This is a genomic window from Sphingomonas immobilis, assembly GCF_030580995.1.
GTDB classification, from domain to species: Bacteria; Pseudomonadota; Alphaproteobacteria; order Sphingomonadales; family Sphingomonadaceae; genus Sphingomonas; species Sphingomonas immobilis.
This window is the reverse complement of sequence record NZ_JAUQSZ010000001.1, coordinates 342,289-395,893: the sequence shown is the minus strand read 5'-3', so window position 1 is coordinate 395,893 and position 53,605 is coordinate 342,289. Positions and strand designations below refer to the sequence as shown.

Below are 53,605 nucleotides of genomic sequence, written 5' to 3'. Positions count from 1 at the left end.
CTCCTTTTTCAGACCAGCACCACGGCAGCGGGTAACGATTTCGAAGCGGTCATCGTCGCCAACGCAACGAGCGATGCAATGGCGCGCAAGGTGCAGCGCAGCCGTGTACCTCTCGTGCTGCGACAGAGCGTCGAGGGCAACCCCAAACGCCTCGTCGGTCGCGGGCAGGCGACGGTGGCGACCGAAGCGCTGACGGGCGACCCCGGCCTGTATCGCAAGGTGCTCGCGTCGCGCGGCGGCGCGGTCAACGCGGCGTCGCTCAATGCATGGGCGGCGTTCTGGGCGGTCATGGTCGCGGAGCGCATCGACGAAGATCTTGCGGCCGCTTTTCCGTTTCTCGGCACCACGCTCGCGGCGCGCTTTGTGCCTGCGCTCGACCGCTACGGCTACGGTGAACTCGTCGCCCCTTCGTCGTTTACCAGCGCTGCGGCCGAGGGCGACGGTCTGACGGGAACGGTGACGCTGGACACGGGCATTCCGGCGGAGATCATGTCGCCTTATGGCTGCATGTTGGCGGCCGACGTGCTCAACGATGTTACCGGGTCGGGCCAAGTGGTCGGCGATACTTGGGGCTTGACCCCGGAGTTCGCGACGTTCGCGATTTACGACCGGGGCATCGTAGGCGGCTCGCGCACGCAGGGCCAGTCGCGCACGCCGTACGGGACGAGCAGCGGCATCGCCTACACCAATCATACCGTGGGGCTGTTCTGCGGGTCGAGCCTGTCGGACGGCAGCGGCTATCTCACCTACGACGGTGACATGATCGGCGTTCAACCGGCAGCCCCGGCCGTCGATGCAATGCCATCGGGCAACATCCTGATCCGGCCGGGGCCGTGCGCGCTCGGGCTCGTGCTGATCGGCAACAAGCCGTTCGACCCGTGGAAGCACACGATCATCGCGACCGAGGCGCGCAAGTTCCGCAAGGCGGTGCGCGTCGGCGTTCCGCTGACCGAGGGGGATTTCTGATGGCGCTCGATTTCGCCTATCCGATCGTCGACGCCTCGCTGTTCTGGCATCAGGGGCGGCCTGCAGGCGCATCGACGCTGCCGATGGCGCTGGTCGCGGCAAGTGGTGCGACGCCCGCCTATTTCCCGGTTGGCGCGAACAGCCGGCTCAAATGCTCCAGCGCGGCGACCGAAGTCGAGATAGGCTATGTCTCGACGACGAACGCAAACAACCGTGTCGGCGTCCTGCATTCCGGTCGTGTATGGCCGGCGGGAACAGCGAACGCAGGCGTCGGCCGGCTGCGCTTCACGCTGCCGCAAGGTGTCAAGAGCTTCGAACTGGTGACACCGTATCAGCACGCCGCAGGTCGGTATTCCGCAGGGCAAGGGACGCCCTTCGGCGTCTGGATTACCGAGGTCCGCGCGAACGCGGCGATCACGTTTGCCGCGCCGCCCAACCCGACGAGTTACACGCGCCGGATCGTCGTGCTGGCCGACAGTATCGGGGGCGCCTACGGGCGGTATCAGGCGCTACAGGGCTGGATCGGCATCGGTCAGAACGGCTTGCACATCAAATCGTTGACCAGCGCGCAGGGCTACAAGGGCGCGTACAATGCCGGCACCGCCTACGCGCTTGGCGATTGGGTGCTGTTCAACGGGCGGATCGAACGCAGCCTGGCAGCGCAGACCGGGGCATCTCCAGCGAGTAGCCCGTCGACATGGACGGTCGACGGCATCGACGGCCTTGTCACCGCGTATCGTAGCTGGGGCAGCAAGACGATCGAGGATGATTGGGACACCGCGCCGAAGCGGGCCGAGCATGCCGCCTTCATCGCCGCATTCGCGCCGACCGTCGTCATGCCCGCCCTCGGGTCTAACGACTACGCGCTGCCGTCAGTCCCGACCCGCGCGTCGGTCCTCACCAATGCGACCGGCATGGTGGATGCGATCCGCTCCGCTAATTCAGCGGCCGCACAGGTCATGCCGTTGCCGATCCTGCGTGGCGCGAACGGCGTTGAGATCGCCAACTCGCAGAGCTGGACTCTTGCGGATCTGCGCAGCGACCTCTCTGGCCTGACGTCGGGCCGGGCGTGGCTCGACGTGTTCGGCGGCGCTAGCGCAATTCCTGTCGGCAAGCTTGCCGACTTCACGCACCCGACCACTATCGGGCAGCGCGATCTGGGCGACTTGTACTGGCGGCGGGCGGTGAATTCGTGAGGTCGCGATGCTGATCGTCCGCTTCCGCCAGACCTTCCGCGAGCGCGCGAGCGAGTGGGTGGTATCGTTCATCCTGTGCTTCTGGGGTTTCACGGTCCTGCAGTCGGTCGGGCTGTTTGATCGCCCGTTCTATGCGCCGCTGTCACACGCCGCGCCGCAGAGCGTCTGGGGGTGGGGAGCCTTCATGATCGGCCTGCTGCGGCTGGTCGTGCTGTTCATCAACGGGGCGTGGTGGCGCACGCCGATGTTCCGCCAGATCGGTGCTGGCTTCGGGATGATGGTCTGGATCATGCTGATGATGGGAGCGCTTTCGATCGAATGGCGTTCGCCAGCGATCGCGGCATACCTCGGCCTGTTTGCTCTCGACGCTCTCAATCTAAGCTTCGCCTCCCGCGACGCTGCAAATTCCACGCGCGGGAGCCGGGCACATGGCAGCGAGTGACGAAGCGCCGGTCTGGCTTCAGCAAATCATCGGTGTCGCTGCGTTCGTAGGAACGGCGGGCACCGCCATCTGGGCGGGGCGGAAGTCCAAGAAAGAGGAGCCGGCAGCAGGATCGGCGACCGTCGTCGCGGCGAGTTTCGTCGGCAATCGCCAAATGGATGACATCACCACTGCTCTGACCGGCCTGCATGCGACGCTGATCGAAGTCTGCGGCCATCTCGCAGCGATCAACGAGCGCGCGCACGAAGAAGAGATCATCCGCGAAGTGGTCGGCAAGCTCTCGACCCTCGCGGCGGAGCGGGGCGCGGCCTCGCCCGAACTGATGGCGCTGCTGAAGCAACTGAACGCCTGAACAGGAAGAAGCGATGAACGACATCAACGCGCTGCTCACGCCGCGCGCAGCGCTGGAGCTTGCCGATAAGGAAGCGCTGGTGCTCGAATGGTATCTCGACAGCGAGAACGTCGGCACCTGGGCCCTCGGCGTCACCGATGCGTCTGGGCACAAGGTGCTGCGCTATAAGGACAATCCCTCGACGATCGAGCGCGCGCTGGAGGTCAGCGTTTGGCTCATGCGCACCAAATACGGGCCGGAGGTGATCGACGCCTTTGGTGCGTATCGGTTGAGCGAAGCGGAATTCGCAGCGGCCCTCTCCTTCCATTACAACACCGGCCGCATCGGCTCGACCGACTGGGTCGATCTCGTGAAGGAAGGCGCGATGGTCCAGGCGCGGCGCTTCCTCGAAACGCACTATCTCAACGGTGGCGATCTGAAGTCGCGTCGAAAGGATGAGGCGGCGCTGTTCTTCGGTCGCGTCTGGAAGAGCGACGGGCATGTCACGATCTGCCCGGTCAACAAACCCAGCTACAAGCCGTCGTTCGCGCGCGCGCGCCGCGTCGATTTGCGCGACGACATGGCCAAGGCCTTCGCAGCGCGATGAGCCTCGGTTTCTTCGAATATCTCGACCGCAAGGGCGAGCGCTGCGCCGAGCGATATCTGAAAGCTCTCGCCGCGCGCGAGCGCCGCGCCGGTCTGCGCGGGCCGGGCTGGCCGGATAGCCGCGGCTGGATCGTGATCGCGAGCTTCCTGCTTACCGTGATCGTCCTGCTGCTGATCTGGCTGGTGCCGGAGCTTCGCCGTGACGAGTTCTTCAAGAACATTGCCGTCCTGATCGTCGGCACCGGCTGGATCAACGGCGCCCTCTCCTGGGCATTCAGCGCCACGAAACAGGGCGGCGAGCTCGCGGACGCCAACAAGGAGCTGGTGCGCAAGCAGGTCGAGGCCAGTCCGCCCATCGAAGAGGGGAAGAAGGATGTTTGAGGGCTTCGTGCTGAAAGAATTCCTCGGGAAATGGTGGCCCGCGCTTGCCGGGGGCGCCCTGCTCGTCGCGGTGCTGATGGTCGCCTTCTGCCAAGGCAAGCAGGCGGGAAAATCTGGCGAGGTCGCCAAGCAACAGCAGCGCGAGATCAAGGTCCGGGACGACGTCGGCCGCGCCGATGGCAATGCCTCGGCGGCGCGTGTCGACGATGCCGTGCGCACCGAACAACAGAAACAGGAGCTTCACGATGCGATTGAGAACGCCACTGATCCTGACGACGCTCGCCGTCGTGCTGGGTGCGTCATCCTGCGGCAACAGGGTCGAGACCCATCTCGCATTCCCGGCTGCCGCTGATCTGACGGTCGACCCGGAACCCGCCTATCCCGAGGCGGCGCTGCAGCCCGGACAGGCGGGAGCCGATGCCGAGCGCGCCTGGTGGACCGAGGTGCTGATCTGGGGTCGCATGCATCACGACCGCGTCGCGCGAATCTGCGCATGGGCGCGAGAACTGAAGAACCCGACCGCGCCCGGCCAGTGCGGAGCCAAATAGACACCTTCGAGACCGGAGAACGAAATGAAGAAGATTCTGCTCTGGGATCCGCGCTTCCCTGCACGTGACCCGTTGCGCCTGAATGTTGACGATGCTGTCGCGGGCGCGATGGTTCGTTCGGGCGCGGCCGCCCCGGCTGACCAGGCGGATGCCTCGCTCTACGCCGGGCCGGCGGTCAGCTCTGCATACCCGGTCGAGACCGCACTCGCTCATGGAGCAAGCGGCCAGCGCATCACGCACGTTACCGTGCCGCTTGCCGTCGCGCAGCTCGCTGAAGCGGCTGGGCTCGCTGCGCGCATTCCGATCACGCCGGTCGCGGCGCTAAACGCCATCGTCACACGGGACAACGGCGATTTCCTCATCAGCCCGATCGACGGGCAGCAGCTTATGGGAGCAAACTGATGCGCGTACTTTCACGGGATGACATTGCGGCCCTCGCCACGACCAAGCGCGTCACGCTTCCATTCGGCGCGAAGCAGAGCAATAGCGGCTATTTCACCGGAAACACCCTCGCCAGTATCATGCAGCGCACGCTCATTGCGCTCCCGGTGGCGACGACGCGCTGGCGGCTGCGCGTGTCGAACGTGGCAACGCTCGACAACACCAAGACGCCGGTCCCCGGACCTGTGACGTGGTCGGATATCTATGTCGGCGATCCGGTCTATCCGGCTGCCGGGCTATGGGCCGGCGTCATGGCGGCGGCGGGAGTGTCGGCTATCCCCGGCTTCGTCGGAGACGCGGCAGGCAACGAGACCATCACGCCTTGGGTCACCGATCCGGCGCTGCAGTTTGTCGCCGGCCAGCCTAAGGCGTTGTCATGGAAACAGAGCTTTGCCGTCGGGACGCAGCTGGTCGGTCGATCCTCCGCCAGCGGTGATGGCGGTGGCGGCGCGATCTGGTTCACCCCTGCGGCCGGTGCCGAATTCGCCGCAAATCCGGGCGCGGCGGGCGTGAACAACATCTATGGCGAGATGCGTATCGAATACGAGCTTGCCGTTCCGGTCGGGCTCGACACGAAGATCGGTCTGTGGATTACCGACAGCCTCGGTGAAGGCTACTCGAATCCCAAGGAGGGCATGGGCAACTTCGTTCACGAGACGACGCCCGGACAGGTGGCGATGCGCGAGGGCATCGCGATGGTGAACGCCAGTATCGGCACTTCGACGTTGGAGCAGTGGGCGACATTGCCGCTGACGGACCCGCGCTGGTCGTTTCTGGACCTGGCAACGACCGTTCCCGATTTTGCGGTCATCGGACCAGGCATCAATGACATCCAGCTGAATGGCCGCACCTTCGCGCAAATGCAGCCTTGGGTCGGCCAGCTTTGCGATCGCCTCCGGGGGCTCGGCATCAAAAAAATTTACGCGACCACGCTGATGCCGTGCAACCTCGCGGCGACGCCTGAAGGGTATCGCACCAGCTTCAATGCTTTCTTGCGAACGTGTCCGTTCGGCATCTCCGGGACGTTCGAATTCGCGAAGCTGATGGAGGTAGTCGGTGCGACCGCGACGGGCGACCCGGACTATTTCGTCACATATCCGCATCCGAAGAAGGCTGCGTACCAGCGCCTGGCGAGCGTCGCTAACTTGCGTTGAGTAAATCAGCGCGTCGCAGCATTATGGCGCGGCGCGCTGATTTCCATCACATGACAGGCAAAAGGGCTCGCCTTCGAGGACGGGATCTTCGCCGCACATCTGGCAGAGACCTGCTGCCGCCATGACCGCGTCACTTGTGCGCTGCCGCTGCCAAAATCCAGAGAGCCATACCCAGAGACTTTTTGCTGGGCGCTCTTGCGCGTTTCCGTGGAGGCGCCCGCCGCGAAGCGTAGAATCATGCATCGATATGGCCTTCTGACTTTTCGGCCTCAGTGTATCGATAAACTCACCTGCGCGCGCTTAAAAGATCTTGGTCGCCGAAAAAATTAGGATCGCCCAAAGCACCAGCGACGCCGGAGCCGCTAGTAAGATGCCGTGAGCACCAAGCGGATGGCGACGAGTGCGAGGTACATATGAATTGAGAGCGGTCGCGATTGGCGACACTGCGATAGGTGGCTTTGCCATTTGCTCTCTCCTACGACCGATTAACCGTTTCTCCCGGTGACAGTTCCATGCTTTCTACTTGGTTTGCAACGGCTTTTCTTGCGAGTGTGGCGTACCTTGAGAGCGCCGCAGCGTTGGCATCGAGAGACGGTAGTGCCTGCGCGCGCGGTTTCCTTGGTAATCCAGCGATGTACCGCGAACTGGCAGAGAAAAAGCATCCGTCGACCCCTGTCGCACCGCAGCGCCTCGAAGGTAGAATAGTTCCTGCCGGGATCAGCGGGTCGGGTCGAACCCAGGCTTCTCTGCAAGCGCAGCGTCGATCATAGCATTCCAATCACGGGCCGCTGTCACGCTTTCCCGGCCGCTCCCAAGCCATGCGGATCTCATCCCTTCAGTCGGTTCGCGCATCGCCTCGATAATGGCGCGCGATTCCGCAACATATACTTGCCAGCCGAGCCACGTCTGCCCGCTAGCGTGGCCTTCGCCGATGCAAACTTCATCCGGGTCTCGCCATTCGAGCTTGCAGATCTCGCGTGCGACCCGTTCGATCATCGTTTTAGGCATGATGACGCTCCCAAAATACTGGAAACACGGAAACCTATTGCATTGGCACCGACCGTGCGGATCTCACCGACTAATGGCGACCTCGTCGAAACCAGCGCCGCCAGCCGCGCCGCTTTCGATAGCCCTGATCTAAACCCTGACCCTGCGATGCGATTTGATGCCAGAGCATCGCACCACACAACCCAGCAAAAAGAATCAGGAAGCCTAGGAGCGCATACATCATACTGACGAAAATCCTGCTGCTCCCGGCGGCTAGAGCATAAGGCCGCGTGCTAGCCGCACAAGATGTGACGCGATAGCCTGGAATCGGTTGCGCCGCGTTCCATTTTCGTTCTCATCTGCTCGGCCATGCCGAACCCGCGCTCTCCAGCCCGAAACAGCAGCGATCTCCCGCTAGACGAAGCGGTAAGATACGCCACACACGTCAGGATCAGGTGCAGCCCGGCTTCGTGCTTCGAACCGTGCGGGCGGTCGGTGATCTGGCTGACATCCGATCTGTATGCCAAGCTGCCGCGTTGTCGGACCATCGGCGAATTCAAGGAGCGGCTGTACTGCAGCCGGTGCAAGCATCGCGGCTGGGTGACGATCGAGGCTGCTGGCCGAGATTAGCGCCGCGGCGTCAGCACGGACCACACTGCCAGCCAAGTGATGACGAACGGCAGCGGCAGCAGCATCGACGCGATCAGCGCGAGCGGGAGATGCGGCCTCAACGCACGTCGCCTAGATCGCCAGCGTCGATCTGGAAGTAGACGGCGAGCATGTCCCGGTCTTTCCGCTCGAGCAGCTCGGGCTCCCCCTCCCGCACGAACGTCGCCAGATATCCCGGCCGCCGGCGGATCATGCGGGAGAGTTCGGCGAGGCTGTTGCCCTTCGCGTTGGCGAGAGTCTGCAGCTTCTCTCGTGCCTGCTTCGGGGCAGCCGGGTGTGCCGGAGGCTTCCCGCCGTTGGTGAGGCCGATGCCCACCCTCCCCGCTGCCTTGCGGATCGTCTCGGCCGGCCGCCGCATAGCGGTCGTGATGACCGACATCGGCTTTCTCGCGCGCACCAGGCGCCGGAGCTGCTGATACTCGGCTTCAGTCCAGCCGTGCGGATCGATGTCGGCTTCGATCATTCGTTGATCACGCGGAGCTGCAGGAAATCCCCGCTCCGGATCGCGGCGGCGAGGAAACGAACAGCGACCTCACCTTGCGCAACAATCACGTTCGGGGCCCGCGCCATCTGGGCACCCGTGCGATCGCTGTGCATCCGCTTTACCTCGATGGCTACGTCATAATCCGGCAAGTGGAAGTCGAGCCGGTGAGACGTGCCTCCGCCTTGATCGGTCTCGTATCTTATCCCTGCATCAATCAGAGCGGCCTCTATCAGGCGCTCCATAGGGTCAGTGGTGCGTAATTCTGGCGCGGAGCCGGGCGGCTTGAGCGCCCGAACGGCAGCGGCGGTACGCGGCGCGATTTCGGCAACGCCGCGCTCCATCTGACCGATAAAATCCCGGCTCAGTCCGATCGCAGACGCAAGGGCCGCCTGGCTATAGCCAAGCGCCTTGCGTCGATCCCTCAACATCTGGCCGGTGAATTCCATTGCGACCTCCCGTAGGAGCCCCGGGTCGGGAGAGGGGTTTGGACCCCCTCTCCCTTAGTTCATCCGAGCTTTATCTCGATCTTCAGTGAGAGGTGGAACTTCACTTTGATCGACTTCAGCTTGAGGATGAACCAGTCGAAGATTGTCATCTTCGTCTCCCGGTTCTCCGGACCGGACCATCCGGCCCGGTGAGTTTTTTATACGCACTCAGTGCGTATTACGCAAGCGATTTCTTAGAATATTTCGACGTCTCGCATTCCAACAAACCAGCCAAGGCATTGATATGCAGTAGGGCAACAAACCAAGAAACTGTCGGACGATCTGCTGAAAACAAAGGCAGAAATCGGGACTTAAAATCCCTCGCCCATTGGGTGTGCGGGTTCGAGTCCCGCCGTCCGCACCAGCCTTGACGATACGGCAGGTCCGCGGCTTAGCGTCGCGGGCATGACCGCCGCCGCCAATCTCGCCATCCGCCTGCGCCGCGCCGCGTTCAACCGCGCGCTGGTGGAGGGCGATTTGCAGGCGATCGGCCCGATCCTCGCGCCCGACGCGGTGCTGGTGACGGGCAGCGACAGCGCGGTGCTGGCGGGCCGCAAGGCGCAATTGCTGGCGTGGAAGCGCGAGTTCGCCGCCGCCCCGCGCACGCTCTACGTCCGCACGCCCGAGCGGATCGTCGCGTCGCCTGTCGAACCGGTCGCGCTCGAACATGGCCGCTGGGCCGCGACCGGCGCGATGATCGCGAGCGGCGACTATAGCGCGAAGTGGCGCGAGACCGCCGGCGGATGGGTGATCGAGGCGGAGATCTACCTGACGCTGGCCTGAAGCGCGGTGGCGCCGGAGGCCGAGCGGTGGCAAGGTGCCCGCGATGCTCGCCCGCGCGCTCCCTCTCTGCCTGCTGCTAGTCCTTGCGGGGTGCAATTCCCGGTCCGATGCGGGTCCGGTGATCGTCAGCGCCATCGGCGGCTCCGCACATGCGGCGGACCCGTCGGCCGGGCGGCTCGACACGCCCGACCGGCTGATGCTCGACGCGACCGCGCAGGGCCTCGTGCGCTTCGACGCATCGGGCCAGATCGAGCCCGGCGTGGCCGAGCGCTGGACGGTGATCGACGGCGGCATGAGCTACATCTTCCGCCTGCGCGATGCCGAGTGGAGCGACGGCAAGCCGGTGACGGCGGGCGAGGTCGTGACGATCCTGCGCCGCCAGCTCGGCCGCGGATCGCGCAACGATCTGAAGCCCTTCCTCTCCGCGATCGAGGAGATCGTCGAGATGACGCCCGAGGTGATCGAGGTCCGCCTTTCGCGCCCGCGCCCCGATCTGCTCAAGCTGTTCGCGCAGCCCGAACTGGCGATCTTCCGCGTGCGGCCGCCGGGCGGCAGCGGGCCGTTCCGCAACGTCTCGACGCACGACCGCTTCGCGACGCTGCGCCCGGTGTTCGATCCGACCAAATCCGATGACGAGGATGCCGCCGAGCCGCCGCCAGAGGCGACCGTGCTGCTGATCGGCGAGCGGGCGTCGAAGGCGGTGCTGCGCTTCAAGGATCGCAAGTCGCACCTCGTGACGGGCGGCACCTTCGCCGACTGGCCGCTGGTCGCGCTGGCGGACCTGGCGCCGGCGAACGTGCGGCTCGATCCGGCGGCGGGGCTGTTCGGCTTTGCCGTTGCCGACCGTACCGGCTTCCTCGCCGATGCCGCGAACCGCACGGCCGTGGCGCAAGCGATCGACCGCGATGCGATCGTCGCGGCCTTCGCGCCGGGCTGGGCCGCGACGACGACGATCCTGCCCGAGCAGCTCGATTCGACCGCCGCGCCGGCGACGCCGGGCTGGGCGGGCGATGCAACCGCGATCGACGGCGCGGCGCAGGTGACCGCCTGGAAATCCGCTAATCCGGGGCCGCTCACCCTGCGCATCGCCCTACCCGCCGGGCCGGGCGCCACGATCCTCTACGGCCATGTCGGTGCCGCGCTGCTGCGGATCGGCATCACGCCCGTCCGCGTGCCGATCGGCGCCGATGCCGACTTGCGGCTGGTCGACGCGGTCGCGCCCTATGACAGCGCGCGCTGGTATCTCGGCACCGCGTGCCAGCCGTGCGGCACGGCGGCGCAGACCGCGATCGAGGCGGCACGCGACGCCCCTACCCTGTCCGAACGGTCGCGCCATCTGGCCGAGGCGGATGCGGCGATGGCGGCCGATGTCGCCTTCATTCCGGTCGCGCGGCCGCTGCGCTGGTCGCTGGTGTCGCTGCGGCTGAAGGCGTGGACGGGGAACTCGCGCGCGTGGCACCCGTTGAATAGGCTACGCGCCGACACCAATTGAGGTGACATGACCCAGCAAGCCACCCGCATGAAGCCAACGCCGCTTCACGATTTCGCCGCCGGTTACGCCGGTCGTGATGCCGCCGCCGTGCGCAAGCGGATCGAGGCGCTCGAGCATGTGCTGGAGGGTTTGTTCAAGATCCCCGGCATCAATTACAAGATCGGTCTCGACGTGATCCTCGATCTCGTGCCGGTCGGTGGCGACGTGATCGGCGCGGCGATGGGCGCGTACATGGTGTGGGAAGCGCGCAACCTCGGCATGTCCAAGACGCAGATGGCGCGGATGTTCGGCAATGTCGGCATCGACTTTCTGCTCGGCGCGATCCCGTGGATCGGCGCGATCCCGGATGCGATGTTCCGCTCCAACACGCGCAATTTGAAGATCATCAAGCGCCACCTCGACAAGCATTATCCCGCGACGGCGGTGGTCGAGAACGGGCGCTGAGAAGAAGACATTTTTCTCGCACGAAGGCACAAAGACGCAAAGGGTTGGCTGATCGAGACGGCGGCGTCTTGGAGCCAGAATCCGCGCGCTTCGCGCGCGATATCCCTTCTTCGTGGCTTTGTGCGAAATCCCCTTCTTTCTAGCGCCGCCCGCGCCAGATCTTGAGCGTCGCGTTGGCTGCGGCCCCGCCGGAATTGGGCTTGCAGCGTTCATAGGCGAAGCTCTTGTCGAGGCAGAGCCAGAGTTCGTCGAGCCAGCCGCGCTTGTTGACCGTCACGCGGATCGCCTCGGCGGGTAGCCCCGGATTGGCGCGCGCAAAAGCGGCCGCGAATTGCCCGGCGTTGAGCGGCCGGCGCGAGAGCGCGTCCATGTCGGGATAGCGCAGCTTCGCGTAGAGGCCGGTCGATTTCGCGAAATAGGCGGCGGGCGTGGTCTGCATACAGGTGCCGTGCTTCGACCACTCGTGCTGGATCAACTGCGCCGAGGGCGTCGAACAAAGGTGCTGCTTGATGAGTGCCGCCGGCAGGATCGGCGTCGCCGCGCAATATTGCGGCCATTCCGCGCCCATCCCGTCAGGCCACAGGCCGTGCAGCGTGAACCCGAAGCGGTTGCCGCCCCCGCATTCCATGCTCGCCGCCTTGTCGCGCTTGTGCGCCACGCAATATTCGGGCGCCCAGGTGAGCGCGAGCGTGTAGCTGCCGATCGGCAGGTTGCGCGCGGGCTCGCTCGCCGAGGGGAGATCGGGGTGCGGGCGCGGCACGCTGTTCGGAATCACGCATTGCAGCGCCTGCGCGTGCGCCGTCCCGGCGGCGGTGAGCGCCAGAAATGCTGCGGTCGCAGAGCGCAGCATTCTCACAGGACGTGGCCGCCCTGATCGGGCTTCTTCTCGCCGAACCACACTTCGGTATCGGGCTTGAAGAGTTGATAGACGGCGATGAGGTTCAGCACCCACGCCACGACCGTGACCACGCCCGCGATCCCGCTCGGGAAGGTCTTGCCGATGATCTGAAACAGCAGGCCGAGCACGCCGAGCACGAAGAACACAGTGATGATCCACTTGGCGACGACGCTGTGCTTGCGTGCGGCGAGGAACCACAGCAGCAGCGAAATACCGACGCCGATCGCCAGCGAGATGATCATGACCGTCGCGCCGAAACCGGCGCCGAACTTGTCGGCATTGGGCTGCGCCGCCATCTGCGCCATCAACGTGTTCCAGGAGAGCGCAGTGTTGAGCACGCCCAGCACCAGCGCACCGAGATAGCAGCGTTCGAACCAGACGATCGAAACCGGACGTTCCATGATACCCTCCCGAGAATATTCCGCAGCTTAGTCAGTCGGCCGCCTTGAAGTCGAGCCCGATATCCGCCGCCGGGGCAGACTGGGTGAGCCGCCCGACGCTGACATAGGTGACGCCCGTCTCCGCAATGGCGCGGATGGTGTCGAGCCGCACGCCGCCCGACGCCTCGGTCGGCACGCGCCCGCCGACGAGCGTGACGGCACCGCGCAGCGTCGGCGGGGTCATGTTGTCGAGCAGCAGGTGCGTCGCCCCCGCCGCCAGCGCGGGTTCGATCTGATCGACCGAATCGACCTCGACGATGATCGACGCGATGCCCGCAGCCTTCGCGCGCCGCACCGCCTCGCCGATGTCGCCCGCGACGGCGATGTGATTGTCCTTGATCATCGCCGCATCCCACAGGCCCATGCGGTGATTGGTCGCGCCGCCCATGCGCGTGGCGTACTTCTCCAGCACGCGCAGGCCGGGAATGGTTTTCCGCGTGTCGAGCAGCGTCGCGCCGGTGCCGCGGATCTTGTCGACATAGCCGCGCGTCATCGTCGCGATGCCGGAGAGGTGCTGCACGGTGTTGAGCGCCGAGCGTTCGGCGGTGAGCATCGCGCGCGCCGCGCCCTCGATCCGCATCACGTCGGTGCCGGCGGCGACGCGCTGGCCGTCCTCGACCAACCGCTCGATCTTCACCTTCGGGTCGAGCGCGCGGAAGAATGCCTCGGCGATGGGGAGCCCGGCCACGACGATCGCGTCGCGGCTATCCATCACGCCGGTGAAGCGCGCATCCGCCGGGATGACGGCGGCGGCGGTGATGTCCCCCGCCTCCCCCATATCCTCCGCCAGCGTCGCGGCGACGAAGGCGTGGAGATCGAATCGGTCGAGCTGGAAGGTCATGGGAGGCTCATTCTGCGACGTGTCCGTCGCGCCCTTGCCCGATCCGCGGCGTGCGCGACAGCCCGAAGTTCAGGCTTTCTTGCCAATCGCCAGATCGTAGCTCGCGGCGCTGGGCTTGCCGGCCTTCGCGGTCAGCCCGCTGGTGTCGCAGGACGCAACGACCTTCATCGCGATGTCGCCGCCGGATGCGCTGCGTTCGGCCGCGAGCTCCTGGTATTTGTCGTAGCTTTTCTTCGTCACGAACTCGGAGACCGCGGGCGTCGAGGCCTCGCGTTTGATGAGCGTGACGTGGCCGACATAGGTCTTGGCCGCGCCGCCGAAACTGGAGAGCGGCACCGTGAAGCTGGCGGTGGGCGCGTCGGGATCGCCCGAGAGACTGCACTTCGCGACGGCGATTCCCGCGACCGCGCCCGCAGCGAGGCGGCCGGCCGGGATCGTCCCGCGCGGCGATGGGGCGAGGCCGCAGCCTTGCGCGGCGCTGCGGCCGTTGGTCGCGCCGGTGCCCTTGGTGTTGATGGCGTGTGCGGCAATCGTCGGGACGCCACCGGTATCGGCCACCGCGAAGTCGTACCCGTCATCGTCGCTGTCGCGATCGGCGAAGGCCACCGTCGCCGTCCCCGAGAGCGAAAATCCCTCGCCTTCGCGCAGCTCCGAGCAGGATGCGAGCCCGGTGGCGAAGTTGGAGGACAGCCACGCCTTCTGTTTCACGGCGGCGCGATCGAGTTGCGCGTTGGACAGCGCGGGCGCGATCAGGATGGCGGCAGTGGCCGCGAACGCGATTGCTCTCATCAGTTCCTCCCCGAGTCGGCGTTTTGCCGTTTCCCTAGCGAAACGACATAGCACGAGCGCGGGACGCGCGCTATTTCAGACCGGGTCGGCCCGATCAGGCGCTCTTGCGCGACAGCAGACGCAGCGTCAGCGCAAGGCGGCTGGCGTCGTCGCGGGCGACGTGTTCCTCGGGCAGCAATTGTTTCGCGCGATCGAGCGCGGCGACCACATCCGCGCGCGAGACTTTCTGTGCCGCGAGCAATTCGCCGAGATAGCGGATCGCGAACGGCACCGGCGCACGGCACGCCTGCGCCAGCGTTTCGAGCCAGTAGGCGTCGAGATCGCAATCGGCATAGACGTCGACGCCCGCCGCCTCCGCCGCCAGTTCGCGCAGCACCTGTTCGGCGGGCTGGCCATATTCGGCGAGCATGTCGCGGCTGATGCCGTGCAGCGCCTCGGCCTCGTCGGACCAGTCCCAATCCTGCCATTCGGGCGCCATGCGGATCAGCCAGCTTCGTGTCGATCCGTCGAGCTTCGCCAGCGCGACCTCGATCGGGAAGGATTCGCCATATTCGGGCAGGCAGGAGGCTTCGAAATCGATGATGGCGATGCGTGGCGCCGATCCGCGCGGGGTCTGTCGAGCGGGCACCGAACTGGCCAAGCCGTCACCTCCTGCAGGCAGTCTGCGCGGAAATAACAAATCTGTCACGCATTTGGTTGCGGCGCAGCATCCCTTGCCAGCGGCGGCGGCTCCGATAGGGTCGGCGGCAAAACCGGCCGAGAGGGGAAAACCATGCGCCGCCTAGCCATATTGCTGCTTGCCACCGCCCTGGTGCCCGGCCCCGTATCCGCGAAGTTCGTTCTGGCGAAAGTGGCTAAACCATCCACTGCGCACGAGAAATTCGCCGCGCTCTCGCAGCGGTACCTCGACGGTATCAGCACCTACGCGCCGACCTTCGCCACCGCGCTCGGCGATCATCGCGGCGACGATCGCCTGCCCGACGTCTCCGCCAAGGGCCGTGCCGCGCAGGTCGCCGAGGTAAAGGCGATGCTGGCTGCGCTCGGCCGGATCGACCGCGCGAAGCTGTCGCGTGAGGATCAGGTCGATGCCGCGCTGCTCGACAACGAGTTGCGGTACGAGATCTGGCAGAACGACGTGCTGCGCAACTGGTCGTGGGATATCCAGATCTACAACGATGCGGCGGGCGGCGCGCTCTACAGCCTCGCCGCGCGCGATTTCGCGCCGTGGCCGCAGCGATTGGCGGCGGCGACCACGCGGATGGAGGCGATGCCCGCATTCCTGGCGCAGGCGCGCGCGGCGATCGTGCCCGCGAAGGTGCCGGAGATCTACGCCACCACCGTCGCCAAGCAGAACGGCGGGGTCGTCGAGATCGCCGAGGGGATGCTCGCGCCGCATGCCTCCGAGCTCGACGGGCCCGCGAAGGCGCGCTTCGATGCGGCGCTGGCGGGGTTGAAGGCGGCGGTGGCCGAGCATCAGACGTGGCTCGACAAGACGCTCGTGCCGCAGGCGAAGGGCGAGCTGCGGCTCGGCGCGAAACTCTATGACGAGAAGGTGAAGTTCGCGCTCGTCGGCAGCCTGACCCGCGCCGAGATCAAGGCGCGCGCGACTGCCGAGGTGACGAAGGTGCGCGCGCAGATGTACCAGCTTGCGCGCAAACTGCTCGATCAGCGGCCGGGTGCCTCTCCCCTGCCCATCCTGCCGCCGAGCCCGGAGATGCAGCAGGCGACGATCGAGACCGCGCTGGGCCTCAGCTACACGCAGCGCCCGCCACGCTCCGGCCTGATGGACAAGGCCAAGGAGACGCTCGCCAGCGCGACCGAGTTCGTGCGCGCCAAGGGGCTGGTGACGATGCCCGATGCGCCGGTGCGGATCATCACCATGCCCAAGTTCCAGCAGGGCGTCGCCGTCGCTTACGACGATCCGCCGGGGCCGCTGGAGAAGGGGCTACAGAATTTCTACGCGATCTCCCCCATTCCCGACGACTGGACCGACGCGCAGGCGACCTCGTTCCTGTCGGAATACAACAATTACATGATTCACGACCTCAGCATCCACGAAGCGATGCCGGGCCATTACCTCCAGCTGTTCCACGCCAATGCCAACAAATCGGTGCTGCGCGCGGTGCTGATGTCGGGGCCGTTCGTCGAAGGCTGGGCGGTCTATGCCGAGGGCATGATGGCCGATGCCGATTATCTGAACGGCGATCCGCTGTTCAAGCTGACGGTGCTGAAGATGCGGCTGCGCTCGATCACCAATTCGCTGCTCGATATCGGCATCCATACCGAGGGCATGACGCGCGAGCAGGCGATGAAGCTGATGATGCACACCGCCTTCCAGCAGGAGCGCGAGGCAGCGGGCAAATGGACGCGCGCGAGCCTGGGGTCGACGCAGTTGCTGAGCTATTTCACCGGCTATTCCGAGCATATGGCGCTGCGTGAGGAAGCGAAGAAGCGGCAGGGCGCGACGTTCGACCTCAAGACCTATAACGACGCGGTGCTGGCGCACGGATCGCCGCCCGCGCGCTTCGTGCGGCAGTTGATGTTCGGGTTGCCGATCCGCTGACATGAGCGAGGTGCGGGGTCTGGAGGATTTCTGGGCGCGCCGCACCGGCCGCGCGCCGCCTGGCCCGCTGACGATGGCGGAGCGCATCCTGCTCGACGCGCGCGGGCTCGGGCTCGAACAGGTACTGACGTATCTGCGCGACTGGCCGGATTTCGCGACGTTCGCGGCGTGGATCGCTGCGACCGCCGGGCCGCCCGATGCGGAGCGGATCGCGCGCTATCACGCCTGGCTGGCGGGCGATCCGGTGCCGGAGGCGACGCGCGTACGGCTGGCGGCGATCGACGCGATGCCGCCGGTGCTGGACGCGGACGAGATCGCGCATTGGGAGGCGCACGGCTATGTCATCCTGCGCGGCGCGATCGGGCGCGGGGAAGCCGCAGCGGCGGCCGAGTTGCTGTGGCGCGTGGCGGGGGCCGATCCGGGCGATCCCGCGACATGGCACGGTCAGCGCAACAACGGCATCATGGTGCAGCATTTCTGCGACCCCGCACTCGACATCGCACGCTATTCCCCGCGCGTTCACAAGGCGTTCGCGCAGCTCTGGGGCCGCAGCGACCTGTGGAGCATCGTCGATCGGATGAGCTTCAGCGCGCCGCCCGCGCCAGGGCGGCCGTGGCAGGGGCCGTTGCTGCATTGGGACGTGAGCCTCGCCCTGCCCATCCCCTTCGCGACGCAGGGCATCCTCTATCTGACCGACACCGCCGCCGATCAGGGCGCAACGCAGGTCGTGCCCGGCTTCCACCACCGCATCGAGGCGTGGCTGAAGGGGCTGGGCGATGCCGATCCGCGCGCGGTCGATCTCAGCGCGGAAGGCGTGACGATTCCCGCCGGCGCGGGCGACCTCGTCATCTGGCGGCAGGATCTGCCGCACGGCGCCAGCCCGAACCGCGCCGCGCGGCCGCGACTGGCGCAATATGTCAATATGTACCCGGCCGATCTGGAGACCAACCCGGAGTGGCGGTAAGCCTCAGACCGGCTTCGCACCGGGCGTGCCGCACTTGGCGAATTTGCCGTTCAGCTTGCAGCGCGCGGCCGGCTTCGGCGCGGCGGGCGGGCATTTGATGAACTTGCCCTTCGCGTCCTTGCAGGGCGCGGCGATCGCGGGCGCCGAACCGGCGAGGACCGCGAGCGCGGCAGCGGCGACGACGAATTTGGTGCGGAACATCCCTAGCTTCTCCGTGCCGGTGAGTCGGCTTGCGAGACGCTACGCCCGGCACATCCCCGCTGCAATTCGGCAAACCCCCGTTCTGAGGCGAATGGGATCGCAGACGTAACGAATCCGTGCCATGCTCCGCACATCGGCCGAGTCCCCGGCTATCGGAAGCCCCTGATCATGCGACACTTTACCGCGCTTACCGTTGCAGTGGCGGCGGCGTTGACGCTCGCATCCCCGGCACGTGCCGAAGTGCTGCCCTTCCCGGCGGCGTTCAAGACGCAGACCGTGGAGACCAACGGGACGAAGCTGTTCGTGCGCGTCGGCGGTCAGGGGCCCGCGGTCGTGCTGCTGCACGGCTATGGCGAGACCGGCGATATGTGGGCGCCGCTTGCAGCCGCCTTGATGCGCGAACACACGGTTATCGTGCCCGATCTGCGGGGCATGGGCCTCTCGGATCATCCGGCCACCGGGTATGACAAGGTGACGCAGGGCCGCGACATCGCGGGTATCCTCGCGACGTTGCATGTCGATCGCTACGCGCTCGTCACGCACGATATCGGCAACATGGTCGGCTTCGCGCTGGCGACGCAACAGCCCGATCGGGTGACGAAATTCGCGCTGCTCGACGCGCCGGTGCCGGGCGTCGGGCCGTGGGAGGAGATCCTCAAGAACCCGCTGCTGTGGCACTTCCGCTTCGGCGGGCCCGATATGGAACGGCTCGTCGCGGGGCGCGAGCGCATCTATCTCGATCGCTTCTGGAACGAGTTCTCCGCCGATCCCAAGCGTTTCGACGAGGCGTCGCGCCAGCATTACGCGAAACTCTATGCTCTCCCCGGTGCGATGCATTCGGGCTTCGCGCAGTTCGCGGCGTTCGATCAGGATGCGGTCGACAATCGCGCCTGGCTGGCGGGCGGCCACAAGCTGACGATGCCGGTGTTGGCGATCGGCGGCGCGAAGTCGTTCGGGCCGACGATGGCGGCGGTCATGCGCTCCGCCGCGTCGAACGTGACCGAAGGCGTGATCCCGGATTCGGGGCATTGGCTGATGGAAGAACAGCCCGCTGCGACGGTCGCGATGGTGAAGGGGTTTCTCGACGCGAAATGAGGGGCCGACATGGGTGAAGCCCATGTCGTCGGACGCGGGCTTCGCCCGCGCCGGCCGGCCTTGCGGAGTGCGATTTAGCTTTCGCCAAACCGTCTCTCCGCTGGCGGGCTCAATCCCCCTTTTGGGGATCGCCGCCGATCGCCTTCATCGGCCCCAGATCGCCCAGGCCGACCGTGCCGCTCGCCATTTCCAGCATCCGGTCTAGGCTCTTCTTGGCGCGTAGCCGCAGCCCCTCCTCTATCTCCACGCGCGGGGTGAGGTCGCGCAGCGCGAGGTAGAGTTTCTCCAGCGTGTTGAGCGCCATGTACGGGCAGATGTTGCAGTTACAATTGCCGTCCGCACCCGGTGCCCCGATGAAGTTCTTGAGCGGCGCGGCCTTTTCCATCTGGTGGATGATGTGCGGCTCGGTCGCGACGATCAGCGTGTCGCCGGGCAGCTCGTTCGCGAAGGCGAGGATGCCGCTGGTCGAGCCGACATAATCGGCATGGTCGAGGATATAGGGCGGACATTCCGGGTGCGCGGCGATCGGCGCGCCGGGATGCTGGAGCTGGAGCTTCAACAGCTCGGTTTCGCTGAACGCCTCATGGACGATGCACACGCCCGGCCACAGCAGCAGGTCGCGCCCCGTTTTCCGTGCGAGATAGCCGCCGAGGTTCTTGTCGGGGCCGAAGATGATCTTCTGCTCCTTGGGGATCTGCGCGAGGATCTTCTCCGCCGAGGACGAGGTGACGATGACGTCGCTGAGCGCCTTCACCTCGGTCGAGCAGTTGATATAAGTCAGCGCGACGTGATCGGGGTGCGCCGCGCGGAACGCCGCGAACTGCTCGGGCGGGCACGAATCCTCGAGGCTGCAGCCGGCGTCCATGTCTGGCAGCACGACGATCTTCTGCGGCGACAGGATCTTCGCCGTCTCCGCCATGAAGCGCACGCCGCAAAAGGCGATGACGTCGGCATCCGTCGCCGCCGCCTTTTTGGAAAGATCGAGGCTGTCGCCGACGAAATCGGCGAGATCCTGGATCTCGGGCTTCTGGTAATAATGCGCGAGGATGACCGCGTTGCGTTCCTTGCGCAGCCGGTCGATCTCGGCGCGAAGATCCAGGCCTTTCAGATCCTGCGTCTGGACGGTCATCTCGAACAATCTCCCTCGACAGCGGCAGATAGGGATGCGCGCGGGCTTTGTCAGCCGGGAACACGCTATCGCCGCACGGTAAGCCCGAGCGATACGCCGTGCGGCGCGACGCCGTCGAGATATCGGCCGTAAGCGACATCGACATCCATGCGTCCGCCGCCCGGAGTCCAGCGCAGGCCGACCTGCTGTCCCGCCGGGCCGCTGTCGTGCGCGAAGACCTCGGCCATCGCGGTCAGCGTATTGCACAGGGTCGTCTCGACCTGCGCGCCCGCAAACGCCTGATAGCCGGCGCTCCGCGTCCAATCCGCGCCGATATTGACGTTGAAGCGCAGCCGTCCGGCGGGGATGGTGAAGGGCGCGACCAGCGAAGCCGCCGCCAGCCGCCCGCGACCGGCATCGAGCGCGGCGGTCGCGTGCAGCGCGATGCCGAGCCCGCGCTTCTCGTCGCGCACGTTCCATTTCGGCGACAGGGCGATCTGCGTCTCCTGCATACGGCCATCCCAGCCGTGGCTGGCGTAGCCGCCGATTTCGAGGTTCGGCCAGCGCGCGCGCGTGCAGGCCGGGCCGGTGACGGCGACGCCCGCACCGCCGCGATACAGCGTGGCCCAGTTCTCGACATGGCAGGTGCCCGGCGTCTCGACCGCCGAATCGTCGACGACATGCTCGACGCCCGAGGCCCAGGCGGGCGTCGCGTAGACGAGCGCCGCGAGACACGCGGCGGTTCCCTGCCTGCCGATCATGCGCGTCCCCCCAGCCGATAGCGTGCGGGCGGCGGTGCCCGCCGCCGCCGCTTATGCCGCGCTCGTGTCGCTTTTGTTTCGGGTGCTTATTTCGCCATGCCTTCGAGCCGCGCCATGTCGATCGTGGCGACCGCCTGCTTGAGCGTGTCGATGTTGGGCGCGGAGCCTTCGGCGGCGACGATGAAGCGGCTGCCGACCATCGTCGTGAACTTGCCGTGGCTGTCGCTGTTGTCCCATTCCTCGGAAACCATGCGGCCGCCGACCATCTGGGTCTTTTCATAGCCCGTGGCGGTGGTCTTGCTCGACTGGACGTTGAGCGCGCCGCCGAGCGTGGCGAGCGCACCCATCGCATTGGCGTCGGTGACGCTCAGCTTGAACGACTTGTCGCCCAGCGTGTATTCGCCCTCGGCATTGCTGCCGCCGATGCCGGCGGCGCTGCCGCCCTGGCTGGAAACCGTCGTGCGCGTGAAGCCCGCGACCGAGGCGGGCAGCATCGACTGCAGCGCATCGGGCGAGACCGCCGGAACGGCCGCGCCGCCCTTGTTCGCGGCCTCCATCTGCTGCGCGGTGGCCTGCAGTTTCTGCGTGGCGGCTTCCATCTTGGCGGTGTCGATCGTACCGACGCCGGGGACAGTGATGCTGCCGCCGCTGGTGGATGTCGAGGCGAGCGCCGAGGCCATCATCAGCGGCGCGGCGATGAGGCCGACCAGCAGGCCGACGACGAAATTGACGACGATCGCCGCAATGATCGTCACGACGACATAGCCGACCGCCTTGTCTGCCGGCACCTTCATCAGCAGCGGCAGGCCGACCCAGAACAGATACAGGCTGTAGAGCGCCGCCAGAATCCCGAGGATCGCGAGCATCGGGATGATCCCGAAGACGCCGCCGAGATAGCTGGCGGTGGCGGCGAAGGCCGCGACCTTGGTCGCCTGCACCGGGTTCTTCTGGCCGTTGAAGCTGGGTGCGAGCGCATCGATGACCAGCGACAGCACGAAGACGCCAAGCACGCTCAGCGCGTAACCAAGCACTGCGGTGACGATCGCGCCGACGAGCGGCGGACGATAGGAGAAGCCGAGCGCACCGATCCCGAACACCTGCCCGCCGATCAGCAACGCGACCGGCCCGATGGCGGCGAGCGGAAGCACCCAGCCGGTGAAGATCGACTTGACCGTCATCGGCTCGACATCGATCGCAGGCCATTCGACTTTGGGCTGCAAAAGCAGACGCTTGATCCGATCGACCATGCCGTTCGTGCCGCTGCCTGGTACTTGGCTCGCCATTACATCAACTCCCCCTGTTCGTTGCCGGATTATAGACCACAATCCGAGTCGCGATAGGAAAAGTTCGTCATTGCTTGGGCGCGTCTAGCGGCTCGCGGCGAGGATCTCGGCGATCGATTTGCTGCGGTCCCATTGTTCGTCGTTGCGGACCGCCTCGCCCTTGAACCGCACACGCACTGTCGCGTCGAGCCCGGCGGCGCGCAACGGGCGCTGGTAGAGATCGGCGATCGCGACGCGGGCATTGTCGCGCGCGCGGGCGATGTTGCTGGGCGTCGCCGCCGCGCTGCGCGCCGCCTGCGTGGCGTGCGTCGAGGCGCGCTGGCGCAGGCGCGTCATCGCGCCGCGCGTCACCAGCAGGCCGGTGGTCTGGTCGAGCGTCGCGCGGCCCTCATCGACGTTGACGCTATCGACGCGGACGTCGGGCGGGTTGACGATCAGCGTGCGCGTCTTTGCGTCCCAGAAGAAATCGCCGCGATCGAGCTTCGACAGATCGACGAAATAATCCGCCTCGAACGGCGCCTTGAACACCAGCCCCGACGCCAGCATCCCGCCCCACCCGGCATCGGCGGAGGTCGCCTGCACGGTGCCGGTCAGCTTGCTGACGCGCAGATCGACCGCGCTGTCGAGCCGGGCGTCGACCACTTTCGAGATGGCGACGCCGTCCTCCTCGCGCGTGACGGTGTAGTCGACGGTGTAGTGGCGGTAGACGACATAGGCCGCGAGGCCGATCCCGGTCAGCAACCCCAGCGCGATCAGAACGGCGACCGCAGGCCACAGCCACGCCGGCGGCCTTCCGGCCGGTTCAGGCATAGGACCAGACATCGCCCGTTTCCGCGACGATGCCGCGATTGCGCAGATCGACGAGGTGCGCCAGCACCGATCGCCCGGCGGCGGGGAACAGCCGCTCGTCCAGCCCCGCATACATGCGCTCGACCAGCGCCGGGATGGTGCGCGCCTCCTCGCGCAACAGGCGCAGGATCTGCCCCTCGCGCTGCTTGCGGTGGCCCATCATGCCGCGCACCAGCCGGCGAGGGCTTTCGACCGGATCGCCGTGCGCGGGATAATAGACGCGGTCGTCGCGCGCCATCAGCCGCTCCAGGCTCGCCATATAGTCGGCCATGTCGCCGTCCGGCGGCGCGACGACGCTGGTCGACCAGCCCATCACATGATCGCCGGTGAACAGCGCGCCCGCCTCCGGCAGCGCGAAGCAGAGGTGGTTGGACGTGTGGCCCGGCGTATGCACCGCCGTCAGCGTCCAGCCCTCCCCGCTGACGGACTCGCCGTCGGCGAGGATGCGATCGGGTACGTAATCCACGTCGAAGCCCGCCTCCAGCCGCGGGCCGGTATCGCTGAGGACGAGCGGCGCGCAGCCGACGATCGGCGCGCCGGTCCGCTCCGCCAGCGGGCGCGAGCCGGGGCTGTGATCGCGGTGGGTATGGGTGATGACGATGGCGGAAATCGGCCGCCCCGCCGCCGCCGCGACGATCGCGTCGATATGTTCGGGCGTGTCGGGGCCCGGATCGATCACGGCGAGATCGGTCGTGCCGATCAGGTGCGTCTGCGTGCCGGTATAGGTGAAGGGCGACGGATTGGGCGCCAGCACCCGCACGACCAGCGGATCGACCTGTTGCGGAATACCGGTCTGTTGTTCGCTCATGCCGGTCGATGTGGCGGGGGTGCGCGCCGAACGCAAGAGCGCGCGCCCTCCTCCCTCACTTCGCGCGGGCGAGATCCTGCTGCAGTTCGGCGATCGACTGGTCCATTGCGCCGAGCGCCTCGGCGCGCGCCTGCCCCGCCAGGGAGGCATCCTCCGCCATGCGGGCACGCGCCGCGCGCAGGCTGTCGAGTGCCGAGGCATAGGCGCGGCGTTCGATATCCGGCGCGTTCGCCGCCATCTCCGCCGCGTGCGCCGCCATCTTCTGGATACGGTTGGTGCAGATGATGATCTTGCGGTGATCGCCCTCGTTCTGATGGATCACCATCTGCCGCCGCCCACCGTCTCCGGTGCAGTTCATGGACGCGATCTCGGGCATGTCGGGGAAGCTGTCGCTGGTGACGACCCTGCCGTCCTTGCCGACGCGAACGTAGTGGCGGCGCGTGATCCGGCCGTCGGTGGCCTCGGTATGATCCGAGGTTGCGAGTGCCTCGTCGTCGGGTGCGGGCGGGACGGGCGGTGCCGGCGGCGCGGGGACGGCGGCGGGTGCGGGCTGCGCCTGCGGAGCGACGGGGGCGAGCGGCGCGGCGGGCGCCTCGACCGAACCCGGCACGATCGGCGTGACGGGCGTCACCGGCGTCGGCGCCACGGCGGCGGCGATCGGCGCGACCGGATCGAGCCTGGCGATATCGACGCCAGTGACCTTCTTCACGCTGATGCGCATATGTTCTGCGGCCTGCGTACCCGAAGCGGTGAGCGCCAGCGCCGAGACGCCGAGCAGTGTGGCGAGGCTCGCGCCGCCGAACAGCCGGACGCGCGAGACGCGGTTGGTGGTGAGCATCCTCAGTCTCCCTTTGAGGTCGTCGATGGTGTGCAGGTGGCAGGCGGCGGACACCTGCCCGCCGTGCGCGGCCTTCAGGATCGCGCAGGCATAGGTGTGGCGGGTGATGGCGGGCCGCCCGGCGAGCACGCGGGCGTCGTTCGCCACCTCCTGATCGGCGCGGAAGGCGCGGAAGGCATACCAGGCGACCGGATTGAACCAGTGCAGCGCGAGCACCACCAGCGCGACCCAGTTGGCGACCAGATCGCCGCGCGCATGATGCCCAAGCTCATGCGCCAGCGCGAGGTCGCGCTCCTGCGCCTCGTACAGCGCGCCGAAATCGCGCGGGAAGGCGACGTAGCGGCGCAGCACCCCGAAGGCGAGCGGCCCCTTGGCGACATCGCTCTCGATCACGCGGATGCCGGCGCTGGCGTCGATCGTCGCGGCATCGGCGAGCAGGCTTTTGCAGAAGCGATTGTGCGCAAGCGTGTGCCAGATGATGAAATAGAGTGCGCCCGCGAACCACAGGAACGCGGCGGCGGGCGCGATCATCGCCCAGGACAGCAGCGGTTCGGCAGCAGCAGCGGCGGCGGTGTGCGCTGTCGCGGCGGCAGGGGCGGCATCGACGAACAGCACCGTGAACTGCTCGCTCGCCGCCTTGGCGATCGGCGTGACCGGCGTGATCGCGGCCTGCCGCCATTCCTGCGGCAGCGGCGGCAGGCACAGCCGCAGCACCGGCAGCGCCCACAGGGCATAGGCCACGTCGGGCCCGAACATCTTGCGCACCGGGCGGCGGATCGCCAGCACCAGCAGCATCAGCGCGGCGGAGGCGAGCAGCGCCTCGATCGCCCAGCCCGTGAAGCCGGCGATCACGACTTCAACCCCTTCAGCAGCGCCTCGATCTCGGCAATGTCCTGCTTGGTGATCTCGTCGCGCTCCGCAAGATGCGCGACCAGCGGGGTGAGCTTGCCGCCGAACAGCCGGTCCATCAGCCGCCGCGATTCCCCCGCGACATAATCCTCGCGCGCGACGAGCGGGCGGTAGAGGTAGCGCCGCCCGTCGGCCTCATGCGCGATGACGTTCTTGGCGAGCAAGCGGCCAAGCAGGGTCTTGACGGTATTGGCCGACCAGTCGCGCTCGGTGCCGATCCGTTCGGACACGTCTTGCGCGGTGAGCGGGGCTTCGTCCCACAGCACCTCCATCACCGTATGCTCTGCGTCACTGATGCGTTCGGCCACGACTCGCTCCCGTAATGACTACGTTTGTAATCTTCTCGATTACGTCTGTAGTCAATCCCCTGAACGGTGAATGAATGAAGGCGCGGGAACGACCCCCGCGTTCCGCGCCCGGCAGCCGATCCGGGATGACGGAAGGCGGCAGCCGGGGTTGACCATTCCACCACCCTCCCCGTATCCGCCGGACTAGCCCGGAGGACGCCCCATGCAGAAGCTCTACCCGAATGCCGCCGCAGCGCTCGACGGGCTGCTCCGAGACGGGATGATGATCTGCGCGGGCGGGTTCGGGCTGTGCGGCATCCCGGAGCGGCTGATCGACGCGATCCGCGACGCGGGCACGAAGGATCTGACCATCGCCAGCAACAACGCCGGCATCGACGGCGAGGGCCTCGGCAAGCTGCTGCGCACGCGCCAGGTCAAGAAGATGATCTCGTCTTACGTCGGCGAGAACAAGGAGTTCGAGCGGCAGTATCTCTCGGGCGAGCTCGAGGTCGAGTTCTGTCCGCAGGGCACCCTCGCCGAGCGCTGCCGCGCGGGTGGTGCCGGCATCCCCGGCTTCTACACCAAGACCGGCGTCGGCACGCAGGTGGCGGAGGGCAAGGAGGTCAAGGTGTTCGACGGAGAGGAATATATCCTCGAGCGCGGCATCCGCGCCGACATCTCGATCATCAAGGGCTGGAAGGCCGACGAGAGCGGCAACCTCATCTTCCGCAAGACAGCGCGCAACTTCAACCAGCCGATGGCGACCGCGAGCAGCATGTGCATCGCCGAGGTCGAGGAAGTGGTGCCGGTCGGGTCGCTCGACCCCGACAGCATCCACCTCCCCGGCATCTACGTGAAGCGCATGATCGTCGGCAGCCCCTACGACAAGAAGATCGAATTCCGCACCGTGCGCGAACGGGCCACGGCGTGATGCGTGTGCTGACATGCGTGCTGTGCAGCGCGGCGATGCTCACCAACGGCTGCGTCGCGATCGTCATTCCCGCGATCGCCGCGGGCACCATCGGCGGCAAGCAGATCTTCGACAAGAAGGACGACGCGCCCGAAGCGCCTGAGGTCGCGAAGAAGCCGAAAGCCCCCAAGCCACCCAAGCCCGGCAAGGTGAAGGCGGTCGGCACCGTATCGGCCCTGCCCGAGCCGGTCGCCCCGCCCCCGCCGCCGGCGGTCCCGTCGTCGATGCAATATCTCTACGGATCGGGCGAGGCGGCGGCGCTCAGCACGCAATCCTATTCGGCGCTGGTTCGCTATCTGCGCTTCACCAGCCAGATGAGCGGCGACCGCGTGACCGAGGACGTGCTCGGCTCCGTCACGCTGACCGCGCAGGCGACGCTCGCCGCGCCGACCTTCGGCACGTGCGGCAAGAAGAAGCACGCGGTCGTCCTCGACATCGACGAGACGAGCCTGCTCAACCTCGGCTTCGAGGCGGACGAATCTCAGCACACCGGGCCTTACGATCCCGCACGTTGGGAACGCTGGGAGGCGACCGGCGCCAATGCCGTCGCGGCCGTGCCCGGCGCGCTCGCCGCGATCACCGAGGCGCGCAAGCTCGGCATCACGGTGGTGTTCAACTCGAACCGCTCGACCGCGCAGGCGCAGGCCACGGTCGAGGCGCTCGACCATGCCGGGCTCGGGCCGGCCGTGCTGGGCGATACGCTGTGGCTGCGCGACGGGCCGAGCGGCAAGGACGCGCGCCGCGCCGCCATTTCCGAGAAATATTGCGTCATCGCGATGGTCGGCGACCAGCTCGGCGATTTCAGCGACCTGTTCGACGCGCCCGGCCAGACGCTGGCGCAGCGCCGCGCGCTCGCCATCTCGCCGCAGATCGCGGAGCTGTGGGGCCAGGGCTGGTTCCTGCTGCCCAACCCGGTCTACGGCGCGGGGGCCAGGGGCACGGTCGACGAGGTGTTCCCAGCCGACAAACGCTGGACCGATCCGGGTGCGGTGTCACCGGGCGGCTACCTGCCCGCCGACACCCCGCCGAGCGACAAGTAATTCAGGAGTGACGCGATGAGCTGGACCCGTGACGAAATGGCCGCGCGCGCCGCACGCGAGCTGCAGGACGGTTTCTACGTCAACCTCGGCATCGGCATCCCGACGCTGGTGGCGAACCATATCCCCGACGGCGTCGAGGTGACGCTGCAGTCGGAGAACGGCATGCTCGGCATCGGCCCTTTCCCGTTCGCGGGCGATGAGGATGCCGATCTCATCAACGCCGGCAAGCAGACGATCAGCGAGCTGCCGCAAAGCGCCTATTTTTCAAGCGCCGACAGTTTCGCGATGATCCGCGGCGGGCATATCGACCTCACCGTGCTGGGCGCGATGGAAGTCGCCGAGAATGGCGACATCGCCAACTGGATGATCCCCGGCAAGATGATCAAGGGCATGGGCGGCGCGATGGATCTCGTCGCGGGCGTCAAGAAGATCATCGTGGTGATGGAGCATACCAGCAAGAACGGCGACCCGAAGTTCATCCCGTCCTGCACGCTGCCGCTGACCGGCAAGAACGTGGTCGACATGATCATCACCGATCTCTGCGTGTTCCAGCGCCCCGATCACGCATCGCCGTTCAAGCTGGTCGAACTGGCCCCTGGCATCACCGCCGAAGAGATCGCCGCGAAGACCACCGCCGCCTACGTTTCGTGATCCTCAAGGGGATCGCGATCGGGCTGCTCCTCGTCCTGCTCGCGGTCGCCGCCGTCATCGGCTTCGTGATGATGCGCCTGTCGCCGCCGGGGCAGCTCACCTTCCTCGACGCCGTGATGGGCGGCGGCCGCGGCGCGGCGCGGCCGGGCACCGCCCTGCCCTTCGGAACGCATGGACAGAGCCTCGACGTGTGGCGCCCCGCCGGCCCGGTGCAGAAGCGGCCCGTCGTCGTGTTCTTCTACGGCGGCGGCTGGGCGATGGGATCGCGCGAGGCATATGGCTTCGCGGCGCGCGCCTTCGCCAGGCAGGGATTCGTCGTGGTCGTGCCCGATTATCGCAAGGTGCCCGACGTGCGCTTCCCCGCCTTCGTGCAGGACGGCGCCGAGGCCGTGGCCTGGACCCGCGCGCATGTCGCCGAATACGGCGGCGACCCGGAGCGGATCGCGCTCGCGGGCCATTCGGCGGGCTCGCACATCGCCGCGCTGCTGGCGCTCGACCGCCGCTACGGCGTGGCGGATGACGTGAAGGCGGTGGTCGGCCTGTCGGGCCCGTACGATTTCTACCCCTGGACCTCACCGCGCGCGATCGCGGCGTTCGAGGGCACCGCCGACAAGCCCTCCACGCAACCGATCACTTATGCGCGCGCCGATGCGCCGCCGATGCTGCTCGTCACCTCCACGGGCGATACCGAGGTCGAGCCGAAGAACGCGATCAACCTGACGAAGCGGCTGAAGGCCCTCGGCGCGAAGGTCGCGTTTCGCGACTATCCGGGGCTCAGCCACGAGCAGGTCGTGATGGCGCTGTCGGTGCCGTTTCGCGGCAAGGGCCCGGTGCTGGCGGACGCGAGCGCGTTTCTGCACGAGCATCTGGACCAATAAAGCGAAACCTGATCCCCAGCGAAGGCTGGGGTCCAGTCGCGACCGGCCCGTAACTGGACCCCAGCCTTCGCTGGGGATCATGTAAGGCTGGTTGCAGTGGCTTGAGTGCGATTCGGCACTAACGGTGGTTTGAGGATCAGGGTTTAGGCCAATGCGGATATTACTCACCGGATCGTCGGGCTGGCTCGGCCGCTATCTCTCGCTTCGCCTCCGCGCCGACGGCCATGACGTCACCGGGCTCGACGTCGCGCCGGGCATCGATACGCAGGTAGTCGGTTCGGTCGCGGACCGCGCGCTGGTCGACCGCGTGTTCGCCGACCACGGCATCGAGGCGGTGATCCACGGCGCGGCGCTGCACAAGCCCGATATCGTCCGCTACCCGCGCCAGGCCTTCGTCGACGTCAACGTGACGGGCACGCTCAACCTGCTTGAGGCCGCCGTCGCGCACAAGGCGAGCCGATTCCTCTTCACCTCCACCACCTCGCTGATGATCTCCAGCGCCATCCGCGAGGCGAAGGGCGACGCGGCGGTGTGGATCGACGAGAGCCTCGCCCCGCTCGAGCCGCGCAACGTCTACGGCGTCACCAAGCTCGCCGCCGAACAGCTCTGCCGCCTGATCCATGCCGAACACGGCCTGCCCGTCCTGATCCTGCGCACCGGCCGCTTCTTTCCCGAGGACGACGACACGCACCTGACGCTCGGTGGCGAGAACATGAAGGCCAACGAACTGCTCCACCGCCGCCTGACGGTGGAGGACGCCGCCGAGGCGCATGTGGTGGCGCTGGAAAAGGCGCCCGAGACGGGCTTCGGCACCTTCATCCTTTCCGCCCCCACACCGTTCGCGCGGGAAGACGTCGCCGCGCTCAAGAGCAACGCGCCGGCGGTGATCGCGCGGTACTTCCCCGATGCGGCCGCGCTCTACGCCGCGCGCGGCTGGCGGCTGCCCGCGTCGATCGATCGCATCTACGACGCCTCCCATGCCGAGCGCGTCCTCGGGTTCCGTTGCCGCACCGGCTTCGCGGAAGTGCTGGCGGCGATGCGCGAGGGCGCGCCGCTGCCGGTCGCGCACGACGCCAGCTATACCTCTCCGAAAGAATACTGAGGTTGCAGGGCGGCTCACTTTGGTTAAGAGCGCGCGGGCAATGGCCAATCCGCAGACCCTCTACGAAAAGATCTGGAACGCGCACGTCGTCGAGAAGCGCGACGACGGCACCTGCCTGATCTACATCGACCGCCACCTCGTCCATGAAGTGACGAGCCCGCAGGCCTTCGCGGGGCTGCGCGCCAACGGCCGCGCGGTGCGCCGCACCGACCTGACGCTGGCGGTGCCCGACCATAATCTGCCGACCACCCCGCGCGTCGATGCACAGGGCAACGAACTGCCGATCGCCGACAGGGAAAGCGCGACGCAGCTCGCAACGCTGCGCGCGAACGTCGCCGAATTCGGCGTGCCCTATATCGATGCGCTCGCCGCCGAACAGGGCATCGTCCATGTCGTCGGCCCCGAACAGGGCTTTACCCTGCCCGGCACCACACTCGTCTGCGGCGACAGCCATACCGCCGCGCACGGCGCGCTCGGGGCGCTCGCGTTCGGCATCGGCACGTCCGAGGTCGAGCATGTGCTGGCGACGCAGACGCTGCAGCTCGCGCCGTCGAAGTCGATGGAGATCCGCATCGAGGGCCCGCTCGGCCCCGGCGTGACGCCCAAGGACGTGATCCTCCACGTCATCGGCAGGATCGGCGCGGCGGGCGGCACAGGCTATGTCATCGAATATACCGGCTCGACGATCCGCGAGATGTCGATCGAGGGGCGGCTGACCGTCTCGAATATGTCGATCGAAGGCGGCGCGCGCGCCGGCCTGATCGCGCCCGACGATGTGACGTTCGCGTATCTGAAGGGCCGTCCCATGTCGCCGACCGGCGCGGAGTGGGATGCCGCCGTCGCGTGGTGGCGCGGCCTCGCGAGCGACGCCGGTGCCACCTACGACCGTACCGTGCTGATCGACGCGACCGAGATCGTGCCGTCGCTCACCTGGGGCACGTCCCCCGAGGATGTCGTGCCGATCACCGGCGTCGTGCCCGACCCGGAGAGCTTCGCCGACGCCTCGAAGCGCGCCGCCGCGCGGAAATCGCTCGATTACATGGGCCTGACGCCCGGCACGGCGATGACCGACGTCACCGTGCAGCACGTCTTCATCGGCAGTTGCACCAACAGCCGCATCGAGGATCTGCGCGCCGCCGCCGTCATCGCCGACGGCCGCCATGTCGCGCAGGGCGTGCGCGCGCTGGTCGTGCCGGGCTCGGGCCTCGTCAAGCGGCAGGCCGAGGCGGAAGGGCTCGACCGCATCTTCGTGGACGCAGGGTTCGAATGGCGCGAGCCCGGCTGCTCGATGTGCCTGGCGATGAACCCCGACAAGGTGCCCGCCGGGGAACGATGTGCTTCCACTTCCAACAGAAATTTCGTAGGGCGGCAGGGGCCGGGTGCGCGGACGCATCTGGTTTCTCCGGCGATGGCGGCCGCGGCCGCGATCAACGGCCGCCTGAGTGACGTCCGCCAGTTCGTTTCGGGGGAAACACGATGAAGCGCGTACTCGTTCTGTTGATCATGGGCACCGTTCTCAGCGGCATCGCCGCCTATGCCGCCACCGCCCGCCCGACGCCCGGCGCGGGAACACCGACGCCGCGCTGATGCAGCCCGTCAAGCAGGTCTCCGGCCGCGCCTATCCGTGGGGCGCGAAGAACGTCGACACCGATGTCATCATCCCCGCGCACTGGCTCAAGACCGTCACGCGCGAGGGGCTCGGCAAGGGCGCATTCGAGACGGTGCGCGCCGAGCCCGGCAACATCTTCGACGATCCGCGCTACGCCGGTTCGCCCGTCCTGATCGCGGGCGACAATTTCGGCTGCGGGTCGAGCCGCGAACATGCCGCCTGGGCGCTCGCCGATCTGGGCATCACCGCCGTCATCGCGCCGAGCTTTTCCGACATCTTCTCGGGCAATGCCTTCAAGAACGGCATCGTCACCGTCGTCCTGCCGCAGGACGCGATCGACCGGCTGATCGAGGTGGCCAAGACCGATCCCGTCACCGTCGATCTCGAGACGATGACGGTCACCACGCCCTTCCAGGATCGCTTCGGGTTCGACCTCGATCCGTTCCGCCGCCAGTGCCTGATGGAGGGCCTCGACGAGATCGGCCTGACGCTGGCGCGCGACGCGGCGATTTCGGGCTATGAGGCGAAGGTCGCGGGCGAGCGGCCCTGGCTGGCCAAGCGCGCGGCCTGACTCAAATCCGTTCGGGCTGAGCCTGTCGAAGCCCTGCCCTTTCTCGGGCCAAGCAGGACAGCCCTTCGACAAGCTCAGGGCGAACGGAGGGGGGATGCACCCCCTTCCCTAAACCCGTGCCCCGCCCTATCTGCTAGCGAAGACGCAAGACAGCTGGGAGCCGACATGACGACCTTCGACGATCGCGAACGCGCATTCGAAACCAAATTCGCGCGCGACGAAGAGATGGCGTTCCGCATTACCGCGCGCCGCAACAAGCTGCTCGGCCACTGGGCGGCCGATCTGATGAAGCTGACGAAGGAAGAGGCCGACGCTTATGCGACCGCCATCGTCCATGCCGATTTCGAGGAAGCCGGCGACGATGACGTGGTGCGCAAGCTGCTCGGCGACCTGACCGCCGCCGGCGTCGATACCGACGAGAGCAAGATCCGTCACGCGATCGCCGACCAGACGGTCGAGGCGCGCCGCCAGTTGATGGGCAGCGAATAACCATGCCGATGGCGGGCCACGAGATCGAGGCGCTGATCGTCGCGGCGATCCCTGACGCGCGCGTCGAGATGACCGATCTCGCCGGCGACGGTGATCATTGGGCCGCGCGCGTGACATCGGAGACTTTCCGGGGTCTGCCCCGCCTCAAGCAGCAGCGCGCGGTCTATGCCGCGCTCGGCGAGCGGATGGGCGGCGTACTCCACGCGCTCCAGCTCACCACCGCGATCCCTGAGTAAAGGACCGAGTATGACCGACGATACCAACGCCCGCCTTGCCGAAATGGTCGCCGCCAACGACGTGCTGCTGTTCATGAAGGGCAGCCCGCTGTTCCCGCAATGCGGCTTCTCCAGCCGCGCGGTGTCGATCCTCAATCACCTCAACGTCGAATTCGGCAGCGTCGACGTGCTGCAGGATCAGGCCGTGCGTCAGGGCATCAAGGCCTTCTCCGACTGGCCGACCATTCCGCAGCTCTACGTGAAGGGCGAATTCGTCGGTGGCTCCGACATCATGATGGAAATGTACGAGAGCGGCGAGCTGGAACAGCTCCTGGTCGACAACGGCCTGGTCAAGGCGGAGTAATGCGCCGGGTGACTTTGGTCGCCCCCTCTTCCCGTTCGTCCTGAGCGAAGTCGAAGGACGTGATCGAGGCGACACCGCCTGTGAACACGTGCTTCGACTTCGCTCAGCACGAACGGGTTTTGTTTATCCGGGGAATTTGAAAGGGCCGGGTGCGGGCGGGCCGATCGCGCCAGTGCTGCTGATCGGCCCGCCCTGCTGAAGCGCGAACGCTCGGCATATCTTCACTGTTGCAGCCCGCGTGCCAGTTTCCCGCACCCGCGCATTTCCGCGCCTCATGGTGGTTAACGCAAATTTTCGCGGGCACCGAGTGTAAGCAATTCCGACAATTTTACCCTTCCCGTTCGGGCTGAGCCGGTCGAAGCCCTGCCCTTTCTTCGTGCCAAGAAAGACAGCCCTTCGACAAGCTCGGGGCGAACGGTTTAAGGTTGGCATATGACCGATCCGACTCCCCGCACCGGCGGCCGTATCCTGGCCGATCAACTCCTCGCGCAAGGCTGCGACCGGATCTTCACCGTGCCGGGGGAGAGCTTCCTCGCCGTGCTCGACGCGCTCTACGACACGCCCGCGATCGATCTCGTCGTGTGCCGGCAGGAGGGCGGCGTCGGCTTCATGGCGTGCGCGGACGGCGCGCTGACCGGGCGGCCGGGCATCGCCTTCGTCACGCGCGGGCCGGGCGCGACCAACGCCAGCATCGGCGTCCATGTCGCGCGGCAGGATTCGCAGCCGATGATCCTCTTCATCGGCGACGTCGACCGGGGCACGCGCGACCGCGAGGCGTTCCAGGAGATCAATTTCGAGGCGATGTTCGCGCCCATCGCCAAATGGGCCGCGCGCATCGACGACGCCGCGCGCATCCCAGAATATGTCGCGCGCGCCTATGCTGTCGCGATGAACGGGCGGCCGGGTCCGGTCGTGCTCGCGCTGCCGGAGGATATGCTGAAGGACGTGGTCGAAGCGGTCGACCGCCCGCGCGTCGAAAAGACTCCGCAGGCCTGCGACGAGGCGAGCATCGACCACCTCTGCGACCTGCTCGTCACCGCCGAGCGCCCGCTCGCGATCGTCGGCGGCGCGGGGTGGGACGTGAATGCGTCGGTCACTTTCGCCGACTGGGCCGCGCGCGTCGGCCTGCCGGTCGCCGCCGCCTTCCGCCGGCAGGATGCCATCGCCAACGATTGCCCGGTCTACGCCGGCAATCTCGGCTACGGCCCCAATCCGAAGCTCGTCCAGCGCGTGAAGGATGCCGACCTGCTGATCGTCGCGGGCCCCCGGCTCGGCGAGGCGACCACCGACGGCTATACGCTGATCACCCCCGAGCATCCCGGCCAGCGCCTCGTCCACGTTCACCCCGATGCGAACGAGCTCGGCATGACCTATCGCACCGATCTGCCGATCTGCGCGACGATGGCGGAGTTCGCCGAGGCGCTGGTGCTGGCGGAAGGCCCGCTCCACCCCCACGGCGCGGAGGCGCATGCCGAATACCGCGCTTGGTCGACCCCCGCCCCGCGCCCCGCGCTCGATCTCGATCTCGGCCCCTGCGTGATGGACATGCGCGACCTGCTGCCGCCCGATACGATCATCTGCAACGGTGCCGGCAATTACAGCGGCTGGTGGCATCGCTACTGGCGCTATGCCGGGCCGGGCACGCAGCTCGCGCCGACGGCGGGCGCGATGGGCTACGGCGTCCCCGCCGCGACCGCCGCCGCGCTGCGCCATCCCGAGCGCACCGTCGTGGCGCTGGCGGGCGACGGCTGCTTCCTGATGAACGGGCAGGAACTGGCGACGGCGGTCGCGCACGGCGCGGAGATGCTGGTGCTGGTGATCGACAACAGCGGCTACGGCACGATCCGCATGCACCAGGAGCGCGACTATCCCGGCCGGGTAAGCGGCACGCGCCTGCAGAACCCGGATTTCGCCGCACTCGGCCGCGCTTATGGCTGCTGGGCGGAGACGGTGGAGACCACCGAAGACTTCGCCCCCGCCCTCCAGCGCGCACTGGCCGAGCCCGGCGTGCGCCTGCTGCACCTCAAGACGGAAATGCGGGCCATCACGAGCGGAGCAATGCTGGCGGAAGAGGCGGAATGAAGAACGGCCAGTGTTGTTTTTGTTCGAAGCCTGTCGAAGAAGCGGGACTCGATCCCTGCACGCTATCGATAGCCACGAATGGCGAGGGCAATCAGTCCTGGCCCTGCCATGTCGCCTGCTATCTGGAGCGTCTTGGCGATCTGCCTTACGGCCGTGAGCTGTTTGAAGATTAGAGTAGACGATAAGGTTTCTGCGGCAAGCTAACCCAAGGAAATCGTCATTCCGGACTTGATCCGGGATCCATCGTGTGGCGCGCACCCGGCCAAAACCGGCAATGCGCTCGTACAGCCATGGGCCCCGGATCAAGTCCGGGGTGACGGTCTTTCTACCGGTCGCGGCAAAAAATTAGCCGCCCCGGTTTCCCGGAGCGGCTGCTCTCCTAAGCTCTCACGGCTTATATTTGGGTCAGATATCGTCGCCGAGCAGACCCTTGACCTTGCCCTTGAGCTGTTCGCCCTTGCCCTTCAGCTCCTGATCGGCGCCTTCTTCGCGCTTCACGGGATCGTCGGACTGCTGCTTCGCCTTGCCGACGGCTTCGTTGATGTTGCCTTTGATCTTGTCGACGAGTTCGCCCATGATTCAATCTCCTGCGGGTGCTTCGCGCGCCCTTGCGAAAAGAACGGGCGGACGCCGTTGCGGTTCCCGCATGACATGGATTTCACGGTGCGACCCGGCGCAGAAATCCCGTCACCGCGCTCCAACTGTCCTCCGCCCCCTTCGGGTTCTTCGACGCGTTGAGCGTGGAGGAACCATGCACCCCCGCCTTGGGGATGAACTGCGTCGCGCGGCCGCCCGGCACGGCATGAGCGATCTTTGCCGCCTCGGCGACTTCCCGCGCGTCGCTCGCCGAGGTGACGAACACCGGCACGGTCAGCTTCGTCGCCGCCGTCTCCACCAGCGCCTTGTCGTCGAAATATTCGCCCGGAGAGAAGGCAAGCACCGCCTTCACCTCGGGGTTCCGCGCGGCGAGCGGAAACGCCAGCGACGACGAATAGCTGCTGCCCCATACGATGATCGGCAGCTTCTGCCGCTTCGCCCAATCGACTGCCGCCTGCAGATCGGGCTCGGCCGAGAGATACGCCGCGCTCTCGGGCTGCGGCTCCCGCGTGCCGAGCGCCTTCACCGTCGCGTTCGGCCCGTAGAGATCGCCGCCGGACCGCTGGTCGATCGCCAGCGCGTCATAGCCCATCTTTGCGAGGCGCGGCCCGATGTCGGCATATTCGCCCTTCCCCGATCCCGCCTGATGGAACAGCAGGATCACCGCCCTGGGCCGGTCGGCGCGGTAGTCTGTCGCGAACACCTTGACCCCGTCCGCCGCCGTCAGCGTGACCGGGCGTTGCGCCTTAATCGTCAGCGGCAGGTGCGACTTCGATTCAAGCGCTTCCGACAGCGTATTCTTCATGGCGTCGCCGACAGCGCCGGCCGGGAGATCGACCGTGACCGTGTGCGGCTGCGGATCGCACGCGGCCAGCGCCAGCAGCGCCAGCGCCGCCGCCCCGCGCATCAGATCAGGCCCGCCAGCGGGCTGCTCGGATCGGCATAGCGCCGCTTGCCCATCCGCCCCGCCAGATAGGCGAGCCGCCCCGCCTCGACCCCCGCCTTCATCGCGGCGGCCATCATGATCGGATCCTTGGCCTCGGCGATGGCGGTGTTCATCAGCACGCCGTCGCAGCCGAGCTCCATCGCCGCCGCCGCGTCGCTCGCCGTGCCGACGCCCGCATCGACCAGCACCGGCACGCCCGCGCCCTCGACGATCAGGCGGATCGTCACTTGATTTTGTATTCCCAACCCCGAGCCGATGGGTGCGCCCAGCGGCATGATCGCCACCGCGCCGACATCCTCCAGCCGCTTCGCCGCGATCGGATCGTCCACGCAATAGACCATCGGCAGGAAGCCTTCCTTGGCCAGCACCTCGGTCGCACGCAGCGTCTCGACCATGTCGGGATAGAGCGTCTTGGCCTCGCCCAGCACCTCCAGCTTCACCAGATCCCAGCCGCCCGCCTCGCGCGCCAGCCGCAGCGTGCGGATCGCGCTTTCGGCATCGAAACAGCCGGCGGTGTTGGGCAGGTACGTCACCTTCTTGGGGTCGATGAAATCGGTCAGCATCGGCGCCTTGGGGTCGCTGACGTTGACGCGCCGCACCGCGACGGTGACGATCTCCGCGCCCGACGCTTCCAGCGCGGCGGCGTTCTGCGCGAAATCCTTGTACTTGCCGGTGCCGACGATGAGCCGCGAGCGGAACGTCCGGCCCGCCACCGTCCAGGTGTCGGCGACCGGCGGCTTGGCATGGTCGCCGCCGCCGACGAAATGGACGATCTCGATCTCGTCGCCATCCTCGACCATCACGCCCGCCAGCGTCGAGCGCGGCACGACGACGAGGTTGCGCTCGACCGCGACCTTTTCAGGCGCGAGGCCGAGGTCGGCGGCGAGATCGGCGAGGCTAATGCCGGCGCGCACCCGGCGATGCTCGCCATTGACGCGGATCGAGAGAGTGGAGTCGGTGGTCTGCATGGTGAAATCGGATATAGGAGCTAAAACCCGCGCGCCATACCGAAAGGCCAGCATGACCGACACGATCTACGTCCTCAACGGCCCCAACCTCAATCTGCTCGGCACGCGCGAGCCGGAAATCTACGGGTCGGACACGCTCGACGACATCGCCGGGCAGCTCGAGGACCGTGCGCGCGATCTCGATCTCGCCATCGACATGCGCCAATCGAACCACGAGGGGCATCTGGTCGACTGGCTGCACGAGGCGCAGGCGGAGGGCGCGAAGGCGGTGATCCTCAACGCCGGGGCCTTCACGCACACTTCGGTCGCGCTGCACGACGCCATCAAATCGATCAAGACGCCGGTGATCGAAGTGCATCTTTCCAACCCGCACACGCGCGAGGAATTCCGCCACAAGAGCTTCGTCGGCATGGCCGCCAAGGGGAGCATCGCGGGCTTCGGCGCGTTGTCCTACACGCTGGCGCTTGAAGCGGCGGCGCGATTCTGACAGGACGCGCGCCAAATAGCAGGGAAAACAGGGTCGCATGACCGATAACACGAATACCACCGATCCGATGCGGATCGACGTCGATCTGGTCCGCCAGCTCGCCGAAATGCTCGACGATACGGGCCTCACCGAGATCGAGGTCGAGGACGGCGACCGCCGCATCCGCATCGCGCGCAAGGCCGCGGCCGTCAACGCCGCGCCGGTGCAATATGCGGCGGCTCCTGCCCCCGTCGCGGCAGCCGCCCCGGTGGCGGAAGCGGCACCGACGGTGGTCAGCAACGCCAACGCCGTCAAATCGCCGATGGTCGGCACGGCCTATCTCTCGGCCGAACCCGGCGCGAAGCCGTTCGTGTCGGTCGGCGACCGCGTGTCGGCGGGCCAGACGCTGCTGATCGTCGAGGCGATGAAGGTGATGAACCCGATCCTCGCGGCATCGGCGGGCACCGTGAAGGCGGTGCTGGTCGAGAACGGCCAGCCGGTCGAATTCGACCAGCCGCTCGTCGTGGTGGAATGATCGCAACCACGCCTTCCCTTTTTCCGTTCGCCCTGAGCGAAGTCGAAGGGCGTGTTCCGGGCACGTGCTTCGACTGCGCTCAGCACGAACGGGTGTGAGCGAAAATGCCTGAAATCAAGAAACTCCTCATCGCCAATCGCGGCGAGATCGCGCTGCGCATCCACCGCGCGTGCCATGAAATGGGCATCCAGACGGTGGCGGTCCATTCGACCGCCGACAGCGACGCGATGCACGTCCGCCTCGCCGATCAGGCGATCTGCATCGGCCCGCCGGCGGCCGCCGATTCCTATCTCAACATCCCCAACATCATCTCGGCGGCGGAAATCTCGGGCGCGGATGCGATCCACCCCGGCTACGGCTTCCTTTCGGAGAACGCCAAGTTCGCCGAGATCGTCGAGGCGCACGGGTTGATCTTCGTCGGCCCCAAGCCCGAACATATCCGCACGATGGGCGACAAGATTGAGGCGAAGCGCACCGCCGGCGCGCTCGGCCTGCCGCTCGTTCCGGGCTCGGACGGCGCGATCAGCGACCTCGAGGAGGCCAAGGCGATCGCCGCGAAGGCAGGCTACCCCGTCATCATCAAGGCAGCATCCGGCGGCGGCGGGCGCGGCATGAAGGTCTGCACGTCCGAGGAGCAGCTCGAAACGCTGATGGCGCAGGCCGGCAGCGAGGCGAAGGCCGCCTTCGGCGACGCCACCGTCTACCTCGAAAAATACCTCGGCAATCCGCGTCACATCGAAATTCAGATCTTCGGCGACGGCAACGGCAACGCCATCCACCTCGGCGAACGCGACTGCTCGCTGCAGCGCCGCCACCAGAAGGTGCTGGAGGAGGCCCCCTCGCCCGTCCTGTCGACCGAGGAGCGCAACCGCATCGGCGGCATCTGCGCCAAGGCGATGGCCGACATGGGCTATCGCGGCGCGGGCACGATCGAGTTCCTGTGGGAAAACGGCGAGTTCTACTTCATCGAGATGAACACCCGCCTGCAGGTCGAACATCCCGTCACGGAGGCGATCACCGGCCTCGATCTGGTGCGCGAACAGATCCGCATTGCCGAGGGCCATCCGCTCACGCTGCGGCAGGAAGACGTCGTGTTCCGCGGCCACGCGATCGAGTGCCGCATCAATGCCGAGGATCCGCGCACCTTCGCGCCGTCGCCCGGCCTGGTGAAGATGTTCCACGCCCCCGGCGGCATGAACGTGCGCGTCGATAGCGGGCTGTATGCGGGCTACCGCGTGCCGCCCTATTACGACAGCATGATCGCCAAGCTGATCGTCTACGGCACCACCCGCGCCGGCGCGATCCGCCGCCTGCGCCGCGCGCTGGAGGAGTTCGTGATCGAGGGCCCGACGACGACCATCCCGCTCCATCAGGCACTGATCGAGAACCCCGACTTCCAGGAAGGGAACTACACGATCAAGTGGCTGGAGGAATGGCTCGCGAAGCAGGACGGCTAGCGCGCTTACTCGTCACCCCGGCCTTGAGCCGGGGTGACGAGTTGGGGCTGTCCTACATCACCATAGTCTGCGACGATGGTAACATTGCGATGAACAAACGGCGCGGCCCGTCACTTCAACGACCGCCCGAAGACCTGCCGATCAGTGTGACCTTAGTGTGACTTTCCGAACGCGCTTGTCACCGCGCCGCCCCCACCCCTAGACTGTCCGGCGTATCGAGGGGCAAGGCATGAGCGTCATCACCGAACTCAAGACGCTCACCCCGTCGCAGCGCAGCTCGATCTGGGCGAGCTATCTCGGCTGGACGCTCGATGCGTTCGATTTCTTTCTGATGGTGTTCATGTTCTCCGCCGTCGCGAAGGAATTCGGCACTGACGTGAAGGCCGCAGCCGAAGCCTCGTTCTTCACGCTCGCCGCGCGGCCGTTCGGGGCGTTTTTCTTCGGGCTTCTGGCGGACAGGTTCGGGCGGCGGCCGGTGATGATGATCGTCATCCTCGCCTTCTCGGGCTTCTCGGTCCTCTCCGCTTTCGCGTGGAGCCTGACGTCGCTGTTCGTCATCCGCGCGCTGTTCGGCTTCGCGATGGGCGGCGAATGGGGCATCGGCGCGAGCCTCGTCATGGAGAGCATCCCGCCCAAGCTGCGCGGGCCGGTGTCGGGGTTGTTGCAGGGCGGCTATCCGTCGGGCTTCTTCCTCGCCAGCCTCGTGTTCTATCTGCTGTTCGACCATATCGGCTGGCGCGGCATGTTCCTGGTCGGCGTGCTGCCCGCGATCCTCGTCTTCCTGATCCGCATGCATGTCGACGAGAGCCCGGCGTTCGAGGCGCGCAAGGCCAAGGCGCGGATCAACCCGCTGGCGGAGCTGGCGCGGAACTGGAAGATCGCGGCCTATCTCGTCGTGCTGATGACGGCGTTCAACTTCCTCAGTCACGGCACGCAGGATCTCTACCCGACGTTCCTGAAGGAACAGCACAAGCTCTCCACCCAGACCGCCGGCCTGATGGCGATGGTAATGAATGCGGGCGCGATCGTCGGCGGGATCAGCTTCGGCATCTGGTCGGAGACGATCGGGCGGAAGCGCGCGATCATCATCGCCAGCCTGTGTGCGTTGCCGGTGATCCCGCTCTGGGCCTTCGCCTCGACGCCGCTGATGCTCGGTCTCGGCGCGTTCCTGATCCAGGTCTGCGTGCAAGGCGCTTGGGGCATCGTGCCCGTTCATCTCAACGAGCTGTCGCCGGGCGCGGTGCGCGGCATGTTCCCCGGGTTCGCCTATCAGCTCGGCAACCTCATCGCGTCGCGCAATGCTGTCCTCCAGGCGGGGATTGCCGCCGATCATGGCGGCAATTACGGGCTCGCGCTGGCGATCGTCGCGGGGATCACCGTGATCGTGATCGTCATCTGGACGGCGCTCGGACCAGAGCGGCGCGACGTGGATTTTCTGGAGGAAGCGCGCGCATGAAGGCGACGATCTGGCACAACCCGCGCTGCTCGAAATCGCGCCAGGCGCTGGCGATCCTCGAAGAAACGCCGGGCGTCGAGGTCGAGGTGATCGAATACCTGAAGACGCCGCCGACGCGCGCGACGCTCGCTGCGCTCTACGCCGCGGCCGGGATCACCCCGCGCGAGGGGATGCGCAAGGGCGAGGACGCCGCCAAGCCGCTGAAGGACGCGGACGACGATGCGATCCTCGACGCGATGGTCGCCGAACCGATCCTGATCGAACGCCCGCTGGTGGAGACGCCGAAAGGCGTCGTCCTCGGCCGCCCGCCGGAGAAAGTGCGGGAGATATTATAACCGTCGCCCCGGCGAAGGCCGGGGCCGCTGCGGTGTCGGCGAGCCGTCGCCTCAGTCCCAACGGCCCCGGCCTCCGCCGGGGCGACGTTGCGGCTCAGGCCTCTTCGACCGAGGCGCCGGGACCGTTCTTGATCACCGATGCGATCGCATTGCGAGCTGCTTCCTTGCTCGAATAGCCTTCGGTCCAGAAGATCGTTTCGGCGTTGTATTTGAACTTGGCGACATATTCGCCGGCCTTGTTCTGCTCGATCACGAACTTGTGCGTCATGTCGTCGGGCCTTTCGCTGGGAACCGCCGCCAGATTAGCGGGGCGCAGAGCGTTACGCCAGCGGTCCGAAACGGCCCGGCGCATAACGGGCCGGATCGATCGCGGCGACCGACGCATCGGGTGCGGTCCGCAGCAACAGCGCCGCCGCCAGCGCCGCGCCCGCAGGCGCGGTCTGGATGCCGAAGCCGCCCTGCCCGGCACACCAGAAGAACGCGGGCACTTGGCAGTCGTAGCCGTAGACCGGCAGACGGTCCGGCGCGAAGCTGCGCAAGCCAGCCCAGCGCCGCTCGAGCTTCGTCACGCGCCAGTCGACCACCTGCTCGAAGCGGTCGATGGCGATGGCGACATCGATCTCCTCGGGCTGAACGTCGTGCGGATCGACCGCCGTCTCGTCGTGCGGGCTCAGCCATAGCCGCCCGCCCGCCTCGGGCTTGAAGTAGAAATTGCCGGAGATGTCCGCGACGTGCGGCAACTCGGCGGGTGCCGCGGGATCGGTCGCGAGCTGGACGAGCGTGCGGCGATAGGGCTGCACGCCGATCGGCGCGGCCCCGGCGATGCGCGCGACCGGATCGGCCCAGGCACCCGCCGCATTGACCAGCACACCCGCGCGGAAGCGATATTCGCCTGTCGCGACGACCCAGTCGCCCCCCTCCCGCACCGCCGAAGCGAGCGGCGCGCGCAGCAGCAATTCCGCGCCCGCCCGCCGCGCATCGGCGAGGTAGCGCGCATGGAGCGCCGCGACGTCGATATAGGCGCTGCTCGCCTCCATCACGCCGAGGCTCCAGTCTGGCCGCAGGCCCGGCACATGCGCGGCGGGATCGACGCGCTCCAGCGTTACCCCGCTGCCTTCGAACTCCGCAAGGAACGCCTCGATCGCCGCCACGTCCGCTGCGCGGCCGATATGCAGCGAGCCGAGCGGCTCCAGAAACCCGCCGTCGTGCAGGAACGGGCCCGACGCCGTCGTCAGCGGCTGTACGCCCGAACCGCCATAGGTCTCGGACCAGAATGCCGCCGACCGCCCCGTCGCGTGATAGCCCGCGACCTCCTCCGCCTCGATCATCACGACGCTGGCACGCGCGCCGATTGCGGCGGCGAGGCTCGCGCCCGCCATACCCGCGCCGACGATGGCGATGTCGTAGCGCTTCACGCCCGCGCGCCCGTATGCACGTCGAAAAAGGCATCGATCTCGCCAATCGCCACGTCGCGTACGCCATCCGCCTCACGCAGCAATTCGTGCGCCGCCTCGCGCCCGAAGCGCACGACCTTGGCATCCGGCAACCGCGCCGCCACCCGCAGCGACGCGCGCGTCGACACCAGCCGGTCCTCCTCCGCGACCAGCATCAGTACCGGCGTCCGCACCTCGGCCAGCCGCGAGTCGCGCTGCAACGCCCTCGTCGATGCGAACGCCTCGGCCAGCCAGCGCCAGCTCGGCGGCCCGATGGCGAGATCGGGATGCGCGGTCTGCCAGAAAATCTCGTCCTGATAGCGATCGACATCATGCGTCAGCAGCGCCTGCCGCGTCTCGGTGGTCGCGGGGATGACGTTGGCGCGCCACGCCGGGCGCCTGGGGTTGCCGATACGCGCGGACAGTCGCGCGACGCGCTCGCCCAGCGCCTCGCCAACCGGGCTGCGCAGGCCCAGCATCGGCGCGACCAGCACGAGCGCATCGGGCTCCGCACCACCCTCCACCACCGCGCGCAGCACGAGGTGCCCGCCCATCGAATGGCCGACCGCCACGCGCGTACCCGGCGACTCCGCCGACCATTCCGCCCAGAAGGCGCGAAAGTCGGCGATGTAGTGCGCGAAGTTCTCGACATGCCCAACATGGGTATCGTCGCCGAGCCGCCCCGATCCGCCCTGCCCGCGCCAGTCAAACGCAGTGATCGACCAGCCCCGCGCTTGCCAGTGCGAGAACGCTTCCAGATACTTTTCAAAGATGTCGCCGCGCCCTGTCTGGAACAGCAGACTGCCGCGCGCGTGCCCTTCCGCCGGCCAGTCGAAGCGGCGGTGCATCCATCCGTCGGGCGCGCGCCACTGCGTGATCCGCGCCGCCGACGGAATCTCGCGCCGGTAAAGGGGGGGAGAAGCCATCGCCGGCTTGGTTACGTTTTCGCAAGCCATTCCGTCTAGGGGCTATGTCCCATGGGCGGGACTCTCTTGGCTACGGCACTTTTGTGCGCGCTGATGGCGCTGCTGGTTTCGGCCGGCATCCAGGATGCGCGCACCCGCGAGATCGCCAACTGGAAGAACGTCGTCATCGGTTTGCTCGCCCCGCTGTGGTGGGTCGCAAACGGAATGCCGGTATGGCCCGACATGCTGATCCAGATCGCCGTCGCCAGCATCGTCTTCGGTTTCTTCGTCGGCATGTTCTTCATCGGCCAGATGGGCGGCGGCGACGTGAAGATGATCGGCGCGCTCGCGCTCTGGTTCCCGCTGAGCCTGCTCGTGTGGATGCTCGCGGTGATGTCGATCGCGGGCGGCGTGCTCACCATCGTCATGATGATCGAGCGGAAAATCCTAAAGAAAACAACGCCGCTGGAAACGCCGTACGGGCTCGCGATCGCTTTTGCGTCGCTGCTTGCGGTGCGTGAACTCCTTTTTAACCACTTTGGTGTGATTGCTTAACGCCGGTTCAATACCGGGCGTCCGAAAGGCCTGACTGAGATGGATAGTCGCAAGATCATATTGCTGGTGGGTGCGCTGGTTGTCGCAGCCGTCACAGCGTTCATGGCCCGCAGCCTTGTCGCGGGATCTGCCGCGCCACAGGCGGCAGCGGCCATTGTCGCGCCCGCCGCACCGGTCGGCCCGGAAGTGCTCGTCGCCACCAAGTCGCTGCCGCTCGGCACGATCCTGGATGCGACCGCGCTGAAGTATCAGCCGTGGCCCAAGGAGCTGGTCGAGAACGTCTATTTCATCAAGGGCACGAAGGACGACGTGAAGTCGCTCATCGGCACCGTGGTCCGCACCCCGATCACCGCCGGCCAGCCGATCACGCAGGGCACCATCGTGAAACCCGGCGATCGCGGCTTCCTCGCCGCGGCTCTCGGGCCGGGCATGCGCGCCGTCACCGTGCCGACGCCGGGTTCGAGCAGCGTCTCGGGCTTCGTGTTTCCGGGTGACCGCGTCGACGTCGTGCTGACGCAGACCGTCCCCGGCGCCAGCGGCCCGCCGCTCAAGGTTTCCGAGACGGTGATGCGCAACCTGCGCGTCCTCGCCACCGACACGCGCACCGACAACACGGTCAACCCCGACACCGGCAAGACCGAGGTTCGCGGCTTCAACAACGTCACGCTCGAAGCGACGCCGCGGATGGCGGAGCAGATCGCCGTCGCGCAGACGCTCGGTTCGCTCTCGCTCTCGCTGCGCAGCCTCGCCGACAATGCGTCGGAGCTGGAGCAGGCGATCGCCCGCGGCGACGTAAACGTGCCGGACAGCAAGGATCCCAAGGCCGAGAAGGCCATGATCACCAAGGTCGCAGGACAGCCGTCGATCGGCAACTCGACCTTCTCGACGGGTGCGGACGTGTCGCGCTTTCAGCGCCGCACCGTGCCGAACCAGAGCGACAATGCGTCGGGCACGCCCGGCGCGGATGGGCCGGTCGTGCGTGTCGCACGCGGCAACAACGTGACCGCGGTTGCGGTCGGGGAGAAGAAGTAGGATGAACATCCTCTCGAAATCGATCGGCTGGCCGCTGGCCGTCGCACTCGCAGCGGGCACCGCCGCAGCGACGCCGCCCCGCAAGGCCGCGCCGAAGCCGAAGCCCGCGCCGGCCGCCTCCATCCAGGGTGGGGTCATCCAGCTGAGCACCGGCCGTGGCCGCCTCATCAACCTGCCGCGCCCGATCTCCGACGTGTTCGTGGCCAGCGACGCGACGGCCGATGTCCAGGTCCGTTCGCCGACGCAGATCTACGTCTTCGGCAAGGGCGCGGGCGAGACGACCATCTCCGCGACCAACAAGGCCGGCGGCGTGGTGTTCTCGGCGACGGTTCGTGTCGGTAACAACTTCGACACGATCCAGACGATGTTGAACCTGGCGATGCCGGATTCGCACATCGTCGCGACGACGATGAACGGGCTGGTCCTGCTGACCGGCACCACCGCCGCCCCCGGCGACGGTGCCGAGGCAGAGCGCCTCGTCCAGGCCTATGTCGGCCAGGGCACGCAGGTGATCTCGCGCCTGAAGAACGCGACGCCGCTGCAGATCAACCTGCAGGTGCGCTTCGCCGAAGTCAGCCGCAGCTTCGTCAAGAACATCGGCGTGAACGTGCAGACCTCGCGCGCGCCCGGCTACGTCGGCCAGCCCGGCGTGATCAGCAGCAATTCCGGTAAGGCCGGCACCATCACGTACGCGCCGCGTACCGATCCCCTTACGGGTCAGGTGATGATCGGGCCGGACGGTCTGCCGCTTCAGACGGTGACGTCGACGCCCGCCGCAAGCGCACAGCGCGCGGCGCTCGCGCTGGCCGGTCGCGCCTTCGGCGTCGATCTGCTCGCGCAGCTCGAACTCGGCGAACGCGACGGTCAGGTGACGACGCTCGCCAATCCGAACCTCACTGCGCTCTCGGGCGAAACCGGCACCTTCCTCGCCGGTGGTGAGCTTCCGATCCCGATGAGCCAGGGCCTCGGCGCGGTCTCGGTCGAATACAAGCAGTACGGCATCAGCCTCGCCTACACGCCGACCGTGCTGGGTGACGGCCGCATCTCGCTGCGCGTCCGCCCGGAAGTGTCGGAACTCGACTACGCAAACGCCGTGACGATCGCCGGAACCACGGTTCCGGGCGTTACCACGCGGCGGACCGAAACGACGGTGGAACTGGGCTCGGGCCAGAGCTTCATGATCGCGGGCCTGCTGCAGAACAAGCACAACAACACGATCGACAAGACCCCCGGCGCGGGCGACTTGCCCGTGCTCGGCGCGCTGTTCCGCTCGAATGCGTTCCAGCGCAACGAGACCGAGCTGGTCATCGTCATCACGCCGTATCTGGTGAAGCCCGTCAACGCGAGCGACATCGTCCTGCCGACCGACGGCTACAAGGCTCCGACCGATCTCGGCCGTGTCCTGATGGGTCAGCTCGAAACGGGTATGAACGGCGGCAAGCGTCCGGTTCCGACGATGGCACCGCCGGTCACGGCGTCGCCGGCGATCGGCGCGGTCACACCCGGCCCGCTCGCCCCCGCGCAGGCGCCCGTTGGCGGCCATGACCGTGCGGCGACCGACAAGATCCTTCCGCGCGATCCGAAGCCCGCCCAGGCGGCCGCTGCGGTGACGCCCGGCTTCGATATCAACTGATGTTTTCCGCGAAGGATTTGCCCATGCGCAAAAACATGATCCTGGTTGCCCTCGCCACGCCCGCGCTGATGCTCGGCGCGTGTACGGGCGGCACGCAGAACCGCGGCCTCGAATCGGTCCACCAGCCGGTCGTCTCGCGCACGGATTTCGTGTTCGACGTGAACGCCAGCCGTAACGGCCTCGCCCCGGGTGAGGCACAGCGCCTGAGCGGCTGGCTCGCCTCGCTGAAGCTCGGCTACGGCGACCAGGTCGCGATCGACGATCCCAATGCCTATGGCCCCGGCGCGCGCGACGTGGTCGCGGCGCAGGTCGCCCGCTACGGCCTGCTGCTGTCCGAGGATGCGCCGGTTTCCGGCGCGCCCGTCGCACCCGGAACCGTCCGCATCGTCATCAGCCGCATGAAGGCGAGCGTCCCCGGCTGCCCCGACTACAGCCGCGCGACCCAGCCCGAGTTCGAGAGCAACACCAGCTCCAACCACGGCTGCGCGATCAATTCGAACCTCGCGGCGATGGTCGCCAGCCCGGCAGATCTGGTCCGCGGCCAGACCGGCAACGGCGTGACCGACGCTGCCGCCGCGAGCAAGGCGATCGATGCATTCCGCAAGCAGACGCCGACCGGCGCCGGCGGCCTGAAGTCGGAGGGGACCAAATAACATGAACGCTCCTTTCAACCCCCCGCGCGCTGGCCTCCGCGAGCCGTTCGTCGCCTATGTCTGCGACGAGACGACGGCGGAGGCGATCCGCGCCGTCACGTCCGAAATGGGCTGGGCGCCTGAAAAGGTGAACAAGGGCGGTCTGCGCAACGCCGTGCAGTCGCTGTCAGTCTCGGCGAGTCCTCAGATCCTGCTGGTCGACCTGTCGGAAAGCGGCGATCCGCTCAACGACATCAACGCGCTGGCCGAAGTCTGCGAGCCCGGCACCGTCGTGATCGCGGCGGGCCAGGTCAACGACGTGCGCCTGTACCGCGATCTCGTCGTCAGCGGCATCCAGGATTATCTGCTCAAGCCGCTCAACCCCGACATGCTGCGCGAGGCGTTCACGCACGCGCAGGCGATCTTCAACGCGCCGAAGGTGACCGAAGAAGTCAGCGGCCGTCCGCACATCTCGACCGCGTTCGTCGGCGCGCGCGGCGGTGTGGGCGCCTCGACCATCGCGACGTCGATCGCGTGGCTGCTGAGCGAAAAGGGTCCGCGCACCACCGCGATCCTCGATCTCGACGTGCATTTTGGCACCGGCGCGCTGGCGCTCGATCTCGAGCCGGGCCGCGGCCTGACCGACGCGATCGAGAACCCGAGCCGCATCGACGGCCTGTTCATCGAACGCGCAATGGTGAAGGCGGGCGACAATCTTTCGGTGCTGTCGGCCGAAGCGCCGATCAACTCGCCGATCATGACCGACGGTGCCGCTTTCTACCAGTTGCAGGAAGAAATGCGGGCAGCGTTCGAATGCACGATCGTCGATCTTCCGCGCGGCATGCTGGTGCAGCATCCGCACCTCGTCAGCGACGTGCAGGTCGCGGTGATCGTCACCCAGCTCACGCTGGCGGCGGCGCGCGACACGATCCGCCTGCTGTCGTGGATGAAGACCAACGCGCCGGGCACGCAGGTGTTCGTCGTCGCCAATGCTGCGCACCCGACCGCGCAGCTCGAGATCAACCGCAAGGATTTCGAGGGCTCGATCGAACGCAAGGTCGATCACATCATCCCCTTCGACCAGAAGACCGCAGCGCAGGCCGCCAAGCTCGGCAAGACGCTGGCCGAGGCAGGCAAAGGCTCCAAGACGGTCGCCCCGCTGCTCGCGCTCGCGCAGCAGATCATGGCGATCGGCGATGATGTCGAGGCCACGCCGGCCAAGAAGAAGGGCTCCGGCGGTGCCTCGCTGCTCGGCAAGTTCGATCTCAAGTCGATGATGCCGGGCAAGAAGAAGAAATAATGGCGCCTCAGCGCGCCGTCATGAAGGGACCAACGCCGCGATGGAAATGATGCCCGTCGTCGCCCTCGGGGTCGGCACGCTCGGCGTGCTGACCTTGCTGCTGTTCGCGCTTTCCGGCCCCTCGGTCGAGAAGGCGCGGGCACGCCGCCTCACGTCCCTGCGCGCCCGCCACAGCGAGGAAGCCAACGCGCTGGTCGCGGCGCAGATGCGCCGTATCGCCGCCGCGCGCGCGAACCGCATGGATGCCGCCGCGATGCGCTTCCTGCCCAAGCCCGACGCGCTGAAGAAGCGGCTGTCGATGACGGGCAAGCCCTGGACGGTGGGCCAGTACGGCGCGGTCACGCTCGGCTGCATCGCCTTCTTCGCGATCCTGCTGATGTTCATCGGCGCGCCGATCGCGCTGTCGCTGCTGATCGCGGTCGCCGTCGGTGCCGGCCTGCCGCACATGGTGGTCGGCTATTTCATCAAGGCGCGGCTCGGCAAGTTCAACTCCAAGTTCCCGGATGCGATCGAGCTGCTCGTGCGCGGCCTGCGCTCGGGCCTGCCGATCACGGAGACGATCGGCGTGGTCGCGGCCGAGATCGACGGCCCGATCGGCGTCGAATTCCGCTCGATCACCGACAAGATGAAGATCGGCCGCACGCTCGATGCGGCGCTGCAGGATACGGCGGACCGGCTCGGCACGCCCGAATTCCAGTTCTTCTGCATCACCATCGCGATCCAGCGCGAGACCGGCGGAAACCTGGCGGAAACGCTCGCCAACCTCGCCAACGTGCTGCGCATGCGCGGGCAGATGAAGCTGAAGATCAAGGCGATGTCGTCGGAATCGAAGGCGTCCGCCTATATCGTCGGATCGCTGCCGTTCATCGTGTTCGGCATGATCTGGATGATCAACGCAAGCTACATGCAGGGCTTCTTCCACGACCAGCGGCTGATGGTCGCGGGCGGCGGCGGCCTGATCTGGATGAGCATCGGTGCCTTCATCATGGGCAAGATGGTCAACTTCGAAATCTGAGGGATCGGCAAGACGATGGAACCTACAGCCGGACCAAAGCTCCTCGGGGTCGATGTCTTCATGGTCGCGACCATCCTCGCGGGCGTCTGCGCGCTCGCGGTGATGTTCGCCATCTACGCCGCGACCACGGTGCGCGACCCGATGACGAAGCGCGTCAAGGCGCTCAACGATCGCCGCGAGCAGCTCAAGGCAGGCATCACCGCCTCCACCAAGCGCCGCGCGAAGCTCGTCACCAAGAACGAGACGACCGATCGCATCAAGGCGTTCCTGACGTCGCTGTCGGTGCTGCAGGACAGCCAGCTCAAGGCCGCGCAGATCAAGCTGCTGCAGGCCGGCATCCGCCAGAAGGAATATGCCGTCGCCGTCATCTTCGGCCGGCTCGTCCTGCCGATCGTGTTCGGCGGGCTGATGATCTACCTCGTCTACGGCACCGACATGTTTTCGGACTGGACGCCGATCAAGGCGTACGGCCTGGTCGCGGTGACGTTCATCATCGCCTACAAATTCCCCGATCTGTTCCTGAACAACAAGATCAAGAAGCGTTCGGATGCGATCCGCAAGGGCCTGCCCGATGCGCTCGATCTGCTGGTGATCTGCGCCGAGGCCGGTCTGACCGTCGACGCCGCCTTCGGCCGCGTCGCGCGCGAACTGGGCAAGGCGTACCCGGAACTGGGCGACGAATTCACGCTGACCGCGATCGAACTGGGCTTCCTCAACGAACGTCGCCAGGCGTTCGAGAACCTCGCCAGCCGCGTAAAGCTCGATGCCGTGAAGGGCGTCGTCACGACGATGATCCAGACCGAGAAATACGGCACGCCGCTCGCCTCGGCACTGCGCGTGCTGTCGGCCGAATTCCGCAACGAGCGCATGATGCGCGCCGAGGAAAAGGCCGCACGTCTGCCCGCGATCATGACGATCCCGCTGATCCTGTTCATCCTGCCGGTGCTGTTCATCGTCATTCTCGGCCCCGCAGCCTGCTCGATCTCCGACGCCTTCATCCACGGCGGGCACTAAAACCTACCCGTCACCCCGGGCTCGACCCGGGGTGACGAGGGGATAGAGGCGGGTCGAAACTGTCCCCAAACGGCGCACATCGCGTGCTTGCGGCCCATGCGATGCCGCCGGTATCCTGGTTGCCATGTTGTTCACCAGCCCGCTCCAGCTGTTCGTGCTCTGCGCGGTGGCGGCGGGTGGCTGGCTGCTCGGTTTCCTCGTCCATCCCGACAGCGCACGGCGGCGCGTGACGATCGCGCGGCTGTCGCGCGAGCTGGAGCACCTGCGCAAGGATAGCCAGCTCCGCCTGCGCGATGCCTCGCGCGCCAAGGCGCGGCTCGAACTCACCAAGCGCGACCTATCCGAGAAGCTGCTGGCGGCGGAGGCCGCGATCGAGGCGCTGCGCCCGCGCGGTGACGATGATCCCCTGCCCAGTCCTGCGCCCATCGCGCCGCTGACGACACCCACCCCCGCCCCGATCGGCGCCGCGACCCCGCCCGAGCCGGTCGGCGGCTGGCTGCGCGGCGGCGCGCGCGACGATCTCACGCGGATCGACGGCATCGACACGCCGACCAGCATCCGCCTCTTCGCGCTCGGCATCACCCGCTATGCCGATCTCGAACGCTTGTCGGAACAGGAGGTCGCGCAGCTCGAAACGCGACTGATGCTGGCCGAAGGGTTTATCGCGGAACACGGTTGGCAACGGCAGGCGACGCTGCTGCGCACCGCGAGCGAAGCCTAGCGGACGGTTCCGGCGATGCACGCTTGCCCCGGCATCGCTTACTGGCCACACTCCGCGACGATGGCTGCCCGTGATTCCTCCGCCGATCTCTTGCCCGGCGACGCCCCAGCCGGGATCGTCCTGCCGGCGCGGCCCGAAGGCGTGCGCGTGTCGCCCGAGACCACTGCCGTCGTCGTGATCGACATGCAGAACGCCTATGCGAGCGAAGGCGGCTACGTCGATCTCGCCGGTTTCGACATCGGCGGCGCGGCGGGCGTGATCGGCAAGATCGCGTCGGTGCTCGACACGGCGCGCGCGGCAGGCATGCCGGTGATCTTCTTCCAGAACGGCTGGGACGCGGACTATGTCGAGGCCGGCACGCCGAAGTCGCCCAACTGGCACAAGTCCAACGCGCTCAAGACGATGCGCGCGCGGCCCGAGCTTTCCGGTCAACTGCTCGCGCGCGGCGGCTGGGATTACGATCTCGTCGACGCGCTGCAACCGCAGCCGGGCGACATCCGCCTGCACAAGACGCGCTATTCCGGTTTCTTCAACTCGCAGCTCGACAGCGTGCTGCGCGCACGCGGCATCCGCACCATCGTGTTCGTCGGC

At 66.9% G+C, this 53,605-nt stretch carries 65 protein-coding genes (2 of these 65 running past the window's edge); 42 read left to right on the top strand and 23 right to left on the bottom strand.

Going from position 1 to position 53,605, the window contains the following annotated elements; all coding sequences use genetic code 11:
• The 10 genes in view from Q5H94_RS01905 to Q5H94_RS01860 are tightly spaced (at most 24 nt apart) and all read left to right on the top strand, a layout consistent with a single transcriptional unit that may run on beyond the window.
• On the top strand, positions 1-966 hold the 3' portion of the coding sequence (locus tag Q5H94_RS01905; protein WP_304559467.1) for a hypothetical protein. Its footprint begins 531 nt before the window's first position; 966 of the gene's 1,497 nt are visible here — the last part of the coding sequence; its start codon lies beyond the left edge, outside the window; it ends in the stop codon at positions 964-966.
• On the top strand, positions 966-2,162 hold the full coding sequence (locus Q5H94_RS01900) for a hypothetical protein (RefSeq protein WP_304559466.1): 1,197 nt from the start codon (positions 966-968) through the stop codon (positions 2,160-2,162). The genes Q5H94_RS01905 and Q5H94_RS01900 overlap by 1 nt, the downstream gene beginning before the upstream one ends.
• 7 nt (positions 2,163-2,169) lie before the next feature.
• Positions 2,170-2,604: a hypothetical protein gene (locus tag Q5H94_RS01895; RefSeq protein WP_304559465.1), complete on the top strand. Its 435-nt coding sequence runs from the start codon at positions 2,170-2,172 to the stop codon at positions 2,602-2,604.
• Positions 2,591-2,956 carry a hypothetical protein gene (locus Q5H94_RS01890; RefSeq protein WP_304559464.1) on the top strand — a complete coding sequence of 122 codons (366 nt, stop codon included), beginning with the start codon at positions 2,591-2,593 and terminating at the stop codon, positions 2,954-2,956. Before Q5H94_RS01895 ends, Q5H94_RS01890 begins: the two co-directional genes overlap by 14 nt.
• 13 nt (positions 2,957-2,969) lie before the next feature.
• On the top strand, positions 2,970-3,542 hold the full coding sequence (locus tag Q5H94_RS01885) for a glycoside hydrolase family protein (RefSeq protein ID WP_304559462.1): 573 nt from the start codon (positions 2,970-2,972) through the stop codon (positions 3,540-3,542).
• The gene (locus Q5H94_RS01880) at positions 3,539-3,922 is read left to right on the top strand and encodes a hypothetical protein (RefSeq protein WP_304559461.1); all 384 of its coding nucleotides are present in this window, start codon (positions 3,539-3,541) and stop codon (positions 3,920-3,922) included. The genes Q5H94_RS01885 and Q5H94_RS01880 overlap by 4 nt, the downstream gene beginning before the upstream one ends.
• Entirely contained in the window at positions 3,915-4,274 is a 360-nt protein-coding gene (locus tag Q5H94_RS01875; RefSeq protein ID WP_304559460.1) for a hypothetical protein, read from the top strand. The genes Q5H94_RS01880 and Q5H94_RS01875 overlap by 8 nt, the downstream gene beginning before the upstream one ends.
• Positions 4,168-4,470: a hypothetical protein gene (locus Q5H94_RS01870; RefSeq protein ID WP_304559459.1), complete on the top strand. Its 303-nt coding sequence runs from the start codon at positions 4,168-4,170 to the stop codon at positions 4,468-4,470. The genes Q5H94_RS01875 and Q5H94_RS01870 overlap by 107 nt, the downstream gene beginning before the upstream one ends.
• A gap of 24 nt (positions 4,471-4,494) precedes the next feature.
• Complete coding sequence (locus Q5H94_RS01865; protein WP_304559458.1) at positions 4,495-4,872, top strand: hypothetical protein; 378 nt, start codon at positions 4,495-4,497, stop codon at positions 4,870-4,872.
• Complete coding sequence (locus Q5H94_RS01860; RefSeq protein ID WP_304559456.1) at positions 4,872-6,065, top strand: SGNH/GDSL hydrolase family protein; 1,194 nt, start codon at positions 4,872-4,874, stop codon at positions 6,063-6,065. The genes Q5H94_RS01865 and Q5H94_RS01860 overlap by 1 nt, the downstream gene beginning before the upstream one ends.
• A gap of 5 nt (positions 6,066-6,070) precedes the next feature.
• Here the strand turns inward: Q5H94_RS01860 and Q5H94_RS01855 are convergent, their stop codons facing one another.
• The 4 genes from Q5H94_RS01855 to Q5H94_RS01840 form a co-directional block, all read right to left on the bottom strand.
• On the bottom strand, positions 6,071-6,304 hold the full coding sequence (locus Q5H94_RS01855) for a hypothetical protein (RefSeq protein WP_304559455.1): 234 nt from the start codon (positions 6,302-6,304) through the stop codon (positions 6,071-6,073).
• A gap of 478 nt (positions 6,305-6,782) precedes the next feature.
• Entirely contained in the window at positions 6,783-7,073 is a 291-nt protein-coding gene (locus Q5H94_RS01850) for a hypothetical protein (RefSeq protein WP_304559454.1), read from the bottom strand.
• Positions 7,074-7,779: 706 nt separating this feature from the next.
• Positions 7,780-8,184 (bottom strand): hypothetical protein, encoded by a 405-nt coding sequence (locus tag Q5H94_RS01845; protein WP_304559452.1) that lies wholly within the window; start codon positions 8,182-8,184, stop codon positions 7,780-7,782.
• Entirely contained in the window at positions 8,181-8,651 is a 471-nt protein-coding gene (locus tag Q5H94_RS01840) for a helix-turn-helix domain-containing protein (RefSeq protein ID WP_304559451.1), read from the bottom strand. Before Q5H94_RS01840 ends, Q5H94_RS01845 begins: the two co-directional genes overlap by 4 nt.
• Before the next feature lie 444 nt (positions 8,652-9,095).
• Between Q5H94_RS01840 and Q5H94_RS01835 the strand changes: the two genes are divergently transcribed.
• The 3 genes from Q5H94_RS01835 (at position 9,096) to Q5H94_RS01825 (ending at position 11,409) form a co-directional block, all read left to right on the top strand.
• Positions 9,096-9,473, top strand: a complete 378-nt coding sequence (locus Q5H94_RS01835) for a nuclear transport factor 2 family protein (RefSeq protein WP_304559450.1) — start codon at positions 9,096-9,098, stop codon at positions 9,471-9,473.
• Positions 9,474-9,591: 118 nt separating this feature from the next.
• Positions 9,592-10,965: an ABC transporter substrate-binding protein gene (locus Q5H94_RS01830; RefSeq protein WP_304559449.1), complete on the top strand. Its 1,374-nt coding sequence runs from the start codon at positions 9,592-9,594 to the stop codon at positions 10,963-10,965.
• Positions 10,966-10,992: 27 nt separating this feature from the next.
• Complete coding sequence (locus Q5H94_RS01825; RefSeq protein ID WP_304559746.1) at positions 10,993-11,409, top strand: DUF4112 domain-containing protein; 417 nt, start codon at positions 10,993-10,995, stop codon at positions 11,407-11,409.
• A 139-nt stretch (positions 11,410-11,548) separates the two neighbouring features.
• Here Q5H94_RS01825 and Q5H94_RS01820 read toward each other — a convergent pair whose 3' ends face one another.
• From Q5H94_RS01820 to Q5H94_RS01800, 5 genes are all read right to left on the bottom strand, one after another.
• Positions 11,549-12,259: a ribonuclease T2 family protein gene (locus Q5H94_RS01820; RefSeq protein WP_304559448.1), complete on the bottom strand. Its 711-nt coding sequence runs from the start codon at positions 12,257-12,259 to the stop codon at positions 11,549-11,551.
• Between the two features lie 2 nt (positions 12,260-12,261).
• Complete coding sequence (locus Q5H94_RS01815) at positions 12,262-12,708, bottom strand: hypothetical protein (protein ID WP_304559446.1); 447 nt, start codon at positions 12,706-12,708, stop codon at positions 12,262-12,264.
• Between the two features lie 31 nt (positions 12,709-12,739).
• Positions 12,740-13,588, bottom strand: a complete 849-nt coding sequence (gene nadC, locus Q5H94_RS01810; protein ID WP_304559445.1) for a carboxylating nicotinate-nucleotide diphosphorylase — start codon at positions 13,586-13,588, stop codon at positions 12,740-12,742.
• A gap of 69 nt (positions 13,589-13,657) precedes the next feature.
• On the bottom strand, positions 13,658-14,377 hold the full coding sequence (locus Q5H94_RS01805) for a hypothetical protein (RefSeq protein ID WP_304559444.1): 720 nt from the start codon (positions 14,375-14,377) through the stop codon (positions 13,658-13,660).
• A gap of 94 nt (positions 14,378-14,471) precedes the next feature.
• Positions 14,472-15,017, bottom strand: a complete 546-nt coding sequence (locus tag Q5H94_RS01800) for a 3'-5' exonuclease family protein (protein WP_304559442.1) — start codon at positions 15,015-15,017, stop codon at positions 14,472-14,474.
• Between the two features lie 132 nt (positions 15,018-15,149).
• On the opposite strand from Q5H94_RS01800, the gene Q5H94_RS01795 reads away from it, so the two are divergent.
• The gene (locus Q5H94_RS01795; protein ID WP_304559440.1) at positions 15,150-16,940 is read left to right on the top strand and encodes a DUF885 domain-containing protein; all 1,791 of its coding nucleotides are present in this window, start codon (positions 15,150-15,152) and stop codon (positions 16,938-16,940) included.
• 1 nt (position 16,941) lies between these two features.
• Positions 16,942-17,904 carry a phytanoyl-CoA dioxygenase family protein gene (locus Q5H94_RS01790; RefSeq protein WP_304559438.1) on the top strand — a complete coding sequence of 321 codons (963 nt, stop codon included), beginning with the start codon at positions 16,942-16,944 and terminating at the stop codon, positions 17,902-17,904.
• Positions 17,905-17,907: 3 nt separating this feature from the next.
• Here the strand turns inward: Q5H94_RS01790 and Q5H94_RS01785 are convergent, their stop codons facing one another.
• A complete protein-coding gene (locus Q5H94_RS01785; RefSeq protein ID WP_304559437.1) occupies positions 17,908-18,105 on the bottom strand; it encodes a hypothetical protein in 198 nt (65 codons plus the stop codon).
• A 168-nt stretch (positions 18,106-18,273) separates the two neighbouring features.
• On the opposite strand from Q5H94_RS01785, the gene Q5H94_RS01780 reads away from it, so the two are divergent.
• Complete coding sequence (locus Q5H94_RS01780; protein WP_304559436.1) at positions 18,274-19,200, top strand: alpha/beta fold hydrolase; 927 nt, start codon at positions 18,274-18,276, stop codon at positions 19,198-19,200.
• A gap of 109 nt (positions 19,201-19,309) precedes the next feature.
• Here the strand turns inward: Q5H94_RS01780 and nadA are convergent, their stop codons facing one another.
• From nadA to Q5H94_RS01745, 7 genes are all read right to left on the bottom strand, one after another.
• Positions 19,310-20,329, bottom strand: coding sequence for a quinolinate synthase NadA (gene nadA / locus Q5H94_RS01775; RefSeq protein ID WP_304559435.1), 1,020 nt, complete (start codon positions 20,327-20,329; stop codon positions 19,310-19,312).
• 65 nt (positions 20,330-20,394) lie between these two features.
• Positions 20,395-21,069: a hypothetical protein gene (locus Q5H94_RS01770; protein ID WP_304559434.1), complete on the bottom strand. Its 675-nt coding sequence runs from the start codon at positions 21,067-21,069 to the stop codon at positions 20,395-20,397.
• A gap of 86 nt (positions 21,070-21,155) precedes the next feature.
• Complete coding sequence (locus tag Q5H94_RS01765) at positions 21,156-22,352, bottom strand: Yip1 family protein (RefSeq protein WP_304559433.1); 1,197 nt, start codon at positions 22,350-22,352, stop codon at positions 21,156-21,158.
• Between the two features lie 84 nt (positions 22,353-22,436).
• Entirely contained in the window at positions 22,437-23,162 is a 726-nt protein-coding gene (locus tag Q5H94_RS01760; RefSeq protein ID WP_304559432.1) for a DUF4230 domain-containing protein, read from the bottom strand.
• Entirely contained in the window at positions 23,155-24,009 is an 855-nt protein-coding gene (locus Q5H94_RS01755) for an MBL fold metallo-hydrolase (RefSeq protein ID WP_304559745.1), read from the bottom strand. Before Q5H94_RS01755 ends, Q5H94_RS01760 begins: the two co-directional genes overlap by 8 nt.
• A 55-nt stretch (positions 24,010-24,064) precedes the next feature.
• Positions 24,065-25,699, bottom strand: coding sequence for a M56 family metallopeptidase (locus Q5H94_RS01750; protein ID WP_304559429.1), 1,635 nt, complete (start codon positions 25,697-25,699; stop codon positions 24,065-24,067).
• On the bottom strand, positions 25,696-26,064 hold the full coding sequence (locus tag Q5H94_RS01745) for a BlaI/MecI/CopY family transcriptional regulator (RefSeq protein WP_304559427.1): 369 nt from the start codon (positions 26,062-26,064) through the stop codon (positions 25,696-25,698). Before Q5H94_RS01745 ends, Q5H94_RS01750 begins: the two co-directional genes overlap by 4 nt.
• A gap of 202 nt (positions 26,065-26,266) precedes the next feature.
• Here Q5H94_RS01745 and Q5H94_RS01740 point away from each other — a divergent pair, with 202 nt between their 5' ends.
• From Q5H94_RS01740 to Q5H94_RS01685, 12 genes are all read left to right on the top strand, one after another.
• On the top strand, positions 26,267-26,974 hold the full coding sequence (locus Q5H94_RS01740; protein WP_304559426.1) for a CoA transferase subunit A: 708 nt from the start codon (positions 26,267-26,269) through the stop codon (positions 26,972-26,974).
• Positions 26,974-28,053: a 5'-nucleotidase, lipoprotein e(P4) family gene (locus tag Q5H94_RS01735; RefSeq protein ID WP_304559425.1), complete on the top strand. Its 1,080-nt coding sequence runs from the start codon at positions 26,974-26,976 to the stop codon at positions 28,051-28,053. The genes Q5H94_RS01740 and Q5H94_RS01735 overlap by 1 nt, the downstream gene beginning before the upstream one ends.
• A 15-nt stretch (positions 28,054-28,068) precedes the next feature.
• The gene (locus Q5H94_RS01730; RefSeq protein ID WP_304559424.1) at positions 28,069-28,704 is read left to right on the top strand and encodes a CoA transferase subunit B; all 636 of its coding nucleotides are present in this window, start codon (positions 28,069-28,071) and stop codon (positions 28,702-28,704) included.
• Positions 28,704-29,582, top strand: a complete 879-nt coding sequence (locus Q5H94_RS01725) for an alpha/beta hydrolase (protein ID WP_304559744.1) — start codon at positions 28,704-28,706, stop codon at positions 29,580-29,582. The genes Q5H94_RS01730 and Q5H94_RS01725 overlap by 1 nt, the downstream gene beginning before the upstream one ends.
• Positions 29,583-29,733: 151 nt before the next feature.
• On the top strand, positions 29,734-30,684 hold the full coding sequence (locus tag Q5H94_RS01720) for an NAD-dependent epimerase/dehydratase family protein (protein WP_304559422.1): 951 nt from the start codon (positions 29,734-29,736) through the stop codon (positions 30,682-30,684).
• Between the two features lie 40 nt (positions 30,685-30,724).
• The gene (leuC, locus tag Q5H94_RS01715; protein ID WP_304559420.1) at positions 30,725-32,164 is read left to right on the top strand and encodes a 3-isopropylmalate dehydratase large subunit; all 1,440 of its coding nucleotides are present in this window, start codon (positions 30,725-30,727) and stop codon (positions 32,162-32,164) included.
• 106 nt (positions 32,165-32,270) lie between these two features.
• Positions 32,271-32,864 (top strand): 3-isopropylmalate dehydratase small subunit, encoded by a 594-nt coding sequence (gene leuD, locus Q5H94_RS01710; RefSeq protein WP_304559418.1) that lies wholly within the window; start codon positions 32,271-32,273, stop codon positions 32,862-32,864.
• Positions 32,865-33,029: 165 nt separating this feature from the next.
• Positions 33,030-33,353 (top strand): DUF1476 domain-containing protein, encoded by a 324-nt coding sequence (locus Q5H94_RS01705; protein ID WP_304559416.1) that lies wholly within the window; start codon positions 33,030-33,032, stop codon positions 33,351-33,353.
• Between the two features lie 2 nt (positions 33,354-33,355).
• Complete coding sequence (locus tag Q5H94_RS01700; protein WP_304559415.1) at positions 33,356-33,589, top strand: BolA/IbaG family iron-sulfur metabolism protein; 234 nt, start codon at positions 33,356-33,358, stop codon at positions 33,587-33,589.
• A 10-nt stretch (positions 33,590-33,599) separates the two neighbouring features.
• Entirely contained in the window at positions 33,600-33,932 is a 333-nt protein-coding gene (gene grxD, locus Q5H94_RS01695) for a Grx4 family monothiol glutaredoxin (protein WP_304559414.1), read from the top strand.
• A gap of 432 nt (positions 33,933-34,364) precedes the next feature.
• Complete coding sequence (locus Q5H94_RS01690; RefSeq protein WP_304559413.1) at positions 34,365-36,014, top strand: thiamine pyrophosphate-binding protein; 1,650 nt, start codon at positions 34,365-34,367, stop codon at positions 36,012-36,014.
• Positions 36,011-36,187 carry a hypothetical protein gene (locus Q5H94_RS01685; RefSeq protein WP_304559412.1) on the top strand — a complete coding sequence of 59 codons (177 nt, stop codon included), beginning with the start codon at positions 36,011-36,013 and terminating at the stop codon, positions 36,185-36,187. The genes Q5H94_RS01690 and Q5H94_RS01685 overlap by 4 nt, the downstream gene beginning before the upstream one ends.
• A gap of 232 nt (positions 36,188-36,419) precedes the next feature.
• Here the strand turns inward: Q5H94_RS01685 and Q5H94_RS01680 are convergent, their stop codons facing one another.
• From Q5H94_RS01680 to thiS, 3 genes are all read right to left on the bottom strand, one after another.
• Positions 36,420-36,590, bottom strand: a complete 171-nt coding sequence (locus Q5H94_RS01680) for a CsbD family protein (RefSeq protein ID WP_304559410.1) — start codon at positions 36,588-36,590, stop codon at positions 36,420-36,422.
• Between the two features lie 82 nt (positions 36,591-36,672).
• Positions 36,673-37,518, bottom strand: a complete 846-nt coding sequence (locus tag Q5H94_RS01675) for a dienelactone hydrolase family protein (RefSeq protein WP_304559409.1) — start codon at positions 37,516-37,518, stop codon at positions 36,673-36,675.
• The gene (thiS, locus tag Q5H94_RS01670; protein WP_304559407.1) at positions 37,518-38,525 is read right to left on the bottom strand and encodes a sulfur carrier protein ThiS; all 1,008 of its coding nucleotides are present in this window, start codon (positions 38,523-38,525) and stop codon (positions 37,518-37,520) included. The genes Q5H94_RS01675 and thiS overlap by 1 nt, the downstream gene beginning before the upstream one ends.
• A 52-nt stretch (positions 38,526-38,577) precedes the next feature.
• On the opposite strand from thiS, the gene aroQ reads away from it, so the two are divergent.
• From aroQ to arsC, 5 genes are all read left to right on the top strand, one after another.
• Positions 38,578-39,012 carry a type II 3-dehydroquinate dehydratase gene (gene aroQ / locus Q5H94_RS01665; RefSeq protein WP_304559406.1) on the top strand — a complete coding sequence of 145 codons (435 nt, stop codon included), beginning with the start codon at positions 38,578-38,580 and terminating at the stop codon, positions 39,010-39,012.
• Positions 39,013-39,049: 37 nt separating this feature from the next.
• Entirely contained in the window at positions 39,050-39,526 is a 477-nt protein-coding gene (gene accB / locus Q5H94_RS01660; RefSeq protein WP_304559404.1) for an acetyl-CoA carboxylase biotin carboxyl carrier protein, read from the top strand.
• A gap of 104 nt (positions 39,527-39,630) precedes the next feature.
• The gene (gene accC, locus Q5H94_RS01655) at positions 39,631-40,983 is read left to right on the top strand and encodes an acetyl-CoA carboxylase biotin carboxylase subunit (protein ID WP_304559402.1); all 1,353 of its coding nucleotides are present in this window, start codon (positions 39,631-39,633) and stop codon (positions 40,981-40,983) included.
• Between the two features lie 229 nt (positions 40,984-41,212).
• A complete protein-coding gene (locus Q5H94_RS01650; RefSeq protein WP_304559400.1) occupies positions 41,213-42,439 on the top strand; it encodes an MFS transporter in 1,227 nt (408 codons plus the stop codon).
• Positions 42,436-42,774 (top strand): arsenate reductase (glutaredoxin), encoded by a 339-nt coding sequence (gene arsC, locus Q5H94_RS01645; RefSeq protein WP_304559398.1) that lies wholly within the window; start codon positions 42,436-42,438, stop codon positions 42,772-42,774. The genes Q5H94_RS01650 and arsC overlap by 4 nt, the downstream gene beginning before the upstream one ends.
• A 94-nt stretch (positions 42,775-42,868) precedes the next feature.
• Here arsC and Q5H94_RS01640 read toward each other — a convergent pair whose 3' ends face one another.
• Genes Q5H94_RS01640 through Q5H94_RS01630 form a run of 3 tightly spaced genes read right to left on the bottom strand, consistent with a single transcriptional unit; the run spans position 42,869 to position 45,133 of the window.
• Positions 42,869-43,042 (bottom strand): YegP family protein, encoded by a 174-nt coding sequence (locus Q5H94_RS01640; RefSeq protein WP_304559397.1) that lies wholly within the window; start codon positions 43,040-43,042, stop codon positions 42,869-42,871.
• A gap of 52 nt (positions 43,043-43,094) precedes the next feature.
• Positions 43,095-44,189, bottom strand: a complete 1,095-nt coding sequence (locus Q5H94_RS01635; RefSeq protein WP_304559396.1) for an NAD(P)/FAD-dependent oxidoreductase — start codon at positions 44,187-44,189, stop codon at positions 43,095-43,097.
• A complete protein-coding gene (locus Q5H94_RS01630; protein ID WP_304559394.1) occupies positions 44,186-45,133 on the bottom strand; it encodes an alpha/beta fold hydrolase in 948 nt (315 codons plus the stop codon). The genes Q5H94_RS01635 and Q5H94_RS01630 overlap by 4 nt, the downstream gene beginning before the upstream one ends.
• 51 nt (positions 45,134-45,184) lie before the next feature.
• Between Q5H94_RS01630 and Q5H94_RS01625 the strand changes: the two genes are divergently transcribed.
• The 9 genes from Q5H94_RS01625 to rutB form a co-directional block, all read left to right on the top strand.
• Positions 45,185-45,667 (top strand): A24 family peptidase, encoded by a 483-nt coding sequence (locus tag Q5H94_RS01625; RefSeq protein WP_304559393.1) that lies wholly within the window; start codon positions 45,185-45,187, stop codon positions 45,665-45,667.
• 39 nt (positions 45,668-45,706) lie between these two features.
• Complete coding sequence (gene cpaB / locus Q5H94_RS01620; RefSeq protein ID WP_304559391.1) at positions 45,707-46,699, top strand: Flp pilus assembly protein CpaB; 993 nt, start codon at positions 45,707-45,709, stop codon at positions 46,697-46,699.
• 1 nt (position 46,700) lies between these two features.
• Positions 46,701-48,332, top strand: coding sequence for a type II and III secretion system protein family protein (locus Q5H94_RS01615; RefSeq protein WP_304559390.1), 1,632 nt, complete (start codon positions 46,701-46,703; stop codon positions 48,330-48,332).
• A gap of 35 nt (positions 48,333-48,367) precedes the next feature.
• Positions 48,368-48,985, top strand: a complete 618-nt coding sequence (locus tag Q5H94_RS01610; protein WP_304559389.1) for a CpaD family pilus assembly protein — start codon at positions 48,368-48,370, stop codon at positions 48,983-48,985.
• A gap of 1 nt (position 48,986) precedes the next feature.
• Positions 48,987-50,264 (top strand): AAA family ATPase, encoded by a 1,278-nt coding sequence (locus Q5H94_RS01605; protein WP_304559388.1) that lies wholly within the window; start codon positions 48,987-48,989, stop codon positions 50,262-50,264.
• A 40-nt stretch (positions 50,265-50,304) separates the two neighbouring features.
• Positions 50,305-51,279: a type II secretion system F family protein gene (locus Q5H94_RS01600; protein WP_304559386.1), complete on the top strand. Its 975-nt coding sequence runs from the start codon at positions 50,305-50,307 to the stop codon at positions 51,277-51,279.
• Between the two features lie 15 nt (positions 51,280-51,294).
• The gene (locus Q5H94_RS01595) at positions 51,295-52,293 is read left to right on the top strand and encodes a type II secretion system F family protein (protein WP_304559385.1); all 999 of its coding nucleotides are present in this window, start codon (positions 51,295-51,297) and stop codon (positions 52,291-52,293) included.
• Between the two features lie 124 nt (positions 52,294-52,417).
• Entirely contained in the window at positions 52,418-53,014 is a 597-nt protein-coding gene (locus Q5H94_RS01590; protein ID WP_304559384.1) for a hypothetical protein, read from the top strand.
• 60 nt (positions 53,015-53,074) lie between these two features.
• Positions 53,075-53,605: the 5' portion of a pyrimidine utilization protein B gene (gene rutB, locus Q5H94_RS01585; RefSeq protein WP_304559383.1), read on the top strand. The gene runs 207 nt beyond the window's last position; 531 of the gene's 738 nt are visible here — the first part of the coding sequence; its start codon is at positions 53,075-53,077; its stop codon lies off the right edge, out of view.

Excerpts from the sequence above, each read along its gene's own strand:
- Q5H94_RS01900 (WP_304559466.1), top strand. The coding sequence starts at position 966 with ATGGCGCTCGATTTCGCCTATCCGATCGTCGACGCCTCGCTGTTCTGG.
- Q5H94_RS01895 (WP_304559465.1), top strand. The coding sequence starts at position 2,170 with ATGCTGATCGTCCGCTTCCGCCAGACCTTCCGCGAGCGCGCGAGCGAG.
- Q5H94_RS01890 (WP_304559464.1), top strand. The coding sequence starts at position 2,591 with ATGGCAGCGAGTGACGAAGCGCCGGTCTGGCTTCAGCAAATCATCGGT.
- Q5H94_RS01885 (WP_304559462.1), top strand. The coding sequence starts at position 2,970 with ATGAACGACATCAACGCGCTGCTCACGCCGCGCGCAGCGCTGGAGCTT.
- Q5H94_RS01880 (WP_304559461.1), top strand. The coding sequence starts at position 3,539 with ATGAGCCTCGGTTTCTTCGAATATCTCGACCGCAAGGGCGAGCGCTGC.
- Q5H94_RS01875 (WP_304559460.1), top strand. The coding sequence starts at position 3,915 with ATGTTTGAGGGCTTCGTGCTGAAAGAATTCCTCGGGAAATGGTGGCCC.
- Q5H94_RS01870 (WP_304559459.1), top strand. The coding sequence starts at position 4,168 with ATGCGATTGAGAACGCCACTGATCCTGACGACGCTCGCCGTCGTGCTG.
- Q5H94_RS01865 (WP_304559458.1), top strand. The coding sequence starts at position 4,495 with ATGAAGAAGATTCTGCTCTGGGATCCGCGCTTCCCTGCACGTGACCCG.
- Q5H94_RS01860 (WP_304559456.1), top strand. The coding sequence starts at position 4,872 with ATGCGCGTACTTTCACGGGATGACATTGCGGCCCTCGCCACGACCAAG.
- Q5H94_RS01855 (WP_304559455.1), bottom strand. The coding sequence starts at position 6,304 with ATGATTCTACGCTTCGCGGCGGGCGCCTCCACGGAAACGCGCAAGAGC.
- Q5H94_RS01850 (WP_304559454.1), bottom strand. The coding sequence starts at position 7,073 with ATGCCTAAAACGATGATCGAACGGGTCGCACGCGAGATCTGCAAGCTC.
- Q5H94_RS01845 (WP_304559452.1), bottom strand. The coding sequence starts at position 8,184 with ATGATCGAAGCCGACATCGATCCGCACGGCTGGACTGAAGCCGAGTAT.
- Q5H94_RS01840 (WP_304559451.1), bottom strand. The coding sequence starts at position 8,651 with ATGGAATTCACCGGCCAGATGTTGAGGGATCGACGCAAGGCGCTTGGC.
- Q5H94_RS01835 (WP_304559450.1), top strand. The coding sequence starts at position 9,096 with ATGACCGCCGCCGCCAATCTCGCCATCCGCCTGCGCCGCGCCGCGTTC.
- Q5H94_RS01825 (WP_304559746.1), top strand. The coding sequence starts at position 10,993 with ATGAAGCCAACGCCGCTTCACGATTTCGCCGCCGGTTACGCCGGTCGT.
- Q5H94_RS01820 (WP_304559448.1), bottom strand. The coding sequence starts at position 12,259 with ATGCTGCGCTCTGCGACCGCAGCATTTCTGGCGCTCACCGCCGCCGGG.
- Q5H94_RS01815 (WP_304559446.1), bottom strand. The coding sequence starts at position 12,708 with ATGGAACGTCCGGTTTCGATCGTCTGGTTCGAACGCTGCTATCTCGGT.
- nadC (WP_304559445.1), bottom strand. The coding sequence starts at position 13,588 with ATGACCTTCCAGCTCGACCGATTCGATCTCCACGCCTTCGTCGCCGCG.
- Q5H94_RS01805 (WP_304559444.1), bottom strand. The coding sequence starts at position 14,377 with ATGAGAGCAATCGCGTTCGCGGCCACTGCCGCCATCCTGATCGCGCCC.
- Q5H94_RS01795 (WP_304559440.1), top strand. The coding sequence starts at position 15,150 with ATGCGCCGCCTAGCCATATTGCTGCTTGCCACCGCCCTGGTGCCCGGC.
- Q5H94_RS01790 (WP_304559438.1), top strand. The coding sequence starts at position 16,942 with ATGAGCGAGGTGCGGGGTCTGGAGGATTTCTGGGCGCGCCGCACCGGC.
- Q5H94_RS01785 (WP_304559437.1), bottom strand. The coding sequence starts at position 18,105 with ATGTTCCGCACCAAATTCGTCGTCGCCGCTGCCGCGCTCGCGGTCCTC.
- Q5H94_RS01780 (WP_304559436.1), top strand. The coding sequence starts at position 18,274 with ATGCGACACTTTACCGCGCTTACCGTTGCAGTGGCGGCGGCGTTGACG.
- nadA (WP_304559435.1), bottom strand. The coding sequence starts at position 20,329 with ATGACCGTCCAGACGCAGGATCTGAAAGGCCTGGATCTTCGCGCCGAG.
- Q5H94_RS01770 (WP_304559434.1), bottom strand. The coding sequence starts at position 21,069 with ATGATCGGCAGGCAGGGAACCGCCGCGTGTCTCGCGGCGCTCGTCTAC.
- Q5H94_RS01765 (WP_304559433.1), bottom strand. The coding sequence starts at position 22,352 with ATGGCGAGCCAAGTACCAGGCAGCGGCACGAACGGCATGGTCGATCGG.
- Q5H94_RS01760 (WP_304559432.1), bottom strand. The coding sequence starts at position 23,162 with ATGCCTGAACCGGCCGGAAGGCCGCCGGCGTGGCTGTGGCCTGCGGTC.
- Q5H94_RS01755 (WP_304559745.1), bottom strand. The coding sequence starts at position 24,009 with ATGAGCGAACAACAGACCGGTATTCCGCAACAGGTCGATCCGCTGGTC.
- Q5H94_RS01740 (WP_304559426.1), top strand. The coding sequence starts at position 26,267 with ATGCAGAAGCTCTACCCGAATGCCGCCGCAGCGCTCGACGGGCTGCTC.
- Q5H94_RS01735 (WP_304559425.1), top strand. The coding sequence starts at position 26,974 with ATGCGTGTGCTGACATGCGTGCTGTGCAGCGCGGCGATGCTCACCAAC.
- Q5H94_RS01730 (WP_304559424.1), top strand. The coding sequence starts at position 28,069 with ATGAGCTGGACCCGTGACGAAATGGCCGCGCGCGCCGCACGCGAGCTG.
- Q5H94_RS01720 (WP_304559422.1), top strand. The coding sequence starts at position 29,734 with ATGCGGATATTACTCACCGGATCGTCGGGCTGGCTCGGCCGCTATCTC.
- leuC (WP_304559420.1), top strand. The coding sequence starts at position 30,725 with ATGGCCAATCCGCAGACCCTCTACGAAAAGATCTGGAACGCGCACGTC.
- leuD (WP_304559418.1), top strand. The coding sequence starts at position 32,271 with ATGCAGCCCGTCAAGCAGGTCTCCGGCCGCGCCTATCCGTGGGGCGCG.
- Q5H94_RS01705 (WP_304559416.1), top strand. The coding sequence starts at position 33,030 with ATGACGACCTTCGACGATCGCGAACGCGCATTCGAAACCAAATTCGCG.
- Q5H94_RS01700 (WP_304559415.1), top strand. The coding sequence starts at position 33,356 with ATGCCGATGGCGGGCCACGAGATCGAGGCGCTGATCGTCGCGGCGATC.
- grxD (WP_304559414.1), top strand. The coding sequence starts at position 33,600 with ATGACCGACGATACCAACGCCCGCCTTGCCGAAATGGTCGCCGCCAAC.
- Q5H94_RS01690 (WP_304559413.1), top strand. The coding sequence starts at position 34,365 with ATGACCGATCCGACTCCCCGCACCGGCGGCCGTATCCTGGCCGATCAA.
- Q5H94_RS01685 (WP_304559412.1), top strand. The coding sequence starts at position 36,011 with ATGAAGAACGGCCAGTGTTGTTTTTGTTCGAAGCCTGTCGAAGAAGCG.
- Q5H94_RS01680 (WP_304559410.1), bottom strand. The coding sequence starts at position 36,590 with ATGGGCGAACTCGTCGACAAGATCAAAGGCAACATCAACGAAGCCGTC.
- Q5H94_RS01675 (WP_304559409.1), bottom strand. The coding sequence starts at position 37,518 with ATGCGCGGGGCGGCGGCGCTGGCGCTGCTGGCGCTGGCCGCGTGCGAT.
- thiS (WP_304559407.1), bottom strand. The coding sequence starts at position 38,525 with ATGCAGACCACCGACTCCACTCTCTCGATCCGCGTCAATGGCGAGCAT.
- aroQ (WP_304559406.1), top strand. The coding sequence starts at position 38,578 with ATGACCGACACGATCTACGTCCTCAACGGCCCCAACCTCAATCTGCTC.
- accB (WP_304559404.1), top strand. The coding sequence starts at position 39,050 with ATGACCGATAACACGAATACCACCGATCCGATGCGGATCGACGTCGAT.
- accC (WP_304559402.1), top strand. The coding sequence starts at position 39,631 with ATGCCTGAAATCAAGAAACTCCTCATCGCCAATCGCGGCGAGATCGCG.
- Q5H94_RS01650 (WP_304559400.1), top strand. The coding sequence starts at position 41,213 with ATGAGCGTCATCACCGAACTCAAGACGCTCACCCCGTCGCAGCGCAGC.
- arsC (WP_304559398.1), top strand. The coding sequence starts at position 42,436 with ATGAAGGCGACGATCTGGCACAACCCGCGCTGCTCGAAATCGCGCCAG.
- Q5H94_RS01640 (WP_304559397.1), bottom strand. The coding sequence starts at position 43,042 with ATGACGCACAAGTTCGTGATCGAGCAGAACAAGGCCGGCGAATATGTC.
- Q5H94_RS01630 (WP_304559394.1), bottom strand. The coding sequence starts at position 45,133 with ATGGCTTCTCCCCCCCTTTACCGGCGCGAGATTCCGTCGGCGGCGCGG.
- Q5H94_RS01625 (WP_304559393.1), top strand. The coding sequence starts at position 45,185 with ATGGGCGGGACTCTCTTGGCTACGGCACTTTTGTGCGCGCTGATGGCG.
- cpaB (WP_304559391.1), top strand. The coding sequence starts at position 45,707 with ATGGATAGTCGCAAGATCATATTGCTGGTGGGTGCGCTGGTTGTCGCA.
- Q5H94_RS01615 (WP_304559390.1), top strand. The coding sequence starts at position 46,701 with ATGAACATCCTCTCGAAATCGATCGGCTGGCCGCTGGCCGTCGCACTC.
- Q5H94_RS01610 (WP_304559389.1), top strand. The coding sequence starts at position 48,368 with ATGATCCTGGTTGCCCTCGCCACGCCCGCGCTGATGCTCGGCGCGTGT.
- Q5H94_RS01605 (WP_304559388.1), top strand. The coding sequence starts at position 48,987 with ATGAACGCTCCTTTCAACCCCCCGCGCGCTGGCCTCCGCGAGCCGTTC.
- Q5H94_RS01600 (WP_304559386.1), top strand. The coding sequence starts at position 50,305 with ATGGAAATGATGCCCGTCGTCGCCCTCGGGGTCGGCACGCTCGGCGTG.
- Q5H94_RS01595 (WP_304559385.1), top strand. The coding sequence starts at position 51,295 with ATGGAACCTACAGCCGGACCAAAGCTCCTCGGGGTCGATGTCTTCATG.
- Q5H94_RS01590 (WP_304559384.1), top strand. The coding sequence starts at position 52,418 with ATGTTGTTCACCAGCCCGCTCCAGCTGTTCGTGCTCTGCGCGGTGGCG.